Annotated in this window: 58 protein-coding genes and 1 rRNA gene (1 of these 59 running past the window's edge); 52 read left to right on the top strand and 7 right to left on the bottom strand. The window is 50.2% G+C overall.

Translation table 11 applies throughout. The annotated features are described in order from the left end of the window. Positions 1–340, top strand: partial view of a hypothetical protein gene (locus tag E2980_RS15245; protein ID WP_135153040.1) — the 3' portion only. Its footprint begins 197 nt before the window's first position; only the last 340 of its 537 coding nucleotides appear in the window; the start codon falls outside the window, past its left edge; it ends in the stop codon at positions 338–340. A 1-nt stretch (position 341) separates the two neighbouring features. On the opposite strand, the gene E2980_RS15240 is transcribed toward E2980_RS15245, so the two are convergent. Beyond that, positions 342–1,088 (bottom strand): alpha/beta hydrolase, encoded by a 747-nt coding sequence (locus E2980_RS15240; protein ID WP_135153039.1) that lies wholly within the window; start codon positions 1,086–1,088, stop codon positions 342–344. Between the two features lie 245 nt (positions 1,089–1,333). On the opposite strand from E2980_RS15240, the gene pdhA reads away from it, so the two are divergent. The 14 genes from pdhA to E2980_RS15170 all read left to right on the top strand — a co-directional run bounded on the left by pdhA (position 1,334) and on the right by E2980_RS15170 (position 15,380). Beyond that, positions 1,334–2,437, top strand: coding sequence for a pyruvate dehydrogenase (acetyl-transferring) E1 component subunit alpha (gene pdhA / locus E2980_RS15235; RefSeq protein ID WP_135153038.1), 1,104 nt, complete (start codon positions 1,334–1,336; stop codon positions 2,435–2,437). A 75-nt stretch (positions 2,438–2,512) separates the two neighbouring features. Beyond that, entirely contained in the window at positions 2,513–3,490 is a 978-nt protein-coding gene (locus E2980_RS15230; RefSeq protein ID WP_135153037.1) for an alpha-ketoacid dehydrogenase subunit beta, read from the top strand. Positions 3,491–3,506: 16 nt separating this feature from the next. After that, on the top strand, positions 3,507–4,853 hold the full coding sequence (locus E2980_RS15225; RefSeq protein ID WP_135153036.1) for a dihydrolipoamide acetyltransferase family protein: 1,347 nt from the start codon (positions 3,507–3,509) through the stop codon (positions 4,851–4,853). Positions 4,854–4,856: 3 nt separating this feature from the next. Further along, a complete protein-coding gene (lpdA, locus tag E2980_RS15220) occupies positions 4,857–6,278 on the top strand; it encodes a dihydrolipoyl dehydrogenase (protein WP_135153035.1) in 1,422 nt (473 codons plus the stop codon). A 94-nt stretch (positions 6,279–6,372) separates the two neighbouring features. Then, positions 6,373–6,864, top strand: a complete 492-nt coding sequence (locus E2980_RS15215; RefSeq protein WP_135153034.1) for an acyl-CoA thioesterase — start codon at positions 6,373–6,375, stop codon at positions 6,862–6,864. Between the two features lie 52 nt (positions 6,865–6,916). Continuing rightward, positions 6,917–7,711, top strand: coding sequence for a thymidylate synthase (thyA, locus tag E2980_RS15210; protein ID WP_135153033.1), 795 nt, complete (start codon positions 6,917–6,919; stop codon positions 7,709–7,711). Positions 7,712–7,861: 150 nt separating this feature from the next. Next, a complete protein-coding gene (locus tag E2980_RS15205; protein ID WP_167747143.1) occupies positions 7,862–9,490 on the top strand; it encodes a plastocyanin/azurin family copper-binding protein in 1,629 nt (542 codons plus the stop codon). After that, complete coding sequence (locus E2980_RS15200) at positions 9,487–10,128, top strand: cupredoxin domain-containing protein (RefSeq protein WP_205699981.1); 642 nt, start codon at positions 9,487–9,489, stop codon at positions 10,126–10,128. Before E2980_RS15205 ends, E2980_RS15200 begins: the two co-directional genes overlap by 4 nt. Before the next feature lie 53 nt (positions 10,129–10,181). Next, positions 10,182–10,751, top strand: a complete 570-nt coding sequence (locus tag E2980_RS15195) for an RNA polymerase sigma factor (protein WP_135153031.1) — start codon at positions 10,182–10,184, stop codon at positions 10,749–10,751. Between the two features lies 1 nt (position 10,752). Further along, positions 10,753–11,529: an anti-sigma factor gene (locus E2980_RS15190; RefSeq protein WP_135153030.1), complete on the top strand. Its 777-nt coding sequence runs from the start codon at positions 10,753–10,755 to the stop codon at positions 11,527–11,529. Positions 11,530–11,630: 101 nt separating this feature from the next. Continuing rightward, positions 11,631–12,122: a dihydrofolate reductase gene (locus E2980_RS15185; RefSeq protein ID WP_135153029.1), complete on the top strand. Its 492-nt coding sequence runs from the start codon at positions 11,631–11,633 to the stop codon at positions 12,120–12,122. A gap of 138 nt (positions 12,123–12,260) precedes the next feature. After that, entirely contained in the window at positions 12,261–13,751 is a 1,491-nt protein-coding gene (locus E2980_RS15180; protein WP_135153028.1) for a glutamate synthase subunit beta, read from the top strand. Between the two features lie 79 nt (positions 13,752–13,830). Further along, on the top strand, positions 13,831–14,157 hold the full coding sequence (locus E2980_RS15175) for a hypothetical protein (RefSeq protein WP_135153027.1): 327 nt from the start codon (positions 13,831–13,833) through the stop codon (positions 14,155–14,157). A gap of 125 nt (positions 14,158–14,282) precedes the next feature. Then, positions 14,283–15,380 (top strand): glucosaminidase domain-containing protein, encoded by a 1,098-nt coding sequence (locus tag E2980_RS15170; protein WP_135153026.1) that lies wholly within the window; start codon positions 14,283–14,285, stop codon positions 15,378–15,380. A 54-nt stretch (positions 15,381–15,434) separates the two neighbouring features. Here the strand turns inward: E2980_RS15170 and E2980_RS15165 are convergent, their stop codons facing one another. Then, positions 15,435–16,181, bottom strand: coding sequence for an HAD family hydrolase (locus E2980_RS15165; protein ID WP_135153025.1), 747 nt, complete (start codon positions 16,179–16,181; stop codon positions 15,435–15,437). 199 nt (positions 16,182–16,380) lie between these two features. Between E2980_RS15165 and E2980_RS24950 the strand changes: the two genes are divergently transcribed. Next, positions 16,381–16,512: a hypothetical protein gene (locus tag E2980_RS24950; protein WP_276322282.1), complete on the top strand. Its 132-nt coding sequence runs from the start codon at positions 16,381–16,383 to the stop codon at positions 16,510–16,512. A 12-nt stretch (positions 16,513–16,524) separates the two neighbouring features. Here E2980_RS24950 and E2980_RS15160 read toward each other — a convergent pair whose 3' ends face one another. Next, entirely contained in the window at positions 16,525–16,755 is a 231-nt protein-coding gene (locus tag E2980_RS15160; RefSeq protein WP_135153024.1) for a hypothetical protein, read from the bottom strand. Between the two features lie 136 nt (positions 16,756–16,891). Between E2980_RS15160 and E2980_RS15155 the strand changes: the two genes are divergently transcribed. Next, positions 16,892–17,620, top strand: coding sequence for a phosphonate ABC transporter ATP-binding protein (locus tag E2980_RS15155; protein WP_135153023.1), 729 nt, complete (start codon positions 16,892–16,894; stop codon positions 17,618–17,620). 72 nt (positions 17,621–17,692) lie between these two features. Here the strand turns inward: E2980_RS15155 and E2980_RS24270 are convergent, their stop codons facing one another. After that, positions 17,693–17,830 carry a DUF6254 family protein gene (locus E2980_RS24270; protein WP_167747142.1) on the bottom strand — a complete coding sequence of 46 codons (138 nt, stop codon included), beginning with the start codon at positions 17,828–17,830 and terminating at the stop codon, positions 17,693–17,695. Positions 17,831–17,936: 106 nt separating this feature from the next. On the opposite strand from E2980_RS24270, the gene E2980_RS15150 reads away from it, so the two are divergent. The 6 genes from E2980_RS15150 (at position 17,937) to E2980_RS15125 (ending at position 24,909) form a co-directional block, all read left to right on the top strand. Further along, entirely contained in the window at positions 17,937–18,593 is a 657-nt protein-coding gene (locus E2980_RS15150; protein WP_420808653.1) for an MOSC domain-containing protein, read from the top strand. Positions 18,594–18,727: 134 nt separating this feature from the next. Beyond that, positions 18,728–19,645 carry a polysaccharide deacetylase family protein gene (locus E2980_RS15145; RefSeq protein ID WP_135153021.1) on the top strand — a complete coding sequence of 306 codons (918 nt, stop codon included), beginning with the start codon at positions 18,728–18,730 and terminating at the stop codon, positions 19,643–19,645. Between the two features lie 137 nt (positions 19,646–19,782). Further along, on the top strand, positions 19,783–20,790 hold the full coding sequence (locus tag E2980_RS15140) for a 2-oxoacid:acceptor oxidoreductase family protein (protein WP_135153065.1): 1,008 nt from the start codon (positions 19,783–19,785) through the stop codon (positions 20,788–20,790). Between the two features lie 55 nt (positions 20,791–20,845). Continuing rightward, positions 20,846–23,155 (top strand): thiamine pyrophosphate-dependent enzyme, encoded by a 2,310-nt coding sequence (locus E2980_RS15135; RefSeq protein WP_135153020.1) that lies wholly within the window; start codon positions 20,846–20,848, stop codon positions 23,153–23,155. 18 nt (positions 23,156–23,173) lie between these two features. Beyond that, a complete protein-coding gene (locus E2980_RS15130) occupies positions 23,174–23,473 on the top strand; it encodes a hypothetical protein (protein ID WP_135153019.1) in 300 nt (99 codons plus the stop codon). A 68-nt stretch (positions 23,474–23,541) separates the two neighbouring features. Then, a complete protein-coding gene (locus E2980_RS15125; RefSeq protein WP_135153018.1) occupies positions 23,542–24,909 on the top strand; it encodes a PD40 domain-containing protein in 1,368 nt (455 codons plus the stop codon). Here E2980_RS15125 and E2980_RS15120 read toward each other — a convergent pair. Both E2980_RS15120 and E2980_RS15115 read right to left on the bottom strand, forming a co-directional pair. Continuing rightward, positions 24,882–25,832, bottom strand: a complete 951-nt coding sequence (locus tag E2980_RS15120) for a serine hydrolase domain-containing protein (protein ID WP_135153017.1) — start codon at positions 25,830–25,832, stop codon at positions 24,882–24,884. The two genes, E2980_RS15125 and E2980_RS15120, sit on opposite strands and share 28 nt — an antisense overlap. A gap of 30 nt (positions 25,833–25,862) precedes the next feature. Then, positions 25,863–26,375 carry a hypothetical protein gene (locus E2980_RS15115; RefSeq protein WP_135153016.1) on the bottom strand — a complete coding sequence of 171 codons (513 nt, stop codon included), beginning with the start codon at positions 26,373–26,375 and terminating at the stop codon, positions 25,863–25,865. Positions 26,376–26,519: 144 nt separating this feature from the next. Here E2980_RS15115 and E2980_RS15110 point away from each other — a divergent pair, with 144 nt between their 5' ends. The 21 genes from E2980_RS15110 (at position 26,520) to E2980_RS15010 (ending at position 49,164) form a co-directional block, all read left to right on the top strand. Continuing rightward, the gene (locus E2980_RS15110) at positions 26,520–27,035 is read left to right on the top strand and encodes an ADP-heptose synthase (protein ID WP_135153015.1); all 516 of its coding nucleotides are present in this window, start codon (positions 26,520–26,522) and stop codon (positions 27,033–27,035) included. A 59-nt stretch (positions 27,036–27,094) separates the two neighbouring features. Continuing rightward, on the top strand, positions 27,095–29,059 hold the full coding sequence (locus E2980_RS15105; protein ID WP_167747141.1) for a tetratricopeptide repeat protein: 1,965 nt from the start codon (positions 27,095–27,097) through the stop codon (positions 29,057–29,059). A 66-nt stretch (positions 29,060–29,125) separates the two neighbouring features. Further along, positions 29,126–29,443, top strand: a complete 318-nt coding sequence (locus tag E2980_RS15100) for a YbjQ family protein (protein WP_135153013.1) — start codon at positions 29,126–29,128, stop codon at positions 29,441–29,443. Positions 29,444–29,457: 14 nt separating this feature from the next. Further along, entirely contained in the window at positions 29,458–30,369 is a 912-nt protein-coding gene (locus E2980_RS15095) for an aldo/keto reductase (RefSeq protein ID WP_135153012.1), read from the top strand. Positions 30,370–30,447: 78 nt separating this feature from the next. Continuing rightward, positions 30,448–31,479: a CobW family GTP-binding protein gene (locus tag E2980_RS15090; RefSeq protein ID WP_135153011.1), complete on the top strand. Its 1,032-nt coding sequence runs from the start codon at positions 30,448–30,450 to the stop codon at positions 31,477–31,479. Positions 31,480–31,640: 161 nt separating this feature from the next. Beyond that, positions 31,641–32,078 (top strand): GNAT family N-acetyltransferase, encoded by a 438-nt coding sequence (locus tag E2980_RS15085; RefSeq protein WP_135153010.1) that lies wholly within the window; start codon positions 31,641–31,643, stop codon positions 32,076–32,078. 141 nt (positions 32,079–32,219) lie between these two features. Further along, positions 32,220–34,181 carry a stalk domain-containing protein gene (locus E2980_RS15080; protein ID WP_135153009.1) on the top strand — a complete coding sequence of 654 codons (1,962 nt, stop codon included), beginning with the start codon at positions 32,220–32,222 and terminating at the stop codon, positions 34,179–34,181. A gap of 253 nt (positions 34,182–34,434) precedes the next feature. After that, positions 34,435–35,589, top strand: coding sequence for a metallophosphoesterase (locus E2980_RS15075; protein ID WP_240703044.1), 1,155 nt, complete (start codon positions 34,435–34,437; stop codon positions 35,587–35,589). Between the two features lie 27 nt (positions 35,590–35,616). Then, complete coding sequence (locus E2980_RS15070; RefSeq protein ID WP_135153008.1) at positions 35,617–36,102, top strand: DinB family protein; 486 nt, start codon at positions 35,617–35,619, stop codon at positions 36,100–36,102. A 155-nt stretch (positions 36,103–36,257) separates the two neighbouring features. Then, positions 36,258–37,223 carry a class II fructose-bisphosphatase gene (gene glpX, locus E2980_RS15065; RefSeq protein WP_135153007.1) on the top strand — a complete coding sequence of 322 codons (966 nt, stop codon included), beginning with the start codon at positions 36,258–36,260 and terminating at the stop codon, positions 37,221–37,223. Positions 37,224–37,339: 116 nt separating this feature from the next. Then, positions 37,340–37,894: an RNA polymerase sigma factor gene (locus tag E2980_RS15060; protein WP_205699980.1), complete on the top strand. Its 555-nt coding sequence runs from the start codon at positions 37,340–37,342 to the stop codon at positions 37,892–37,894. Then, the gene (locus tag E2980_RS15055; RefSeq protein WP_135153006.1) at positions 37,894–38,904 is read left to right on the top strand and encodes a DUF4871 domain-containing protein; all 1,011 of its coding nucleotides are present in this window, start codon (positions 37,894–37,896) and stop codon (positions 38,902–38,904) included. Before E2980_RS15060 ends, E2980_RS15055 begins: the two co-directional genes overlap by 1 nt. 184 nt (positions 38,905–39,088) lie before the next feature. After that, positions 39,089–41,158, top strand: a complete 2,070-nt coding sequence (locus E2980_RS15050; RefSeq protein WP_135153005.1) for a bifunctional aldolase/short-chain dehydrogenase — start codon at positions 39,089–39,091, stop codon at positions 41,156–41,158. A 16-nt stretch (positions 41,159–41,174) separates the two neighbouring features. Further along, on the top strand, positions 41,175–41,546 hold the full coding sequence (locus E2980_RS15045; RefSeq protein WP_135153004.1) for a sensory rhodopsin transducer: 372 nt from the start codon (positions 41,175–41,177) through the stop codon (positions 41,544–41,546). Between the two features lie 21 nt (positions 41,547–41,567). After that, complete coding sequence (gene rhaA / locus E2980_RS15040) at positions 41,568–42,830, top strand: L-rhamnose isomerase (protein WP_135153003.1); 1,263 nt, start codon at positions 41,568–41,570, stop codon at positions 42,828–42,830. A 22-nt stretch (positions 42,831–42,852) separates the two neighbouring features. Beyond that, positions 42,853–44,328: a rhamnulokinase gene (locus tag E2980_RS15035; RefSeq protein ID WP_135153002.1), complete on the top strand. Its 1,476-nt coding sequence runs from the start codon at positions 42,853–42,855 to the stop codon at positions 44,326–44,328. A gap of 26 nt (positions 44,329–44,354) precedes the next feature. Further along, positions 44,355–45,119 (top strand): DeoR/GlpR family DNA-binding transcription regulator, encoded by a 765-nt coding sequence (locus E2980_RS15030; RefSeq protein WP_135153001.1) that lies wholly within the window; start codon positions 44,355–44,357, stop codon positions 45,117–45,119. A gap of 345 nt (positions 45,120–45,464) precedes the next feature. Further along, positions 45,465–46,193 (top strand): (Fe-S)-binding protein, encoded by a 729-nt coding sequence (locus tag E2980_RS15025; protein WP_135153000.1) that lies wholly within the window; start codon positions 45,465–45,467, stop codon positions 46,191–46,193. Next, positions 46,190–47,719 carry a LutB/LldF family L-lactate oxidation iron-sulfur protein gene (locus E2980_RS15020; RefSeq protein ID WP_135152999.1) on the top strand — a complete coding sequence of 510 codons (1,530 nt, stop codon included), beginning with the start codon at positions 46,190–46,192 and terminating at the stop codon, positions 47,717–47,719. The genes E2980_RS15025 and E2980_RS15020 overlap by 4 nt, the downstream gene beginning before the upstream one ends. Next, positions 47,706–48,437: a LutC/YkgG family protein gene (locus E2980_RS15015; protein WP_135152998.1), complete on the top strand. Its 732-nt coding sequence runs from the start codon at positions 47,706–47,708 to the stop codon at positions 48,435–48,437. Before E2980_RS15020 ends, E2980_RS15015 begins: the two co-directional genes overlap by 14 nt. 19 nt (positions 48,438–48,456) lie before the next feature. Beyond that, positions 48,457–49,164, top strand: a complete 708-nt coding sequence (locus E2980_RS15010; protein ID WP_135153062.1) for a FadR/GntR family transcriptional regulator — start codon at positions 48,457–48,459, stop codon at positions 49,162–49,164. Between the two features lie 338 nt (positions 49,165–49,502). Here E2980_RS15010 and E2980_RS15005 read toward each other — a convergent pair whose 3' ends face one another. Beyond that, the gene (locus E2980_RS15005) at positions 49,503–50,225 is read right to left on the bottom strand and encodes a hypothetical protein (RefSeq protein ID WP_167747140.1); all 723 of its coding nucleotides are present in this window, start codon (positions 50,223–50,225) and stop codon (positions 49,503–49,505) included. A gap of 146 nt (positions 50,226–50,371) precedes the next feature. On the opposite strand from E2980_RS15005, the gene E2980_RS15000 reads away from it, so the two are divergent. The 8 genes from E2980_RS15000 to E2980_RS14965 all read left to right on the top strand — a co-directional run. Beyond that, the gene (locus tag E2980_RS15000) at positions 50,372–50,854 is read left to right on the top strand and encodes a peptidylprolyl isomerase (protein WP_135152996.1); all 483 of its coding nucleotides are present in this window, start codon (positions 50,372–50,374) and stop codon (positions 50,852–50,854) included. A 148-nt stretch (positions 50,855–51,002) separates the two neighbouring features. Next, positions 51,003–53,234 (top strand): accessory Sec system translocase SecA2, encoded by a 2,232-nt coding sequence (gene secA2 / locus E2980_RS14995; RefSeq protein WP_135152995.1) that lies wholly within the window; start codon positions 51,003–51,005, stop codon positions 53,232–53,234. A gap of 15 nt (positions 53,235–53,249) precedes the next feature. Next, entirely contained in the window at positions 53,250–54,566 is a 1,317-nt protein-coding gene (locus E2980_RS14990; protein WP_135152994.1) for a deoxyguanosinetriphosphate triphosphohydrolase family protein, read from the top strand. 74 nt (positions 54,567–54,640) lie between these two features. Next, positions 54,641–54,991 (top strand): MerR family transcriptional regulator, encoded by a 351-nt coding sequence (locus tag E2980_RS14985; RefSeq protein ID WP_135152993.1) that lies wholly within the window; start codon positions 54,641–54,643, stop codon positions 54,989–54,991. 27 nt (positions 54,992–55,018) lie between these two features. After that, positions 55,019–55,330 carry a thioredoxin gene (trxA, locus tag E2980_RS14980; protein WP_135152992.1) on the top strand — a complete coding sequence of 104 codons (312 nt, stop codon included), beginning with the start codon at positions 55,019–55,021 and terminating at the stop codon, positions 55,328–55,330. A gap of 143 nt (positions 55,331–55,473) precedes the next feature. Continuing rightward, a complete protein-coding gene (locus E2980_RS14975) occupies positions 55,474–56,445 on the top strand; it encodes an aldo/keto reductase family protein (RefSeq protein WP_135152991.1) in 972 nt (323 codons plus the stop codon). 46 nt (positions 56,446–56,491) lie between these two features. After that, positions 56,492–57,139 (top strand): spore coat protein, encoded by a 648-nt coding sequence (locus E2980_RS14970; RefSeq protein ID WP_135152990.1) that lies wholly within the window; start codon positions 56,492–56,494, stop codon positions 57,137–57,139. Positions 57,140–57,449: 310 nt separating this feature from the next. After that, positions 57,450–57,671, top strand: a 16S ribosomal RNA gene (locus E2980_RS14965); the annotation flags it as partial.

The raw sequence follows: 57,671 nt of genomic DNA, 5'->3' as shown, positions 1-57,671 counted from the left end.
GTTTCATGTCCATGTGGCCGGAGGCGGTGCGGAGGAGGAATATCATCATCTTCTACCTCTGACGCATGATGACGTCATCGCCTTGGCTCTTGGCGCACCTTTGTTCGAATATCCGAGCGAGTGGAGCCAGCCCTACCTTCGCAATGGTCCTCATGGAGGTTTCGTCTGGTATGATCCGGGCGGAGCGGCGGATGAAGAGGCTGATTATGCGGAGACGGAAGCTTATATTCGCGAGCAATTGTCGGCATTCCGCCGGCAAGGCGTCCAGGGAGAGGAAGAGGTTCGGAAGCTGCTTGAAAATATGGACAAAAATCTTCCTCCCCGAACGGATTGTACGTGACTTACTCCAAAGGCGCTGGTCCCAAGAACGTCCCCAGCGCCTCCGGAATCTCCTGTTGCCAGAATCCCCACTTGTGTTCCCCGTCTTTTTCCACGTAACGAAGTTTAGCGCCTTTTTCCTCAAGCAGTCGAACCGCCGAACGGTTTAATTCCACAAAATCGAAAGTTCCCCGATCCGTTGCGAACGCATTCTCCTGAAGTCCCACGCACATCCAGAGTTTGAGATGATCCAGCGAAGCGGAATGACGAATTTGCGCGACATAACTATCGTAATAGGCTCCTGACAAAGAGATTATCCGATTAAAGAGCGAAGGGTATAAGAGAGCAAGAGACAACGATATAGCACCGCCTAGCGAATCCCCTGCGAGTATACGTTGATCCGGCACGTCCCTGACAGGATATTGGGATTCTACCCAAGGGATTAATTCTTCCGCGAAAAAACGGGTATATAAAGAGTAACGATCCCCATCGGGCGTATATTCGGAAGTCCGCAGTTTCTTATCCACGTCGACGCCGACGATAATGAACGGATCCCAACCTTCTTCCAAGATCAATCTCTGGGAATGGGTGGCAATCCGGCCGAAATTGAAAAAATCCTCCCCGTCCTGACAATAAACGACAGGATAACTGATCCATTGCTGAAAGCCGGGGGGCAAATAAACGCGGATTGAACGGCTTCCTTCCGGAAGGAAGCGGCTCGGCACCTCATGCTTATGTATCGTTCTCTTGAATAACGGGTTGTCGCTCATGGAACAAACCTCCTTGATAGGTATGGGATAGGACAGGCATGGGCAAACCAATTGAAGGTAAAACATAAGGGAGTGTATTACATTGTTACATAATATTATCGATCCTGTTATATAAACATGAATAGGTCAAAAGCTATATAAACAAAGGATTTTTAGAGTTTTTCTTTGACCAAACCACTTAAACAGGGATATAATAATTCTATAACAGAAAGCCCTCTTCCACAATTAAAGATGAGGTGAACCCTATGAGCAAAGTATCCACTGAAGCTCCGGTAATCAAAACCGGCGCGCAATCGCACGAAGTAAGGTCCGAAGATGTTACTCCTTTGCAAGTATTGTCTCCCGATGGCGAAGTCGTCAATCCGGAACGCATGCCAAAACTGTCCGACGATCAATTGAAAGAAATCATGTACCGCATGGTCTTTACCCGCACATGGGATGACCGGGCCGTTAATTTGGGTCGTCAAGGCCGCCTAGGTTTCTATGCTCCGGTATCCGGACAAGAAGCGACAATGGTCGGAAGCGAGTACGCTTTGCTTAAAGAAGATTTTATCTGCCCGGGCTATCGCGACATGCCGCAGCTTGTGTGGCACGGTCTTCCGCTCTACCAAGCTTTCTTGTATTCCCGCGGACACCAGCATGGCGGACAGATTCCGGAGGGCGTTAACGTTCTGATGCCGCAAATCATTATCGGCGCGCAAATTCTGCACGCAACCGGCATTGCCATGGGCTTCAAGCTTAAAGGCGAGAAACGCGTTGCTATTACCTATACGGGAGACGGCGGATCTTCCGAAGGGGATTTCTACGAAGGCATGAACTTCGCCGGCTCTTTCAAGTTGCCCGTTATCTATTTCGTACAAAATAACGGCTATGCGATTACGACTCCTTTCGCCAAACAAACCGCTGCCCAATCCATCGCTCACAAGGCGCTTGCAACAGGTATTCGCGGTCAACAGATCGACGGAATGGATGTGCTCGCGGTCATCTCGGCGGTTCAAGAAGCGGCAGAAGTCGGCCGTAATGGAGGAGGCGCCACGTTGATCGAAGCATTGACTTACCGCTTCCGTCCGCATTCCATGGCCGATGACACAACGAAATACCGTACGAAAGAAGAAGAGCAAGAGTGGAACTTGAGGGATCCGCTTGTTCGCTTCGGCAAGTTTTTGGAGAAAAAGGGGCTTTGGAACGAAGAAGATACGGCTCGCGTGAAAGAAGAAGCGAAAAACGCGGTTAACGAGCATATCAAGAAAGCGGAGCAAACGGAGAAGATGACCGTAGCCGGATTGATCGACTCGATGTTCGAAACGACTCCAGCTTATCTTGAAGAGCAAAAAGCTGATTTCCAATAAAAATTCGAGACGACTGGCGGGCGATATACCATCGCTAACGCATCAGATCGCTCTTAGCGGGGAGAGTTTAACAGCATGGCTCAAATGAATATGAAAGAAGCGATTCGCGACGCAATGCGCGTTGAGCTGAAACGCGATCCTAACGTCATTCTTTTCGGCGAAGACGTCGGCAAAGTAGGCGGAGTATTCCGCGCGACGGAAGGTTTGCAAGCGGAGTTCGGCGATACGCGCGTATTCGATACGCCTCTGGCCGAATCCGCGATCGGCGGCCTTGCGGTCGGACTAGGAACGCAAGGGTTCCGTCCGATTGCGGAAATACAATTCGTAGGTTTTATCTACGAAGCATTGGATCAAATGTTCGTTCAAGCGGCTCGGATGCGTTATCGTTCCGGCGGCCGTTACCATGCTCCGATCGTTTTCCGCACACCGTTCGGCGGCGGCGTGAAAGCGGCGGAACTGCATACCGATTCCTTGGAAGGCTTAGCAATCCAGACTCCGGGAATCAAAGTCGTCATTCCTTCTAACCCATACGATGCCAAAGGTCTTATGATCTCGGCTATTCGCGATAATGATCCCGTATTCTTCATGGAGCATTTGAACCTGTACCATGCTTTCCGCGATGAAGTGCCGGAGGACGACTATACGGTACCGATCGGGAAAGCCAAAGTGGTTCGCGAAGGCAAGGACGTTACGATTCTCTCTTACGGCTTGATGGTGCATACGTCCGTTAAAGCGGCGGAAGAGCTAGAGAAGAGCGGTATCTCGGCGGAGGTTATCGACTTGCGCACGCTGTTGCCGCTCGATATCGACACCATAGTGGCATCGATCCAGAAGACGAACCGGGCGATCGTCGTTCAGGAAGCGCAGAAAACTTCCGGCGCGGCTGCGGAGATCATAGCCCAAATCAACGAAAAAGCAATCTTGCACTTGGAAGCTCCCGTGCTTCGCGTCGCAGGTCCAGATACGGTATATCCGTTCGCGCAAGTGGAAGATGCTTGGCTTCCTTCCGTCGCGCGCATCGTGAAATCCGTAAATCAGGTGCTTCAGTTCTAATTGAGGAGGTTTCCAGGTGACGAGATTTGAATATCGGTTCCCAGAGCTCGGCGAAGGGCTGCATGAAGGCGAAATCGTTAAAATGCATATCGCGCCGGGCCAGACGGTAACAGACGAAGATATTATTATGGAAGTCCAGAACGATAAAGCGATCGTCGAGGTTCCATGTCCGGTAAACGGCAAAGTCGTTGAAGTGCGCGCCAAAGACGGACAGGTTATGCATGTAGGCGAAGTCGTTGCGATTATCGAGGCGGAAGGCGAAGTTCCGGATCAAGGACCATCGGCGGAAAGCCATGATGCGCCAGCCGCCAGCGGCAATAGCGCGACCGGCGGCGCGGAAACGAAAGGCGAGCCGGCGCAACAACCTGCGGCTGAAGCGGCTCCTGCTGCTCCGGCACAGGCTGCTCCTGCTGCCGCTAAGCCAGTATCCGGCGGATTAGTGCTAGCGACGCCGAGCGTTCGCAAGTTCGCTCGCGAGAAGGGCGTAACCATCGCCGAGGTATCTGGCAGCGGCAAGAACGGCCGCATTACCCGCGAAGACGTGCTCGGATTTACATCCGGCGGAGCTCCCGCAGCTGCGGCTGCTCCAACGGCCGACGCACCTACGGCTGCGGCTGCTCCAAGTGCGGCTTCGGCGCCAAAAGCAACCGTAAGCGGTCCTGGCGTCGAAGAAAGAGTTCCATTCAAAGGAATTCGCAAAGCAATCGCGAACGCGATGGTTAAATCCGTCTACACGGCACCGCATGTTACGCTGATGGATGAAGTGGACGTGACCGCGCTTGTCGCTCTTCGCACGAAAGCTAAGCCCGTGGCGGAGAAGAAAGGCGTTAAGCTGACTTACTTGCCGTTTATCGTGAAAGCCCTCGTGGCCGCTAGCCGCGAATTCCCGCCTCTTAACGCGATGATCGACGAGGCAGCTAACGAAATAGTCTACAAGAAATACTACAATGTCGGTATCGCTACGGATACGGATAACGGTTTGGTCGTTCCGGTAGTTTTCGATGCGGACCGTAAGAACGTATGGTCCATTGCAAATGAAATTCGCGATCTTGCCACTCGTGCTCGCGACGGTAAATTGTCGGCGAACGAAATGAAAGGCAGCACGATCTCGATCACGAATATCGGCTCAGCCGGAGGCATGTTCTTCACGCCGGTTATCAACTTCCCTGAAGTAGCTATCCTTGGAACCGGCCGAATTACCGAGAAAGCCGTCGTCAGAAACGGCGAGATCGTTATCGCGCCTGTTATGGCTCTGTCTCTAAGCTTTGATCACCGCATTATCGACGGCGCAACCGCGCAGAATTTCCTAAACTACATTAAACAGCTGCTTAGCGATCCTGAGCTGCTTGTTATGGAGGTGTAATCCATGGTCGTAGGAGACGCTTCTCTAGATATCGACTTGCTCGTCGTAGGCGCCGGACCTGGCGGTTACGTAGCCGCTATCCGTGCCGCGCAATTGGGCCAGAAAGTTATTATCGCGGACAAAGCCAAATTCGGCGGCGTCTGCTTGAACGTAGGATGTATTCCTTCCAAAGCGTTGATTAACGCCGCCCATCATTTCGAGTCCATGCAGCACGCATCGGATTACGGTTTGTCCGCGGATAACATCGGCGTAAATTTCGGTAAAGTGCAGGAGTATAAAACATCCGTCGTTGATAAAATGACGGGCGGCGTGGAAATGCTGCTCAAAGCGAACAAGGTGCAAATGTTCCAGGGTGAAGTGATGTTCATCAACGAGAACGAAGCGCGGTTGTTCAACGATCAAGAAGCTCCGCGTTACCGGTTCAAGAACTGTATTATCGCGACGGGCTCCCGTCCGATCGAATTGAAGCCGTTCCCGTTCGGCGGACGTATTCTGTCCTCCACCGAAGCGTTGTCTCTACCTGAATTGCCGAAGAGCCTAATCGTAATCGGCGGCGGATATATCGGCATCGAGCTTGGCCAAATGTACGCGAAATTCGGAACGAAAGTCACCGTGCTTGAAGGCGCGGACACCATTCTTCCGGGCTTCGACAAAGACATGAGCCAGCTCGTCGTGAAGAAGTTGAAGAAATCCAACGTAGACATCGTTAATGGCGCGTTAGCCAAAGGCGCGGAACAAACCGACAAAGACGTTACCGTAACGTACGAAGTCGGTGGCGAGCAGAAGACGGTTACGGCCGATTACTTGCTCGTAACCGTTGGTCGCCGTCCGAATACGGATGGAGAGCTGGGACTTGACCTGATCGGCGTTAAGGTCGGCGAACGCGGACTTATCGAAGTCGATGACCAATGCCGCACGAACATCAAGCACATCTTCGCGATCGGGGACATCGTTCCTGGCGCCGCGCTTGCGCACAAAGCTTCCTACGAAGCAAAAGTCGCTGCGGAAGCCATTGCGGGAATGCCTTCGAAAGTGGATTATAAATGTATTCCGGCAGTCGCTTTCTCCGATCCGGAATGCGCAAGCGTCGGTTACACGGAGAAGGAAGCGAAGGAAAAAGGCCATAACGTGAAGTCCAGCAAGTTCCCGTTCGGCGGAAATGGCCGAGCGGTCACGCTGCAAGGAGCAGACGGCTTCCTGAAACTCATCCACGACGTGGACAACGGACTCGTGCTCGGCGCGCAAATCGCCGGCGTAGAGGCGTCCAATATGATCGCGGAGATCGGTTTGGCTATCGAGATGGGCGCTACGATCGAGGATATCGCGCTTACGATTCACGCGCATCCGACGTTAGCGGAAATCACGATGGACGCGGCCGAGCTCGCTATGGGCCACCCGATCCACACGCTCGCTCCTAAATCTTAAAGAGATAAAGAATAAAACCTTCATGAGGGCTACGCGAGAATTCGTGATTAGTCTTCATGAAGGTTTATTTAATAAGAACAAAGGAGCGTAACTAATGGACTTAGAAGCAAGGCCGATAAGCAGGTCCCGCTCCATCATGACGGAGCTCGTGTTTCCGACGGATACGAATCACCATGGTACGATGTTCGGCGGTACTCTGATGAAATACATCGACAAGATTTCGGCCATTGCCGCCATGCGGCATTGCAGCAAGCCCGTGGTTACGGCTTCGACGGACAGTCTGGATTTTCTCACTCCGATCCGATTGGGAGAAGCGGTTGAGTTAGAAGCGTTCGTGACCTCGACCCATCGCTCCTCTATGGAAGTGTACGTAGTGGTCAGGGCGGAGAATCTTTTTACCGGCGACCGCAGAGTGACCTGCACCGCATTCTCCACCTTCGTCGCCGTGGACGAGAACGGAAAGCCGATCGCCGTGCCGCCTGTCATCCCGGAGAACGAAGCCGAACAGAGATTGTACGACAGCGCGCCCGATCGCTACGATTTACGCAAAAAACGCCGATCCGAACGGTATTCATCGACAGAGTGACAAGCCGGATGATACAATAAACAACAAAAACTTTCGTCGAGGTGTGTACTCGTTGCGTAATTATTTAGATTTGCTGGAGGAAGTATTAGAGAACGGGTCCGTTAAAGGGGACAGAACCGGGACAGGAACCTTATCCGTGTTCGGCAGGCAGCTGAGATTCGATTTGTCGGAAGGCTTTCCATTGGTCACGACCAAGCGGATTCATCTGAAGTCGGTCGTCCATGAGCTCCTGTGGTTCCTGAGAGGCGATACGAATATTCATTATCTGAAAGAGCACGGGGTAAGAATCTGGGACGAGTGGGCGGACGAGAACGGGGACTTAGGCCCCGTCTACGGCTCTCAATGGCGCGCATGGGAGACCCCGGATGGCCGTACGATCGATCAGATTCAACAGGTGGTCGACGGGATTAAAACCAATCCCGACTCGCGCAGGCATCTCGTCAGCGCTTGGAACGTCTCTGTCATCGACGAGATGAAGCTTCCTCCTTGCCATTTCGTGTTCCAATTTTACGTAGCCCAAGGGAAATTATCTTGCATGCTCACGATGCGTTCGGTCGATACTTTCCTAGGTTTGCCGTTTAATATCGCTTCTTACGCGCTGTTGACCCATATGATCGCCCAGCAGTGCGATCTCGAGGTCGGAGAATTCATATGGTCCGGTGGAGACGTTCATATTTACAGCAATCATCTGGAGCAGGTGAAGCTTCAATTGACTAGAGAACCGCTGCCGTTGCCGAAGCTCAACATTTTACGCAAGCCGGATTCTATTTTCGACTATAAGTTCGAGGATTTCGAGTTCGCGGGGTATGAGTACCATGCTGCTATTAAGGCGCCCGTAGCCGTATAAACAAATGTGCAGAGATCGCTTCTATCGTCCGGATACGGATGGGGAGCGGTTTTTTTTATTTTCGAAAAGAGAAATTTCGTTCAAACCGTATTTCGAATCCTTCCGTTAGCTAGGATGATGATCCTATTCTGGAAAGGGGAAAGATTGCGGATGAATAAAAGTAGTCTAAGGTTGGTGTCGTTTGGATTGGCGTTGATGTTTGCCTTAATGCCAATGGCGGCAATCGCGGAGGACCAAGCAACACCGGTAGTAGCGGCACCTGCCGTTCAGGCGACGACAGCCGCGGAGGCGGTAACTAAGCTAGGCGTCCTTAAGGGAGACGGCCAAGGCGTAACGGAATCGTACTTAATGAAAACAACGACTAGGCTTCAGGCGGCTATACTGCTATTGAGGCTTATCGGCAAGGAACAAGAAGCGCTTAGCTACACCGGTATGGTTAATTTTGCGGATGCGGCCAAAGCCGGCAAGGCGAGCCAACCCGTGCTTGCCTATCTCAAAAACCATCCGGAGTACGGTTGGGGTGGAACGGGAACGGGCAACTTCGAGCCATCAGCCACCGTAACAAGTCAACAGCTTTATAAGGTCATGCTGGAATCGTTGGGTTATCGCTCAGGAACGGACTTCGCTTATAAGGACTCGTTAGCTTTTGCCTCGGAGAAAGGACTATTTCGCGCTGCGGATGCAACGCCTTTTACAAACCGCGATCTCGCGATTGCATTGACGGAGACGCTTCAGGCGACGCCTAATGGCGGAACGACAACCTTATTGCAAGGGCTTATCGAGAGCAAGGTAATTTCCGCGGAAAATGGGAAGCTATTGGACGGTCAAAGGATCGATATCCATAAAACTTCAGACGGTGCATCCTATTTGACGGACGGAAAGGGCATGGCGCTCTATTTATTTACCAAGGACATGGCCGATCTCAGCACTTGCCAAGGAGCTTGCCTAACGAATTGGCCGGTATTTTACTCCGAACAGTTGGTGATTCCGGAAGGAATGGATGCCAAGGATTTTGGCGCGGTTACCCGTTCCGACGGAGCGAAGCAACTGACATACCAAGGCTGGCCGCTCTATTATTTCCTTAAAGATGTAAAAGCGGGAGACGTGAACGGGGAAGGCGCGAACAGCGTCTGGTTCCTTATCAAACAACCGTTTTATACGATCGGTCTCGGCACGGATGCGAAGCTAGGGAATTATTTGGTCGACAGCTCCGGCGTTAGCCTGTATTATTTTGACAAAGACCCTATGGGCAAGAGCGTATGCGAGGGAGATTGCTTGGCGAAATGGCCAGCCTTTCATGCGGATTCCGTCGTCATTCCTAAGGGGTTGAAGGCAGAGGACTTCGGAGAAATCACGAGAACGGACGGAACGAAGCAGACTACGTTCAAGGGCTACCCGCTTTATTATTTCTTCCAGGATGCGAAGCGCGGGGATCTGAAAGGACAATCGGTCGGAGAAGTATGGTTCGTCGTGAACCCGGCTGTCTTCACGGGAACGACTGCGGGAAAAACAACGCCGGCTCCGGCAGCCGAAAAAGTGACGATCGAGATCAAGGACTATTCGTTCGGACCTACGCTTACGGTTAAAGCAGGGACTACGATCGAATTCATCAATAGGGACGAAATGAAGCATAATGCGGTTGCGGAAGACGGATCGTTCAAGACGGAACTGCTCGAAATGGGGCAATCCGCGACGATCAAGCTGGATAAACCCGGCACGTACGACTATTATTGCGATCCTCATAAATCCTTCATGAAGGGGAAGATCATTGTCCAATGAGTTACCGACACAAGCAACTTTTACACACGATGATGTTCGTTTTCATATTGATTGCTTTAGCAGCATGCGGTAAATCGGAACCTTCTTCCGCTTCGGATTCTCCAACGGCTTCTGCTTCTGCTTCCGAGACCGAGGCGCCATCCGCTTTAGTTGAAGCAAGCGTGGAGCCTTCGGAGGCGGAGGAGGAGAGCGAATCTCCGTCGCCAAACGCCTCGGCGTCCGAGTCAGAGTCAGCGTCTCACGAGCACGAGTCCACGGAGCCTTCCGGTGATACACCTTCATCTAAGCCTAGCGCTTCCGAATCCGATTCCCCATCTGCTAGCCCCGCTCCAAGCGAGAGCGAAGCTTCGGAATCGCCATCGGAAGAACCGGAGAAAGAGGACAAAGAAGTCGTGATCGAGATCAAGGATTTCGCGTTTTCTCCGGCCGAGCTGACGATTAGCAAAGGAACCACGGTAACGTTCATTAACAGAGACAAAGTCAATCATACTGCAACGGCCGACGGCGATGAATTCGATACCGGCTTGTTCGGTAAAGACGTCTCGAAAGAAGTGAAATTCGATGAATCGGGGACCTTCACTTATTATTGCGCGCCGCATCCCGGCATGACCGGAACGATTATCGTAGAAGACAAATAGTCGAAGGCGGGTGGAGGAATAACTCCACCCGCCTGTTTGAGGAGTATACCCCAATGCCTAATCTGTCCGACGGAGAATTGATACGACAAGTCCGTGATGGACGCAAAGACGCGATCGAGCAGTTGTACGACCGGCACGCGCGAATCGTCTATTCCTTCGCCTTCCGCGTATGCGGGAACGAGACGATGGCGCGCGAGGTCGTGCAGCTTGTTTTCTTGCGCTTATGGACGACGAAAGCGGAGTTTGATTCAGGTAAAGGCGCATTCTCGAGCTGGTTGATTACCATGACAAGGAATATATCCATCGATGTCTTAAGGCGCGAGAGAAGGCATCAATCCATGGTTTCTATAGATCAATTGGAAGATAATCCTGGCAACTCGGTTTCCGATGACGATCCGGAATCGATTCTTATGCGGAATGACCGGCAGGAGGTCATTGCAACGGCTTCCAGGCGGTTAAGTCCGCCACAACAAAGAGTAATAGAATTACTGTATTGGAAAGGCTACACGCTTCAAGAGATCGCGAAGATGGGCGGAGAACCTGTCGGCACGGTCAAAAATCGGCTGCATCAAGCGCTTAAGACGCTTCGGCGGCATCTTCAGGGTTTAAGAGGGGAGCTTTAGCATGAACGACCGGGAAACGTCACCCTGCGAAGGGTTAATCGAATATTTAACGGGCGAGGGTTCGGACATGGAGCGGAAGAGATTCGAGAAGCATCTGGTTGCCTGTTCTTCATGCCAGGAGGAAGCGGTCCTATGGCACCAAGTTTGGGATCGTCTGGCGGACGATGCGGAGATCATTGAACTGCCGACGGATTTGAAGGATGATGTCATGGGCTCTATTGTCGCAAGGGAATCCCTTTCGTCGGTGGCGGCAGGGAAGGGGCCGCGCAAGCCACGATTCCGAAATGTGAAAAAAAGGGCTATGGGGATCGCTATTTTATTGATTGTGTTCCTGTCGGGGTGGCTGCTTGGCAATTTGCAACCGTTATCGACCATGAAGGAATCATCCGCTCAAACCCCTGATAGCATAGAGACCTTGTTCCATCTCAGCGCCGTGAAAAGCAACGGCAAGTTCGAGGATAGTCCGCGCGCTTATGGCGTCGCGTGTCTCGTGCGTTCGAAAGATCAAGATCAGCTGGTCATCTACGTATTCGGAACGCCGCAGACGAAAGACGGCGAAGCTTATCAGGTGTGGCTGTTGAAGGATGGGCAAAGAACTAGCGCTGGAACTTTCACGGTCGGCGAGTCGGGCATCGGTATTATGACCCTGCCATTGCAGGAAGGAATACCCGAAATGGACGCCGTCGGCGTAACGCTGGAACCGGATAATCAGTCAACGTCGCCCCGCGGACCTAAAATGTTCGGATCCTCGAAACAGGATACGACCGGAGATGCTTGAATTTGACAGAACGTAAACCTTTCGCGCTCGGGTAGGCAGCGACTTGAGGGTATGGTATGATATTTAAAACGCATATTGCCAACCGGAAGAGGAAGCCGAAAATGACCGTAACTTTGATTGCTGCCGTGGCTTCGAACGGAGTCATAGGCGATAATAACGAATTAATTTGGCGCTTGCCCGCCGATATGAAATATTTTAAGCAGCACACGCTGGGAAAACCCGTATTGATGGGGCGCAAAACCTACGAGTCTATAGGTCAACCGTTGAAGGATCGGACGAACGTCATTTTGTCGCGATCGTTGTCGGAAGCGCCCGAAGGCTGTATATTAGTAAGAACGATTCCGGAAGCCCTAACGAAATTCGCCGGAGAGCCTTTGATGGTGATCGGCGGTGCGGATATCTACGCGCAGACGTTAGAGGCAGCGGATCGACTGCAATTAACGGAGATCGAACAGTCTTTCGAAGGAGATGCTTATTTTCCTAGCTTCAACCGGGAGGAATGGAAACAGGTCTCGCGCGAGGAAGGCATTCTTGACGACAAAAACCTGCTTCCGCACGCATTCTGCATTTATGAGCGTGTAATCGCTAAATAGTACAAACAATATTCGGAAAATGTATTCTGGCAAGCGGGTTATTTTGTTAGGATTTTTTATCATCGACAGGCTTTATCGAGTTTGCGCTTTAACGGACTAGAGAACTAACGAAGATACAGACAGATGGGGGAAATGAAGATGTCGACACCTACGGGATTCATGGAATATAAACGGGAGCTGCCAAGCGACCGCGATCCGTTGGAGCGCATCAAGGACTGGAATGAATTCCACCGGATGTTCTCCGAAGAGCAGCTTCGCACGCAAGGCGCGCGCTGCATGGATTGCGGCACCCCTTATTGTCATACCGGGATCGAGCTAGGAGGAAGCGTATCCGGCTGCCCGATCAACAATCTCATTCCGGAATGGAACAGCCTGATCTACCGCGGACTTTGGAGAGAAGCTTATGAACGTTTGAACAAGACGAATAACTTCCCCGAGTTCACGGGACGGGTATGTCCTGCACCTTGCGAAGGCTCATGCACCGTCGGCCTGATCGGCGATGCGGTAACGATCAAGACGATCGAACAAGCCATTATCGACCGCGCGTTCGAAGAAGGTTGGGTCGTTCCCCAACCGCCTAAGACTCGTACAGGCAAGAAGGTAGCCGTAGTCGGATCTGGCCCTGCCGGACTCGCAGCTGCCGCTCAATTGAACAAAGCAGGCCATACGGTGACTGTATATGAAAGAGCGGATCGTATCGGAGGTCTCTTGACCTACGGTATTCCTTCGATGAAGCTGGAGAAGGATATCGTGCAACGTCGCGTAGATCTTCTCGCGGCAGAAGGCGTTCAGTTTGTCGTCAATACGGAAATCGGCAAAGATATTTCTTCGCAAGAATTGCTGGAGCAATTCGATTCCGTCGTATTGTGCGGCGGAGCTACGAAAGCTCGCCCGATCGGCAACGTTGAAGGCCATGAGCTTAAAGGCATTTACCAAGCGATGGATTACTTGAACAGTACGATCAAGAGCTATCTGGATAACGGACTGCAAGAAGGCACTTATATTTCCGGACACAAGAAACACGTGATCGTTATCGGCGGCGGAGATACGGGCACGGATTGCGTGGCAACCGCATTACGTCACGGCTGCGAGAGCATTACGCAATTCGGTACTCATTCCAAAGCGCCTTTGACGCGCGATCAGATCAACAACCCTTGGCCGGAATACCCGAACGTGTACACGTTGGATTACGCGCACGAAGAAGCGAAAGCCTTGTATGGCGAAGATCCTCGCGCCTTCTCCGTGCTGACGAAGAAATTCGTCGGCGACGAGAACGGCAACGTGAAGGAATTGCACACGGTGCAAATCCGTCGTTACGTGGACGAGCAGGGCCGCAAGATCTACGAGGAAATTCCCGGTACGGAGAAAGTATGGCCTGCGGATCTGGTACTCGTAGCGGTTGGCTTCGAAGGACCGGAACGCACGATCATCGATCAACTGGGATTGGAAACGGATCGTCGCACGAACGTGAAGGCGCCATACGGCAAATACACGACTAACGTAAACAAAGTGTTCGCAGCCGGCGATATGAGACGCGGCCAAAGCTTGATCGTCTGGGCGATCAACGAAGGTCGCGAAGCGGCTCGCGAAGTCGATAAATTCCTCATGGGAAGCACGTTGTTACCTTAATGATTTTGGTTTACCATGAAGAGGTCGTTCCGATAGACGGGGACGGCCTTTTCTTGCGAATGCGAAAGGAGCTATCGATGTGATTCGTTACGGTGATGAAGAGTGGAAAGAGCTAAGGTTTAAGAACTTTCAATACGAAGCGGAGAGACGGGACGAGCAATGGGTAGACGTGACCCTAAAGGTAGAAACGGAAGAGGATACGCCGCTTCCGCTCGATTTGATCGACTTCTCGATCATGGCCATTTGCACTCATGCGGGGCACCCGATCCAGCTTGTTACGTTGGATGAAGATTGCGATTGCGAATATCAGCTAACGGAGTGGGAAAAGGAACAGATCAACGCGTTCATTCGATCGGAAGAAGTCTACAAGGCTATAATAGCTGCGGCCTCGACTGTCGAGAGATGACGGATATGCCGGATTTCCCTCGATTGCCGTTTGCGTACTGGTTCGTAGGACAGGCTTCCCCCAAAACTTTCCTCTATGGTAAACTGATGAGGCATGTATTCGGATGACAGGGAGGAGTCGATGTCATGGAAAGCGCAGCGCTGCTCTCGCCGACGGATATTCATACGATTCGAAGGTATGTGCATACGAAATATGCGCCGCTCCCTGGTCACCGCCGAGCGGAGATCGTAGCGGACGCGATCCGCCGAACTCTGCAGCAAAGGCTGCCCGACCTTCCGAGTGAAATGAAGAGTCCAATGATCGATAAGCTGATCTCTCGCTGTCTGCTTGGCGAACAGAGGGGAATTCAACCGGATGACGTCCTTGATCTGTGCGCGGAACTGGATATCGAAGATGTTAATATGAAAGAACAGTCGCTTGGATCTATCCTAAGCTGGATTAACGAACGTTCTCCGGGAAGATGGAGTCCTGAACAGCTAGCTACGCGATTAGATAGAAGAAAACCTTTCTCCGTAGCTCTGGTACAGGGATTACCGGCTAGCGCGGAACATGATTTAATAAATGAGAATAAAGTCGCGAGATGGTTTGGAATTGCGCTAAAGCTATTTCATAGACGAGTCGCCTCAATACCCATAGTGGCATTACTGCTTGTTGTCGTGTTGGGGGCAGTCGGATTCGCCGTCCTTATTAATAATACGGAGAGCCCGGGACGCCAAATAGAGAGCACTCCTCCGGTCGTCGTTAAGCCTGCCGAGCCTTTACGCGATATCGGAATGCCCGCGCGGTTGAAGTATGCGGAGATTGATGTCCGGGCATTGAAATCATACTTAAACAGCCGCGATTCGTTGTTAGCGGAAGAGCCGTATTTTAACGCTATCGTGGAAGCAGCCCGCGAATACGACATTCATCCGTTGCTGTTGTTCGCAATAACCGGACAAGAACAAGGATTCGTCCCTAAGACGGGCAAGGACGCAAAGCTTATCGCGAACAATCCGTTTAACGTGGGTCATAGTTGGATGGAATATAATACGGATATTCACGGCTCGGTAGGAATAGCTTCAAGGTTGCTCGTTAAGCTGGCCGATAGCCGTCCGGAAGGGCATGACGCTTTCAGTTGGTTTAACAAGACTTACGCGGAAGATCCGCTTTGGTCCGATGGCGTTCGAAAAATATTCAACAAATTAATGAGCCTTCCCGATCAGACAGCCCAAAAAGCCGAGTAAACTGCACCGCTGCAGATTACCCGGCTTTTTTCAACTTTTTTAGAGGAATTATCCCTACACTTTCATTCCGACTTGAATCAAGTAGTCGCTAATCGCGGGTGGGACTTGGGGAAGAGCCGTTAAGGTCAAGAGTGCCCCGCTAGGCTTCGCGTCGATGGGGATGACATTATAGGTCCATTCGGCTTTCTGCTTCAGATATACGGCATGAATGCCGCAATGAAGAGCAGGGAGAACATCGGTCCTCACCGAGTTGCCGATCATCCACGTATTGGCTCTGTCGAACCGGCCCTCGCTTAAGATCTGCTCCAATGCGTCCTTATTTTTATGCTGTCTAACGTATATCCGATTTTGGAAGTAACGTTCAAGATTCATTTGTTCGATTTTCCGATACTGGATGAGCATGTCGCCGCCCGTGTAGAGATGCAGCTCGTGGCCGCCGCTTGCTAGAGAATCCAGCGTCTCCTCCATTAAAGGATATGGCTCCACGTCAAGCTCGTAGACGCTATTTCCAAGCTTCCATAACTTTTCTTCCTCCAAAGGGGAGGCAACGCGTCCGGTAAGATTCTGGAAGTAACGATAGGTATCTATAAACGATTGCGGGAAGTGTTCGCTCTTAAAGCCGAGAATTTGAACGCCCGCGATATCGATTTCCGTTTGTTTCGCCATGATATTCTCACGGGATATTCCCGCCGGAGTATACCATGATGTCATTTCATCCGCGAATTGATCGAGGATAAAGTGAAAATATTTGTTGCAATAGACCAATGTATCGTCAAGGTCAAACATGATTTTTTGGCTCATGCCGTTGCTGCTCCTTACTCTAATGCGAATGTCCGACCTCAATCAGAATATCCTGTGATCAGCATAAATGTGTCGGCGGGTTAGTCTAATTTTCGTCTTCTTTTTTATTATGGCCCGATAAAAGAGGTTTGTAAATGAGTGGAAAGAGGAAAACTACAAAGAAACCCTTCAATGACTGAAGGGCAGGGGGTGATTGCGAATGTCTAAAAACAAAAGTCAAATCGAGCAACGGAATAACATGAAGGCTAAAGACAAAGAGCAGGCAATTCAGATCGGTAAGATGCAGCGATTTCCGCCGAGCTTAAACGGGATCAATAAAAATTTACCTTGATGTATGAGCCGATTACGCATATTTCATGATCTTCTCGGCCAGGTTTCGTTTGATTAATCGAATGCGTTGACGGACATAGAAGTCGTAGCTGCCCCCGCTTAACTCGCGGGGGCTCATTGTATTCCCTGTGTCGTTATCAATGATGACGAGTTTTCCGTCGGTGTAAAATTTGAAAGTCAAGTCTCGAGACGGCCTGGATCCTCTAGGAGGTTCCAGGTAACGGAGATGTTCACAATGCACCATCCATTATCCCACCTATAGAAACATAATATAGAACATGTGTTCTTATTACAGATTATAGCAAACGTTTGTTCGTATGGCAAGAGATTACATAATGCCGTACACTAGAATCATATTGGATTGAAGGGATAGGACAGCTATGATCGTAATTTCCGGATTGACGCGCAAAATTCCCGATGGCAAGACGATATTGGATCACGTGAATACCCGCTTGGAACCCGGTACTTTCATTGCCGTTGTCGGCTCCAGCGGCAGCGGTAAATCCGCTCTTCTTAAGGCTTTGGCATTAAAGGAAGTGTGGACGTCAGGTGAATATAGGGTGGATGGCAAGGACCTGATGGAGGCGGGATTCCTAACGAAAATGCGTTTCCGCAGGGAGGTTGCTTTCCTTGAACAGAAACCTCTCTTGTATGAGAAAAAATCCGCGCTCAAGAATGTTCTCATCGGCGCATCCGAACAGACGCCGTTATGGCGGAGAATCACGGGTATGGTCCGCAGCGACGATCATATGGGCGCGATGGACATGCTAGAGCATGTAGGCTTGATGGAGAGGGCGCAGCAACCGGTCGAGAAGATGAGCGGAGGCGAGCGCCAACGGATTGCGATCGCACGCTCATTGGTACATGGCGCGAGACTGGTGCTTGCGGATGAGCCGGTATCGGGACTAGATCCGCATTCCGCGGAAGAGATGATGCGGACGCTTAAGAAGTTATGCCACGAGAAGGGCACGACGATCGTAGCTGCCTTGCACCGAGTCGAGCTAGCCGAGAAATTCGCCGATGAGATTTGGGGGATGCAGGACGGTCGTATCGTCATCAATATCAAAGGAAGAAGATTGACCGCTTCCGAGAAACTCCGCATAACCTAAGGGAAAGCCTGAAGCAGCAAGCCGCATAGGAATGCGACGTTGAAGTCATCAGGCTTCCATGGCAAGTAAAGGCTACGTTGATGGATCGGATTTTCCTTCCGGACTAGCTTCGTTCGCCAATTCGTGCAATGAACTGATTTTCCCATGAGGCTGAGGGTTCTGCTTTCGGCTTTTCCATGTGCTTTCCCTGCGGCGTTTGGAAGTAGGCATACGATTCCACCTTTCATCCTCTGTGTGAGTACATGATTTATCGTGGCGTTAACGGTGAACGCTTATTCACGGAATTTAGGATTATGGATTCGAAGGAGGAATGAGTTTGGAGGAGAATACTGCTTATTCTTTGCTATCCATCAATATTGGCAATGTTAAATCAAGTACATATAAGGGTAAGGAAGCCAAATCGGGAATAGTTAAGAGTGCGATCACCCATGCGGTTGCGCTTGCCGAGCTTGGCCTTGCAGGAGACGAGCAAGCGGATCTGGTAAATCATGGCGGTAAGGATAAGTCCGTTTGCGTATATAGCGCAGATCATTATCCCCATTGGGAAAATGTACTTGGCCGCAAGCTTCCTCATGGCACCTTCGGAGAAAATTTTACCGTAAGAGGGATGAGCGAACGAGACATTCATATCGGCGATGTTTATCAAGTCGGTACAGCGGCGGTGCAGGTCAGCCAGCCTCGCCAGCCATGCTGGAAGTTGGCCATGAGGTGGGGATTGGACGAACTTCCGCTGCTCGTCACGGAAAGCGGCGCGACCGGCTTCTATTTACGAGTGCTCGAGAACGGCGTGGCAGCGAATGGGGACGAATTGAGGTTAATGCAGACGCACCCAGCCCGCATCACGGTCGAAGAAGCTAACCGCCTCATGCATAAAGATAAAGAAGACGCGGAAGGAATTCGCCGCCTTCTGGCGGTGAAGGAGCTGTCTGCGAGTTGGGTAAACACGTTGACGAAGCGGCTGGATAGGCTATAGACATCTTGCGAGGGCTCAGGCGGAAATCCGTCTGGGCTTTTTTGCCTTCACGCAGGAAACATTCCTTTCAAATAGGTGAACAAAGGGCAAATCATCTCCGAATGCTCATATATTGGAAAAGGGAGGCGATGGAGTTGAACACGGCGCAGCGTTTGGGTTACGGAAAAGAGGAACGGTTGTTGATCGTGAATGCGGATGATTTCGGGTTATGCGGAAGCGTGAACGAGACGATCTCCGATTTGCTATCGGACAAGGCGATTTGCTCGACCACGATTATGATGAACTGCTCCTGGTCGGCCGATGCGGTTACGCTCATCAAAGAAACGAACCCAGATGCGGATGTCGGCGTTCATTGGGCGTTAACGAGCGAGTGGCCCAAATATAGATGGGGTTCATTGTGTCGAAGCCATTCAACATTGTCCTTTAGCGATCGAGACGGCTGGTTTCCCGAGACGATCGAAGAGTTCGAGATGAGGGCGGATCCGGAAGAGGTGCGATTCGAGCTGATCGCCCAGACGGAAGCCGCGATTCAGTCCGGACTTTCTCTCTCTCACGCCGACAACCATATGGGGAGCTTGTACGGGTTCCATTCGGGCAAGGATTTTCTTCCGATCGTTTTTGACATCTGCGCGCGGTACGGACTCCCTTTTCGGTTGCCGCGTCGATTAATGCCGGTTGGAGGCAGGATTGTTCCATCGGAGCTGAACGAACGCGCCAAGATTAGGGTTCGCCAGGCTGACGATCGCGGCATCGTGCTTCCCGATTACGTGCTAGGACCTGAATATAGGCTGAAATCGGGAGAGACGTACGAATCGGTGAAGGCGGAAGGCGTGAGTTTGATTCGGAATTTGTTGCCTGGCGTGACGGAGTGGATTTCCCATCCTTCCCGGTCGACGGATGAGCTTCGATCGTTCCACGGCCATCCCGATAAGAGGGGCATGGAAGTCGCATTCTGGCAAGATGAACAAATAAGGGCGATTCTAGCCGAGGAAAAGATTCGTTTAATCGGATGGAAGGAGTTGCAGAGGCTGCAGTTGAGCTTGTCGGCTTGAAAATAACGGCAACTCTTGCCGATTATTAACAACGCAGGCAGGATTTCATCCTTTTATCGCGAAATAATTAATGTTTGTATATTGCCAATTTTCTGAATTATCCTCCAATTATGCGCGAAAGGGGATTGCAGAACGACATGGTTATGCTGCCTAAGGTTAACGAGCTCGGATTTTTTGAAATTCGTCTGGAGTCCATCGGAGGGTTAGGCGCCAATCTGGCAGGTAAAATGTTGGCGGAAGCAGGAGTTATGGGCGTCGGGCTTAACGGCGTAAGCTTCAGCTCGTACGGTTCGGAGAAGAAGGGATCGCCGGTGAAGGCGCACATTCGCTTCTGCGATATCGATACGCGGATCCGGGATACGTCGCCAGTGGAAAGACCGCACGTGATCGGCATTTTCCATGAAAACCTGTCGAAGACGATCAACGTCATTTCCGGGATGTATGAAGACAGCATCGTGCTGGTCAACTCCAAGAAAACGCCTGAACAACTCAAAGACCAGCTTAAGCTAAAAGGCGGCATCATTGCCGTAGTAGATGCGACAGGGATCTCCATAGATGAGAACAATCGCGTAAATATGGCCATGTTGGGCGGGCTATTCCGTTTATGCGGATTCTTGGACGCGGAGTTCATGAAAGGCGTCATTCGCAAATCGCTGGAGAAAAAATACCCTGCGGCAGTCCAGCCGGCATTAAACACGTTCCAGCGCGGCTTCGACGAAGTGAAGTTTCAGACGTATTCGCTCGCTGAGGGAGACGTTATGCCGGATTTCGTTCGCATGGATACGCCGGTGCTCGGGTATGAAACTCAGCCGATCGGCGGTCTGGTCATCAATCCGGGGAATAGCATTCTGAAGGATTTAAGCATCTCCCGCGCAGGCATGATGCCGCATTTCGCCGACGACAAATGCATTCACTGCGCCGCGTGCGACAATGTGTGCCCCGATTTCTGCTTCGTATGGGAGGAACAGGCGGATAAGAAGGGTCGACCGCAAATGTTCCTGCAAGGCATCGATTATCAATACTGCAAAGGCTGTCTCAAATGCGTCCAAGCTTGTCCGACCGATGCGCTCTCCTCGGAGCTTGAGGTCGACGGATATGCCGATGGACATCGCATACCGCATAAATTTCAGCTGGCGATTGGATAGAGAGAACGTCTAGCGCACGTTCAACGAGAAACCGATAGGAAAGGTGGAGTCTGACATGTCCGTTGACATTCGCAAGGAAATGGGCCGGCAAGGTACCGTAGAGCAACGAATCGTCTATGAATCAGGCAACGAGATGGCAGCATACGCCGCACACCAGATCAACTATCACGTAATGGGGTATTTCCCGATTTCGCCATCGACGGAAGTGGCGCAGTTTCTCGATTTGATGAAAGCGAACGGACAGCACGATATCGTATTGATTCCGGCAGATGGAGAACATGGCTCGGCGGGAGTCTGTTACGGGGCATCGACGGCAGGCGGTCGCGTATTTAATGCGACTTCTGCAAACGGTTACTTGTACATGTTGGAGCAGATGCCCGTCCAGTCGGGAACTCGTTTCCCGATGGTCATGAATCTCGTGTGCCGCTCCGTATCGGGCCCTCTCGACATTCACGGGGATCACTCGGATTTGTACTTCGCATTGAATACGGGCTGGCCGATCGTGCTTTGCCGCGATCCCCAAGCCGTATACGATATGAATATTATCGCTCTGAAGCTTGCGGAAGACCCGGAAGTCCGATTGCCGGTGCTCGTTGCTTCGGACGGTTATTTTACAAGCCATCAGAAGCGCCGGGTCATGACCTTCACGCATAAGGAAGACGTTCAGAAGTTCGTCGGCGAACGTCCGCCGGAAGGGTTCAAGCATGTGTTAGACCGCAACAACCCGATTACCGTCGGACCTTATATGAACGAACCCGATTATATTAACAACTGCTACCAGCAGAGCTTGGCTATGTATCGCGCGGAAGCCGTGTTCGACCGGATTCAGAAGGAGTACGCGGAGCTAACCGGAAGAGAATATCCAATTCTCGAGCTCTATCGGATGGAGGATGCCGACGTCGCCGTTTTCCTGCTCAATTCATCGGCGGAGATCATCAAGGACGTTGTCGATCAACTTCGCTCCCAAGGGATCAAAGCAGGAGCGATTTCTCCGAACATAATCCGTCCCTTTCCGGCCAAAGCGATCACCGAAGCGCTTAAGAACGTCAAAGCGGTGACGGTCGGAGACCGCTCCGACTCCTATGGCGGCCACGGCGGCAACATGGTCATGGAGGTTCGCGCGGCTTTGCAGCAATACGGCAATTCCACGACGTTGGTCGTCAGCCGGATCTATGGCTTAGGAGGCAAAGACTTCTACGCCGAGGACGGATTGAAAATGTTCGAGTTCGCGATCGACGCGATGAACAAGGGCTTCGTAGAGAAGCCATTCGACTATCACGGGATTACGGCCGGCGATCCGTCCAAAGCGCCTAAGAGAGTGCTCGAGCCGATGAAATACGAGGATTTGAAAACCGGTCTCATTACCGTTACTCCAGATGAAGCTACGGGCAAGATCAACGTGCGCGTTCCGCCGCTTCGTTCCTTGACGAAGAAGCCCAAACGGATTGCTCCTGGACATGGAGCCTGTCCCGGATGCGGGATTTTCTCCGGTTTGGAGCTATTCTTCAAGGGGATCGAAGGCGATATCGTTGCTTTGTTCCACACGGGGTGCGCGATGGTCGTCACGACCGGATATCCGTATTCCGCTCATAAGGCGACTTACATCCATAATCTTTTCCAGAATGGCGCCGCAACGATGTCGGGCGTCGTCGAGATGTTCCACGAGCGCAAGCGCCGGGGAGAACTGGACGAATACGGCTTGAAGGACGATTTCACGTTCGTCATGATTACGGGCGACGGAGGAATGGACATCGGAATGGGGCCTGCCATCGGAGCCGCTTTACGTAACCATCGGATGATTATTCTCGAATACGATAACGAAGGGTACATGAATACGGGAGCGCAGCTCTCTTACTCAACCCCGATGGGTCATCGGACTTCGACATCTAACGTAGGCAAGCATCAAGGTGGCAAGGTTTTTCACCACAAGGATACCGCGCAGATCATGGCAGCTACGAACATACCTTACGTATTCACCGGCAGCGAAGCAAGTCCTCAGGATTTGGTGCGCAAAGGCGCCAAGGCCCAGTGGTACGCCCAGAACGTGGGAATGGTGTATGGCAAGATCCTCATCACTTGTCCTCTGAACTGGCTATCGGAGGACAAAGACGGCGCCGATATCATCGATTACGCGGTGAATACCTGCTTCTTCCCGCTCTATGAAGTAGAGAGAGGCGTTACGACGATTACCTATAACCCCGAGGAGAAGGGGAAAAGGGTCCCGGTCGGAGATTGGCTGAAGATGATGGGCAAGACGAAGCATTTGTCCAAACCGGAGTACGCCGAGACGCTAAGAGAGTTCGAGCACGAGATCGAGCGTCGCTGGAATATGCTGAAGGCGAAGCACGAGAATCCTTATTTATGAGAAAGGGTGCCCGTTCCCATGCCTTACATGATGAGACATTCGCCTACGGGCACTTTGCTTGCCTGCGTTCAGCGCAATGGATATAAACTGGCTTATTACGGGTTGTTACTATGGGATGAACCGCCAAGCTCGGCGCAAATGGCCGAAGCCTTGGCGGGAGCGGGCATCGAGCGTGCAGATCCTGCTGGGCAGCTTGAAGACTGGTTACCTCTGGAGTTGACCGAGCACGAAGCGAAAATGGCGAACGTGAAGCTTCGCAACGATCCGTCAAGGGTAGTGGCTTATCGTGACGGCGTGATGACCGCAAGGAAGGTTTAAAAGCATGAATTATCCAACCCCCTTGGAGAAAGATTCCGAGGGGGTTTGCCGTTGGGGGGCTGAGAACATTGGGTTTAGTCAAATCTTTCGGAGTAATCGGGGTATTATCACTTAGTTTAATAGCTTGTCAGAATACACCGCAGCAAGCATCAATGTCGCCATCGCCGTTGTCATCCGATTCTGTAAAAGAACTGCAGCCATCTGCATCCGCATCCGTATCCGTTCAAGATTTTGTGGAAGTTTTGAGCCGAAATTTTGACCATTTCGTAAAGCTTAGTCCAACTGGAGTCTCGCCTGATTATTTAATGGCATTAACAGATACGGAATTTTTGTACATTGCAATCGATCCAGTAAGCCGGCAAAACCAATTGTGGACATACGAAAGCGAAGAAGATAAATCCGCCGTCCTCTGGGAAGGTAACGAACAAATAGATGTGAATTCCTTTCGGTACGTTAAGGTTGAGGGTGAAGATGGAGGAACGGTTCGGTTTAGTACTTATCTCGATGGGACTAGCAATGGTTATGCGATTTCTAGGCAATCCATAAGAGAAACGGATCCTTATGAACAGTTAAGCCCTGATAAGACTTGGTCGGCAATCGTTAAAGCGGATCAAGGGATTTGGGGCGTGGAACAGAAGACAGGAAAACAAGAAAGGTGGACCCAGGGGAATCAGGATCGGCAACCGTTATGGTTTCCGGATGGTAGTCAGTTCGTGTATCTAGCCTCAACAGGGGTTCAATTAGGAGATGGCGCCGGAGAAGCGACGACATTGGCTATATTCGACGTTGAATCGCGAAAAACTAAAAAACTGTCGTTCGAAGAGGGTTTTTGGGGCGGGATTCGGTGGCTGACTCCAGGTAAAACGATTCTGGCCGATAACGGATTCGACGATGTCATCGGATTAAAGGTCGTAAATCTGTATACCAATCAGGAGAAGCAAATCTACATGGATGACATTTCGAATTATTCGAACCATGCTTATAATCCGATACTGAAACAATTATTGGTTTCCACCGAAGGTCAATTCGTCATCTACGATGAGGATGGAAACGCGTTAATAGAGCAGCCTTGGGGGGACGGATGGGATGAATATTCCCGGAAGAATCCGGATTTCGGAAAATCAAAGGAAAGTTACGAACCCTTCTACGGCGCCGGCGAGGACGGCGGCTGGTACGGATTGCATTCCTTCGCGTTCTCGCCGGATGGCAAATATCTTGCGTACTCGATCGGAACAATGGGGTCAAGCATCTACGACAAGGTTCAAGGGAGCAAAGTTATCTTAAGCTTAGCCGATGGTTCTAATCCAAAGTTGCTGACGAACGATTATTTGGACATTAGAAGACTTCAGTGGTTACCGTCGTCGCATCAGGTGATTATTCTCGTTGGGAGACCTAACAGCGATGATACTTATTTGGCCTGGATCAACCTAGAATAAATAAGTTCTTTGAACAGCCGATAGGGGAGAAACGTATGTTTGTATAACGTGCTGGCGAATACGGCGATAAGCTCGTGCTCGGGAACGACGAAGATGTACTGCCCGCCGTAACCCATGGCGAAATAACAAGCAGGCGATGTCGGCTTGTCGTCGCTTGCCACGATCCACCAATGATAGCCATAGGAACCGATATGATCGTAGGTATGATGATGAGCGTTGGTGCTATCGGCAATCCATCTCTCGGGAACGATCCGCGAGCCATTCAAGTATCCTTTTCCCAACGCCAGCTTGCCGATCTTCATAAGGTCCGGCGCTTTCAGCTCCAGTCCGAAGCCGCCGATTACGATGCCTTTGGCGTCCGAATACCATCGGTATTGCTCGATCCCCAAAGGCTTGAACAAATATTTCTCCGCATACTCCGCAGTCTTCAACCCCGTAACCTTTTGCAAGATCGCGCTTAAGAGGTGCGAGCACCCCGAATCGTAGAACATCCTTTTCCCGGGTGAATATTTCATCGGTTGGGCTAAGATGAAATTGACCCAATTCGGACTATTGATCATGGGAGACGGAAGGCCGCCCCAATCGCCCATCTCCTGCCAGTCCCAGCCGGGTGTCATCGTAAGCAAGTGTTCGATCGTAACATCTTGTTTAAGAGTCTGTTTGACATCGGGAAAATAATCGGAGATCGAAGCTTCGATATTTTCTAGTTCCCCGCGATCAATCGCTATGCCGATAAGCAAGGAGAGAACGCTTTTCGTAACCGAATTAATCTTGTGAAGCTTGTCTTTGGAATGGGAGTTGCGTGTATGGGTAAATAAGACCTGACCGCTTTGGATAACCTCGCAGTAGTCGATTTTGGTTCTGGATACTTGCTGCGATAGTTGCTCTATATCAAGGAATGACTTTTGTATATTCGGACTCATTATTCACCTGGGCAATAGAGTATAGTCGATCTATGTATCTGGAAAAAGGGAAGCCTCTTTGCGGCCATTCGTTGACAAGAGATCGTTCACCTTCTGCAATCGCAGGCGTTCGTGAGGCTTGAGCTCTTTTTGGAAATAGCCATACATATAAGCCGCTTCGAGAAAAGCGAGGCTTGGATAGCAAACGACCTGTTGATGGGAGTAAGGATTGTCGAGCAGGATTTGCCACTCTCCATCCCTGCGCTCCGGGGGAATAACAGAGAGAGTTTCGTTCTTGGAGCGAATAATGAGCTTGAATTCGTCCCAGATCCCGCTCCAGGACGGGCTGAAGCGTTCGGGTGCCGGGAACAGATCGCGAACCCGTTCCAGCTTTGCAAGATACAGTGAGCTATCCTCGTCAGAGTAAGACTTCAATCCGTTGCGGAAGTCTTCCAGAAACGTAAAGAAGGTGAAATAACCCGCATCCTCCATGGACAATCTAAACGTTTGCTCTGATTCTTGCCGAGCGATTCGCATATAATGTTGAAAGGTCGATTCAGACATTCCAGACAGCCCCTTAACAGAGATAGAATGGCAACAATCTTTGAATATTATACGGCATCGTGTGGCATTCCGCCCATCATTTTATGATATAATGAGAAACAATGCGCTAGACCGCGGAAAGCTTTATGGGAGGGACAACGTAAAATGAGTCGGCGTTTTGTCATGGAGGCAGTAATGATCGCGATCTATGGGCAACTGCTCCAGCCGAAACATCCTGTCGAATACAGGATACCTTATACATCGGTGATGGAGCTCTACGATATGAAAGACAGTCCCGAGCCGGTTATGCCGGAGGCTGAAGATGACGCTTATGTGAAATTAAAGATCGGAGAAATGATTAGTTACTTCGAAGATCCGTTTAATAAGAAGAAGATAGAGCGCGCGCTTATGGCTCCTTGGAGAGAAAGCCCGCCGTTGCCGATCAACGAACATGTTACATTGGTCATCGTGAACGCATCGGAGAACATGCAGTACGGAGAACTGTTCGACCCTATCGAAACGGAAATTATCTTACTGTCTCTTCGCTTGCAAAGTCCGGTGCTGACCGATCAAATCGAATTTCAGGATAAAGTGGTACAGAACGCCATTCCCGTGCAATTGTTCGACATCGACGACTTCGAGTTTGCCGTTGAAGAAGGAATGGGAGTAACGGGAGAGTAAACGAAATAACGAAGCTGCCGAGACCCTCGGCAGCTTTTGCTTCAAAAGGAGGGATGCCTGTGGTTTACTCGATTGCCCGTTGGATGGCAAAAAGGTTACATAAGCGGCAGAAGTTGCAACAATCTCTCCGTTGGTACGAAAGATGGGGCGTTGTCCGCATGTCATCCGACGAGCGAGTCGACTATGCGGGATTGTTGCACGACAGCGGAAAATCAGAGCAAGCCGTCGATGTGCTGTCAAAGCTGCTCGCTAAAGAACAGCATGCGCACGCTTACGAGCGGAGAGCGCACATCTACAACGAAATGGGTAAAGAAGAGGAAGCTATAGCGGACTTGAATGACGCTATTCTGCTTGACTCCGGGCCTTATATTTATTGGTACACGAGAGCGATAACCCATCATGACAGAGGGGAATACGAGTTATCGGTGCGCGACTTCAAAGAAGCGTTGGAGAGAAGGGAAGATTCGAAGGCTTCCACTTATTACGAGATGGGCAATGTCTACATGAAGATGGGGAGTTTTGCCGAAGCGGAGGCCTGTTATCGGGAGTCCGCATCCAATCCGGCTAAGGCGATTCCTCACTATTATTTCCGGCAAGCGCAAGCATTGGAACAAATGAACAAGACGGAAGAGGCTCAAGACGCGTTATCCAAAGGGATTAAGCTCCAAGATGAATGGCGCAGACTGAGCGATCTCGGAGCTGCCATGCTAAAGGAGCGAACGAATTACTCTCCTGCTGCAGTTGCAAGCTTCCTCAAGGGAGCGCAAGACGAGTACGGTTTCCGGTTGTTCGAATCAAAGCTGCACGAAGCCAAAGGCGAACTCGACGCAGCGTTATCGTCGGTTGACGAAGCATTACGGCAATATCCGAACGCGGCCGAGCTGCAGCTTCGCAAAGGCAGTCTGCTCAGGCAGCTTGATCGCCATTCGGAGGCGGTGGAAGTACTAACCCTCTTAAAGGAAAACAATCCTTTATGGTTGCCTGCGTATATGGAGCTAAGCACCGCGTACAGGACCTTGGGAACGCACGACGAGATGATTTCTATGCTCCAGTCGGCCAAGAAGCATTTTCCCGAGCATACTGTCGTTCGGTTCTGGTTAGCGGATGCCTACCGGGAAGCGGGACGAGATGAGGAAGCACGTAAGGAAAATGAAGAGTTGACGGATATGGAGCCAAACGATCCTTTGAACTGGAAACAAAACGCGGAAATCAACATCGATGCGGATCGTTACGGGGAAGCGGAGCAAGCTTATACTAAAGCTCTGCAACTCGAAGAAACGGCCGACTTCTATATGCGCCGAAGCTTCTCGCGATACATGGAGGACCGGTATGAAGAGGCGATGATGGATATCCAGTCGGCGATTAAGCTTGATGAGAGCCTGCTGAAAGAAAGCAAAACCGCATATGCGCTTGGCGAACTCTACGCGGGTATGGGGAATTGGGAACTAGCCGAGGCGGAGTATTCGCGGGCGTTGGCGCAGGAGCCGGATAATCCCCAAATCTATGACCGCCGCGCCCGCAGCCGTTTCGCCGCCGAGCGTATAACGGACGCGCTTGCGGATTGCAATCGGGGATTGCAGCTGGATGGAAATCATGCGAGGTTGACTTGGCTTAGAGGATTGATTCAATATCGGCTGGATGATCATGAAGCCGCTCTTATCGATTCGCTAGCCTACTCCGAGCTGCTGCCGGATGACTCGCAGGGTCATTACAATCTAGGCTTGATCTATAACCACCTTGACCGTCACGACGAGGCTATCGCTTCTTTCTCGAAGGTCATCGAGCTCAACCCGTTCGAGGCTCAAGCATACTTAGAACGAGCGTCATTATGGTATCATCATTCATTCGATCGAATTCGCGCGACGGACGATTTAGCGCAGTGGTTGCTTTATGCCGGGGGCGAGAAGCCGTACGGCGACAGGTTCGAGATGCTGAACGAAATCCGGGGTTTCGACGACGAGATGAGGACCCGGGCGAAGGAACATTTTTTGCAAGTATACGGAAACAGTCAATACCTGTCTTGAATTTGGTTCGTCACCAGCCCTATGGTAAAATAAGGGCGAAGTTCACGATTCGAAGGAGGAATTCGATTGCTGATAACGACAACGCCTAACGTGGAAGGTTACCGCATAACGGCTTATCATGGGTTGGTCACAGGCGAAACGATCATGGGAGCAAATATTTTCCGGGATTTTCTTGCCTCCATCACCGATGTAGTCGGTGGTCGTTCCGGTACTTACGAAAGCAAGCTGAAGGAAGCGCGGGATATCGCAGTTTCCGAGATGACGAGCCAAGCGCAGAGTTTAGGCGCAAACGCGGTTGTCGGAGTCGATGTTGATTATGAGGTCATCCGTGACGGCATGTTGATGGTTGCCGTTAGCGGAACGGCCGTTCGCATAGACGAATAAGAGGTGAAAGCGATATGAAATATAGAGTGCTTGGCCAGACGGGATTGAAAGTGTCCGTCGTTGGCGTAGGGACCTGGCAGTTCGGTGGGGAATGGGGCCGAAGCTATGAGCGGCAGGAGGTCAATGCCATTCTCGGCAAGGCCAAAGAACTAGGGATCAATCTGATCGACACGGCCGAGTGTTACGGCGATCATTTATCTGAATCGCTGATCGGCGAAGCCATTCAAGGAAACCGCCTGGATTGGATCGTCGCGACGAAGTTCGGCCATCATTTTCACCGTCATTTCGACCGTACCGACGTGTTCGAGCCTAAGGACGTCATTCATCAGCTTGAGTTGTCCCTGAAGTCTTTGAAAACGGATTATATCGATCTTTATCAGTTTCATTCCGGACCGGATGCTGCTTTCGATCAAGAGGAATTGTGGAATGTACTAAGCAGGCAAGTTCAAGCCGGCAAGATTCGTCATCTTGGCATATCCATCGGCTCTAACGAGAATATTCACCAAACCTCCCAAGCAACCAAGGTTAAAGCGGGCGCCATCCAGGTCGTATATAATCGGTTGGATCGCAAGCCTGAGAAGGAAGTATTTCCTTCGTGCATAGAACAGAATTTGGGAGTGTTGGCGAGAGTTCCGCTCGCGAGCGGTTTGCTTAGTGGCAAATACAAGCCCGGAGCTAAGTTCGCTTCGGACGACGTTAGATCGAGAAGAGACGCGGACCAGTTAGATCGGCAGATACAAGAGGCAGAAGCGATTCGCAATGATGAGGTTCCGCAAGGAACGGATATGGCTGCTTGGGCTCTGGCTTGGTGCTTGAAGCATCCCGCCGTCACATCCGTAATACCCGGATGCAAGGACGTCGCGCAGGTGGAAGCCAATGCTGCCGCGGTCGAGCTCGTGGAAGCGGGTCATAGGCAAGACGCATAACGCTGGAAGCTATAGAAAGCCTCTCCGTTGAAGCGGGGAGGCTTTGCTCATGGGATTAGAGTGGAGGAGAAAGGCTTGATGAATGACAGCATTATCCCCGTTTACGTGCTGACAGGGTTTCTTGGGAGCGGCAAAACAACGATATTAAACCGAATATTAGACCACGCCAAGACGAAAGGCATTAAACCGGCGATTCTCCTGAATGAGGTCGGAGACGTCAACATTGAAGGACAACTTATCGAGGCGGACATTCCGATGTCAGAATTGCTTGGCGGCTGTATTTGTTGCACAAGCCGCGGAGATCTAGGATTGGAACTCGTTGAGTTAGCTCGGGAGCATAAGCCCGAAGTCATCTGGATCGAATCAACGGGAGTAGCGCAGCCGCTCGAGATTATGGACGGCATTACGGAGGCATCTTTATATGCCAAGTTGGAACTTAAGAATGTCGTAACGGTCGTAGATAGCAGGCACCTGCTGGACAGAATGCGTATCGGATCGGGTAAGACGTTCAAGCTGATGAAGGAACAAATCCGCGCGGCCAACATCCTGGTGCTTAACAAGGTTGATCTTGTCCAGACAGAGGATTTAACAGAGCTGCAAGAAGCGTTAGCGTCTTGGAATTCCGCGGCGAAGGTAATCGTAACAACTAGAGGAGAGCTTGACCCTGCCGTCCTCTATGCGGAAACTCAGCCCTTGCACGCACATATGCATAGGCATGCGCAAGAGTCGGCACCTATTCATGTTCATGATGAGCACTGCAATCACGATCATAAAGACGATCATGTTCACCACCATCACGATCATCACCAACATTCCATCGTTTCCGAATTTCATGATCACGTTAACGTCGTAACTTATTATTTTCAAAGCGCTATCGATAGCGTTGCTTTTGAAAACTTCCTGAAGCAATTGCCCGAGAGCATCTATCGTGCGAAGGGTATCGTTACCTTCCGTGATACCGCAAGTCTTTTCCTGTTCCAATACGCTTACAAAGAAGTCGATTTCCTGAGAATTACCCCGCAGAAATCCGTCAACAACGTGGCCGTGTTCATTGGTGAAGGGTTCTCGCAATCGGAGTTATTGGAACGACTCGAGAAGTTGGAGAGTTAGAAGGATCTGCCAATATTATGGTTGATGAATCCGGAAATTATGCGAGATACTGGAAGTTAATTACCGTTGAATTGCAAGGATTTCTCAGGTAATCTGATAGAATGCCAGATCTATCGACTAATAGAGGCAAATAAAGCTGATAAAGAGAAGAAGGCAAACCTATGAAATGCATGAAAGTGACAACGGCCGAACAATTGCAGATGGCCTTTGACATTCGAGTGGAAGTATTCGTTAACGAGCAAGGCGTGCCTAGTGAATTGGAGATGGATGAATACGACGTTTCTCCGGATGCCTGTCACCATTACATCGTTTTAGAGGATGAGTTGCCAATTGCTACAGGGCGTTTCAAGACCTTTGAGCCCGGCGTAGCCAAGATGCAGCGAATCGCGGTGCTTAAATCGTATCGGGGCACGGGCGTGGGGAAATTTCTCCTATTGCGTATGGAGGAGGAAGCTCGGAGCATGGGTTATAGCGTTTCCTTACTCGATGCTCAATGTACAGCCGAATCCTTTTATCAAAAATTAGGTTACGTAACGGAATCCGAGGAGCCCTTCCTTGACGCGGACATCCTGCACGTAAGAATGCGTAAAATCCTGTAAGCCAAGGAGACTTCCGCTCCTGGCTTATTTTTCTTTAGATTTATTTTATTCAACTATAGCAACCTTTCACTAGAACTACCGTTATTACATATGATTAAATAAATGGATGTATCTAGACAACTAGATTAGAAGGAGCACGCTATGAAAAGAAGTTTTATGCAATTATTCGTTGTCGTAATGCTGCTATGCTCGATTCCTATACCGGCCATCGCCGAAGGAAGCGCGAACGGTTTGGAGACCCTCACCCTGATCCAAAATTCGAAAAAAATGATACATAACGGCTCGACTATCATGGCCACGCAGCCGCTCACGGCGATAAAAGGCGTATCCTACGTTGCGGCCAAGTCGCTGATGAAAGAAATTTATGGAGTGATCAGCTATGACTCCAAAAGCAAAAAGTACACGTTAAGCAACGGATTAACTAATCTGAGCATCAAGGTGGGCAGTACCGTCTATTCCGTGAACGGGGGTTCGGAGGTTAAAGGCGTAGGCGCTCCTTATGTGCTTAAAGGGTCGTTAATGATTCCTTTGAAGACCGTTTCCGTGAGCTTCGGGATGACATTAATGTCGATTCCGAAAGAGAAGAAAGTCGTTATGACATGGGAGTCCAAACCGGTTGCCAAATTCACCGTCTCGAATGTCAATCCGTATGCCCAGCAAACGGAAGTCTCTTACACCGATTTGTCCTACCATCCAAGAGGGCTTGCCATCGTAGACGAGCGTTGGGAATTTAACGAGACCATCTTCGAGCAAGCGGGAACCTATGAGGTATCGCACTGGGTAATGGACGAAACAGGCTTTTGGAGCGATGCCTATACGGTAATCGTAACGGTTAAACCGCCGAATCAACCTCCGGTCGCAATGTTCGCGACGGATAAGGACACTTATAAGATGGGGGAGTTCATCCAGTATACGGATCAGAGTACGGATGATGAGAACCGCATCGTTAGCCGGATTTGGTCGAACGGAGCGAAAGGTTTCTTCGAACCCGGTCCGCAAACGATTACTCTCAAGGTGACGGATGCAAATGGAGCCGTTAACGAATATTCAAAAACGATCACGATCGAGAACGAGACCAAGTACTCGAAAGAAGAGTTTTACCTAGTCTACACGGATGTTGGGGAGAAATTCCCGATCAGCGGTCCGGACGTGCTGAATTTGCCGATCATGAGCTACGACATTAATCCTCAGCCGCAAACTTTGATTCGATCGAATAGTCCGGAAACGATAGTGGATGAAGGAATCTATTATGAAGATCATGTAACGGGGAATGTACGTTTTCTCTTGCATAATCGGAATGGTCGCTCTACGGCGGTAAAGATTTATATTGTCGCAACGAACAACAATAACGGAATCGCCAATGTCCGAATCGGACCATTGGGAGCAGGCGGCCCTAACTCTTGCGTCTCTTGCGTAGGACGCGCCGCTACGGGGAGATACCTAGAATCAAGACTTAACCCAAGTTACTCGAACGTACAAATCCCCGCGGGACAAAGTCGTATACTGATTTCCGATTACAGCAACAAAGTCGTAAAACCAGGCGATATCTATTCCATGTTCGCGGACGTGACGATGGACAAGCAATTGAAGGTTCAGGTGGTTGTTGTCAGCGCGGCACGCGACGTGCTTAGCTATCTTCCCAATCTTAGTATATTGCCGAGCCATGACAGGCACATTCGCGGAACGTTCGAAGATGCCAACCGCGTGATGTTCGTGAATCAGACGATCGGGGACGTGAAGAGCCGGATGATTCTGGCGGATAACGTCGTGGATACAAGGCTGCCGGGAGTAGATAAGACAACGAATACGCCCGTACTCAACTCGGGGAATTACGGTACTCTTTATACGATTAGAATCAATAACGTTCAGCCTCACACGGCGATTGTCGTAAATCCGCGAGGAGGACATTACGCGGGAGCGTTCTCCATTAATAATCGGGTTATCTACATGACCAATACAGGCATTCTATCCAACCCTAACGAGGTTGGAATGCTCTACAAAACGGGAGATTCCGTGGAGTCGGTAACGATTATGTTCACGCCGGCTTCGGGTAGCATGCTGCCTATTAATCTATTATTTATGCCGATGCCGTTAGAAAGCTAGAATGATTTTTAATAGAGTAGCCGCTTAGGTGCATGAACTTGTGCCCTATGCGGCTTTTTCTGTGTAATAAATGAAAGATGATGGAACTGTCGGATGAAAAAAAGAATCGTATGGGCGGCAGCAATCGTCATCGTGTTGGCGACCGAAGGTTGAATCCATAGAACTCCGAGCCGTTTCGGTTCGGGGTTCTACCTATGTTATAATTCTCGTAGAAACGTATATTATAGAGAAAGATAGGGAGATAACCTTACAGATGAAAATACACCCGCGCTTTGTCTTGATGATTACATTTTTCCTCGCTATCTACTCTTGCATTACTTATTACTTGGGGTGGCATATAACGGAATGGCTCGATGCAGCTGAAATCCCTTATGGATCTTGGGCATTCTGGGTTCCATTCGGAATTATCGCTTACGGCTATTTGCTCAGCAGAATTCCCTTGCCGGGAACGTTGAAACCATTGGGCAGGTTCTTGAAAGTATTAGGATCCTACTATATTTTCATCATGGAAGCCGGATTTCTACTGTTTGTACTGAGTGACATCGTTCGGTTAATCTTAAGCCTTGCGGGGTACTCAGTCGCCGATTACAAATTTTATGCAGGCGGAGTTGTTCTTGCGGTCACCTTGCTATCGTTACTGCTTGGTTCAAGGAATGCTTGGAGCACAGTAATCCGTAAATATGAGTTAGACATCGATAAGAAAGCACGTGGTAATAAGAAAGAATGGACGGTCGCAGTCGCCTCGGATATTCACCTAGGAAACGTAGTCGGGCGTAAGCACATCAGACGTCTGGTTAACCGGGTGAACGCGATGAACCCCGATCTGATCTTGCTCCCGGGCGACGTAATCGACGATTCGATAGAACCTTTCATGAGAAATAAGATGAGCGATTTGCTTGTCCAATTGAAGGCTAAACATGGGACTTATGCTGTGCTTGGCAATCATGAGTACTATGGCGGGCATGTCGAACAGTATGTAGATGAAATGAAGAAGATAGGAATTCGCGTGTTGCGCGACGAAACAGTCGAGATAGACGGAGCTCTATACGTAACCGGACGAAAAGATAAAACCGCGGAAACGGTCGACCCTTCCGGGCGCTTGGAAGCGGCCGAATTATTAACCTCATTAAATTTGAATAAACCGATCATTATGATGGATCATCAGCCGACGAAATTCGCTCAAGCAGCCGAAGCGGGAGCAGACATTCTGCTTAGCGGGCATACGCATAGAGGACAATTCACTCCTAACCATCTATTCACGAAAAGGTTATTCGAATTGGATTGGGGTTATATGAGAAAAGGGCTCATGCACGTCGTCGTGTCTTCGGGCTTCGGAACATGGGGACCGCCGATACGGATTGGAAGCCGAAGCGAGATCATTCAGTTACGCATCAAGCTTCTTGGATAATGGAGTACAACATAAAGGAGAGATGGGATGACAGGGACTAAGAAGGATGTTTTGTTAGATCAGCTTGCGGCTTGCCATAATGACCTAAGCTGGTTTCCTACCTTCCTTGATTCGGTAAAGGGGATTACAGCGGAGAAAGCCATTTGGCGTAAGGATGATTCCAGTCATTCGATCTGGCAGCTTGTCAGTCACCTGACCTATTGGAACGAGAAATGGTTGAGTTATTTTAACGGCAAGAATATTTTCGTAAGTATTGGCAGCAATAACGAGGATACATTCAGCATACAGGAAGAAGAAACCAATGAAGAAAATTGGAAATCGGCGGTAAATAAGCTGGATTCCGCTTTCTTGAAATTCCGTCAAGCGATCGAAGAGTCTCCCGAATCGAAGCTGGATGAATACGTGCCCGGTTATCCGGGTGACTGCCCTTGGTGGGGGGCCATCTCCAACCTTTGTACTCATAATGCGTATCATATCGGCCAAATCGTATTATTACGCAAACAGCAAGGCTAGATTAACAAAAACGGCTTCAATGTCTTAACCGACATCGAAGCCGTTTTTGTTATTTATAGGTCATAACGGAAACATCTATTATCTTTTATATTGTGTCATAAATAATTATATGTTATACAATATATAACCACACTATCTATATTGGAGGGTTACATATGGAGAGAGAGCTGGCATTGGAAATCGTTCGCGTGACGGAAATGGCTGCTTTGGCCTCAGCTCCATGGATGGGGCGCGGAGATAAGATCAATGCCGACGGGGCAGCAACAGCGGCGATGAGAGCGATGTTCGACTCCATATCGGTGAGAGGTACGGTCGTCATCGGCGAAGGAGAGATGGATGAGGCTCCGATGCTCTACATCGGGGAAGAAGTGGGCAGCATGAATGGTCCGGAAGTCGATGTAGCCGTGGATCCTCTCGAGGGAACGGAGATCGTGGCCAAAGGATTGAATAACGCGATGTCCGTCATCGCCATCGCAAACAAAGGGAATTTGCTGCATGCGCCGGACATGTACATGGAAAAGTTAGCCGTCGGACCGTTGCTTGTCGGAAAGTTAAGGTTAACGGATCCTATGGAAGTCACGTTGAAGAAAGCGGCCGAGGCATTGAATAAGAACGTATCCGAGCTAACCGTCATGATCTTGGATCGGGTTAGGCATGAGTCCATTATCAAGACATTGCGTAAGGTTGGGGTTAGGATCAAGTTTCTATCCGACGGCGACGTAGCGGGGGCGATGGCGCCAGCTTTTCCGGAAGCCGGAATCGATCTATACGTCGGCTCCGGAGGAGCGCCCGAAGGCGTTCTAGCCGCAGCGGCATTGAAATGTCTCGGTGGCGAAATATTAGGAAGGCTGATGCCTTCGGATGCCAACGAATATGCCCGTTGCCTGCAGATGGGCATCGATGATCCTTATAAAGTACTGACGATGGAGGATATGATCGGAAGCGAGGATGTTATTTTCGCCGCGACGGGCGTCACTCCCGGGGAGTTTCTAGGGGGCGTTCGCTATTTGCCGGACGATCGCGCGGAAACCCACTCGATTGTCATGCGCGCGAAGACGAGGACCATAAGATTCATAAGAGCGCTGCACTACTTGCCGAATAAGGCTTTATTAAATAAATGATGCGCAGATTTGCAGGCTGGCACCGGGTTTGACCGGTTCCGGCTTTTTTATTTTGAGAAAAAGGGAACTTTTGGAGGGGAAACGGGTCTTCTTCTATAGAGAGTCGAGGTGATGTCGTGGAGCTGAATTATTTAAAGCATTTAACCGTCGGAGTCGATCGCGATTCGGTACTCCATGATTTAATGAACGAATACGGTAACGACGTGTGGAATTTCGCCTTCTATTTGATTCGACGTTCGGACGCGGCGGATGATATTTGCCAAGAGGTTTTTATTGCGGTATATGAGAAGCTCCATACGTTCCGCGGGGAATCCAGCATCAAGAGCTGGTTGCTTACGATTACGCGAAACAAAACTTACAAGTATAAACGAAACGCGTTTTTTTCCAAAGTCGTTCTTGTAGATTACGTATCGAGGAAAGAGATGGCTAAATCCGCGGAAACGGAAACGTTCGACCGGTTGGTAACGCGCCATATATGGAGCAACGTGATGAAGCTGCCGATTCGGTTCAGGGAAGTATTATTGCTTGACGCGCACTACCAACTGACCGTTCTAGAAATGGCTAAGATTCTTGATATCGCCGAAGGAACCGTGAAATCGCGGCTGCACCGGGCGCGCAAGAAATTATCGGTTCTATTGCTTAGCAATTCGGAAGGAGGTACCGATCTCTGATGGAGAATGAACTATGGAATGAAAGTCTGAGAAAATCACCGTTCGAGAAGCCTCGTTTCACTGATGAGATGAAGCAGGAGATTCTCTATAAGGCTAAGAACAAACCAAAGGCAAAGGTTCGTCTTACTCGTTTTGGAGCTGTATTTGCGATTATGATCGTTTGTATTGGAATCCTATTCGCATCGGATAAGGCAAATGTATTTACGAGCGAATCCGAAAATTCTAAGCCAACCGGCTCCGACAGGATAGAGGAAGTTCGAACGGAATATGCGAGAAACGGTATAGTATTATTTCAGGTGTTTCCCGACCCCGATTTAATCGCGGGAGCTCGAAGAGGATATATGATCCATTTTACGCAACCGTTCAAAACATTTGAAGGAAAACGGCTTTCCGTCGTGGCTTATCATCATGAAACAGGTAAACAATTAACCGTCGTTGCTCCGGAGACTATTACAGAGCCGAGCCCGGGTTATGACAGTTTGGATCGTTTCACTGCGAGGTTCAATCTTCCGCTTGCAGGCACTTGGAAATACGAGATAAAACTGAATGATCAATTCTACGGCGATTTTGTATTGGAGGTAGGGGAGCATTCGCCATGGACGGGAAGCGATACTTTTGACATTCCTTACATTGGAGTCGATGGCAAGTCTCATAAATATGTGTTGGTTGGCGAAAAAGGCAAAGTCGGATTCATCATAGGCCCATACCAAAACGAAAATGGCGAAATTCTCGATCAACAACCTATCGTCGCCGGTAAAAGGCATAAATATATGTGGCACTTTTGGGGAAACAAGGACGAACTCAAGGGTCATTTAAGCATCATGGCCGTGAAAGAAGGCTCTAAACGGGAGATCGACATCTTCAACACGTTCGGGCTCGGAGGTTCCATACATGGAGCTGATGCCCACATTCCTACCTCTATGGGGTTTCCGGAAGCAGGGATGTGGCGGATTAACGCCTATCTCGATGACAGATTGTTCGGCAGCATATACGTGAAAGTTGAATCATGAGCTAGCAAAAGCAAGAATCCAAACCACGTTCCTTTTCGGTTGTTTACGACCGGAACAGGAGCGTTTTTCTTTAAATCGATCGCATACAATTCTTTGTTTATGTCTGATTTAAACATATTCAAAAGTAAACGGATATGATAGACTACAAACAAACATAAATAAACAATCATTTGGAGGTATCATCATGGTACAAAGCTTGTGGCAATCATCTAAAGCTTCTGAGCAACAGAGCGGTTTGGATCAGCTCGTATACCGTTCCAACATCATCGGCGAGGATCGGCGCGTGTGCAACTTCGGCGGCGGCAATACGTCCACGAAGACGGTCGTTAAGGATTTCCGCGGTCGCGATACGGAAGTGATGTACGTGAAGGGGAGCGGTTCCGACCTGGCTTCGATGAAAGCTGGCAATTTCACGGGCCTTCGCATGGAAGATATCCGTCCGTTATTCGAGAAATCGGAAATGTCCGATGAAGATATGGTTGCCTACTTAGCAAATTGCATGATCGATGCCAAACACCCGCGCGCTTCTATCGAAACGCTGCTTCATGCTTTCTTACCCTTCAAACACGTAGACCACACGCATCCGGACTCTATCATCAGCCTTTGCTGCGCGGGTAACGGCAAAGCGCTGGCGCGCGAGATTTTCGGAGACCGTTTCGTTTGGGTTCCTTATATCCGTCCTGGATTCACCTTGTCCAAGATGATCGCCGAGGGCGTTCTGAACAATCCGAAAGCAGAGCTCGTGTTGATGGAGAAACACGGCTTGGTCACATGGGGCGAAACCTCGGAAGAGTGCTATGCGCAGACGATCAAGATCATCACGGAAGCGGAGGCTTTCATTGAAGCCCGCATTAACGAAACGAAGGTGTTCGGCGGCGTTAAACATCCTACGCTTGAAGCGGACGTTCGTAAGAGCATCGCCTCCCAAGTGATGCCTACGATTCGCGGGGCCGTTAGCGACGCCAAGAAGATGATCCTTTCCTTCGACGACGCGGACGACGTGCTCCAGTTCGTCGGCGGTCAAGATTCCGCTGCCCTATCCCAAGTCGGCGCCGCTTGCCCGGATCACCTCGTTCATACGAAAGTCGTTCCGCTCTTCATTGACTGGACTCCGAATGCGGAGGACGTAGAAGGCCTTAAAACGAAGCTTAAAGTAGGCGTAGCTGCCTATAAAGAAATGTACAGAGCTTACTTCGAACGCAACAAGAACGAGGGAGACGTGATGTTCGAAGCGGCTCCGCGCGTTATCTTGATTCCGGGCGTCGGAATGATCAACACTGGCAAGAGCTGGGCGATGTCCCAAGTGAGCGGTTCGTTGTATCACCGCGCGATCGCCGTCATGAGAGGCGCGACGGCGCTTGGAAATTTCGTTTCCCTCGTAGAGAACGAATCCTACAACGTAGAATACTGGCCGCTTGAGCTTTATAAGCTGTCTCTTGCTCCCGCGGAAGCCGAGTTTTCCCGCAAGGTTGCATTCATCACGGGCGGAGCCGGCGGTATCGGCAGCGAAACGGCGCGCAAGCTCGTATCCGAAGGTGCGCATGTCGTACTTGCGGATCTGAACTTAGAGGGCGCGCAGAAAGTCGCGGCGGAAATCAACGCCAAATACGGCGAAAATCGCGCGATTGCTGTTAAAATGGACGTAACGAACGAAGATGCGGTACAGGCGGCCTACGCCGAAACGGCACTCCAATACGGCGGAGTGGACATCATCGTGAACAATGCGGGTCTTGCGACTTCGAGCCCGTTCGATGAGACGTCATTGAAAGAATGGAACCTGAACATGAACGTGCTCGGAACAGGTTACTTCCTCGTCGCCCGCGAAGCGTTCAAGCTGATGAAAGCACAAGCGATCGGAGGGAACATGGTATTTATCGGCTCCAAGAACTCCGTCTATGCGGGCAAGAACGCATCTGCTTACAGTTCCGCGAAAGCGTTGGAAGCTCATCTTGCGCGCTGCATCGCGGCTGAGGGCGGAGAATTCGGAATCCGGGTGAACACGGTGCTTCCGGACGCGATTCTGCAAGGCTCCACGATCTGGAACGGCAGTTGGAGGAACGAACGCGCGGCTGCATACGGCATCGAGCCGGATCAATTGGAAGAATACTACCGCAAACGCACGACTTTGCTCGTTAACATTTTCCCAAGAGACATCGCGGAAGGAATTGCATTCTTCGCCTCTTCCAAAGCCGACAAAACGACGGGATGCATGTTGACGATCGACGGCGGGGTTCCAGCGGCATTTACTCGATAATTCGGAGGTTTCGTTCATGCATAAGCAATGCGGAGAGAAGCTCTGGTACATTCCTGACGGTTATATCCCCGAGGTCAGTTCGGGCGAATTGACGAGCCACGAATCCATCTGCGTGCTGAATACTTCATCCGAGGGTGCGCTGATCAAGATTACGATTTTCTTCGAGGATCGCGATCCGATGGAGGATATCATGGTCGTCGTATCCGCAAGGCGCACGAAACACATTAGAACAAGTTCTCTTCATCTCGAGGGAATGCCGATTCCGGTCGGCGTTCCTTACGCGATCGAAGTCCGAAGCGATGTACCTATCATCGTGCAATACAGCCGATTAGATTCGACGCAAGCGGAGAATGCGCTCATGTCCGTCATGGCATTTCCTATTAAATAGAGCAACAGAGGAGGCAGAGGTATGCAACAGAACGTCGCAAGGAATTATGAAGCGGCCAAAGAACAATACGCTCGGCATGACATCGACGTCGATCAAGTACTTAACCGTTTGGAAAAAATCAAAATCTCCATGCATTGTTGGCAAGGAGATGACGTTCGCGGATTCCTGAATAAGAATCAGGACCTTACCGGCGGCATCTCCGTAACCGGGAATTATCCCGGTGCCGCGGGTACGCCGGAAGAGCTGCGCTCCGATCTGGAGAAAGCGTTCTCCTTGATTCCCGGCAAACACAAGGTGAATCTTCATGCAATATACGCGGATACCGATGATAAGGTAGAGCTGGATCAACTCGAGCCGAAGCACTTTCAGAAATGGGTGGATTGGGCTAAGGAGCAAGGTCTCGGCATGGATTTCAATCCGACTTGCTTCTCTCACGAGAAGTCGAAGGACGGATTTACGCTGAGCCACCCGGACCCCGAGATCCGCCGATTCTGGATCGACCACTGCAAGGCATCGCGGAAAATCGGTGCCTATATCGGAGAACAGCTCGGGCAAACGTGCGTCACGAACGTTTGGGTTCCCGATGGATACAAGGATGTCCCGGCCGACCGCATGGCACCTAGACAACGCCTGAAGGATTCTCTCGACGAAGTGTTCGCGGAGCAGCTAAACCCGGCGTTTAACTTGGACGCGGTGGAAAGCAAGCTGTTCGGTCTTGGGTCGGAAGCATATGTCGTTGGTTCCCATGAGTTCTATATGGGCTACGGCATTCAGAACAATAAGCTGATCTGTTTGGATGCGGGACATTTCCATCCCACTGAAGTCATCTCCAATAAATTGTCTTCTCTCGCCTTGTTCGTCGATGGCATTCTATTGCACGTAAGCCGTCCGATGAGATGGGATAGCGACCATGTCGTTACGCTCGACGACGAGTTGATCGATATCGGAAGAGAGCTCGTCCGCGGCGATTTGCTCGGCAAGACGCACATCGGCCTTGATTTCTTCGATGCCAGCATTAACCGCGTGGCAGCTTGGGTCATCGGTACTCGCAACACGATTAAAGCCTTGCTGCGCGGCATGTTGGACCCGATCGAAGCTTTGAAAAAAGCCGAGCTGGAAGGCGACTATACAACTCGACTTGCTTTGACGGAAGAGTTCAAATCCTATCCGTTCGGCGCGGTGTGGGATTACTATTGCGAGAAAAAGGGCGTTCCCGCGCGTGAAGATTGGCTGGCGGAAGTCAAAGACTACGAGAATGAAGTGCTGCTGAAACGCGGCGCCTAACTTAACATAAGGGTGATGCAAGTTGTCTAACATTCTCGCGTTCGATCTCGGGGCAAGCAGCGGCAGGGCGCTGCTTGGCCGGCTAGTCGATGGTAAGATCGAGGTAGAAGAGCTCCACCGCTTCTCCAATGATCCGGTTCAGGTGGGCAACCGTCTGCACTGGGATATTTTACGGCTATACCATGAGATTAAGTTGGCTTTAATGAAGGCCAAGAACCAGGGAATCGATTTACAGAGCATGGCGATCGACTCATGGGGAGTAGATTTCGGATTCATTGGCAAGGATGGGGAATTAATCGGCAATCCTTACCATTACCGGGATCGTCACACGGAAGATGCCATGGAAGGTTTATTCGCCGAGATCCCTGCATCGGACATTTTCGCGCGGACGGGAATCCAGTTTCAACCCTTCAACACCCTCTTTCAACTCTATGCGCTCAAAAAAGCGAACTCACCCCTGCTCAAAGAAGGCAAACGGCTTCTGATGATACCGGATCTGCTGCGCTATTTCTTGACGGGCGAGATGCACAACGAATTTTCGAACGCGACGACAACGCAATTATTCAATCCAACCACAGGAACATGGGATAGCGAACTGCTTCGTTTGCTTGACCTTCCCGAGTCATGGTTCGGAGAGGTTCTGAAGCCGGGCTCGAAAGCGGGCAATCTTCAACCCTCCGTGTGCGAGGAACTTCGAATTCCTTCCATCCCCGTCTATGCGGTAGCCGAGCATGATACAGGCTCCGCGGTAGCGGCGGTTCCCGCCACGGAGAAATCGTTCGCCTATTTAAGCTGCGGCACATGGTCTCTCATGGGCACCGAAGTGGATAAACCCGTCATACACGAGTTGGCTCAGAAATTAAACTTCACCAATGAAGGCGGAGTAGCGGAAACTTACCGGTTATTAAAGAACATAATGGGCTTATGGATACTGCAGGAATGTCGGAGAGAATGGGAAAGAGCAGGAAAATCGTATTCATTTCCCGAATTGGTACAATTGGCCGGAGAGGCTCAGGCACTATCGGTGTTCATCGATCCCGACAACTCCCTGTTCCTTCCTCCAGGCGACATGCCTGCCCGGATCACGCAGTATTGCCTGCGTACTGGGCAACAAGCGCCGGAGACTACGGGCGAGATTGTTCGCTGCATTTTGGAAAGCTTGGCTCTGAAATATAGGTACGCGTTCGAATTGACGGAGCTACTGTCCGGCCAGACCTTTAACGGTTTGCATATGGTTGGCGGCGGAATTCAAAATACGTTGCTGTGCCAATGGACCGCGAATGCCATAGGCAAACCTGTATGGGCAGGGCCATCGGAAGGAAGCGCAATCGGTAATTTGATCGTTCAGTGGATTGCCCAAGGCGAGTTCGCGGATATTTGGGAAGCGCGCAAGGCTATTCGAGATTCCTTCCCGATGACGATCTATGAACCGGAGGAACGGAAAGCATGGAGTGACGCCTATGATCGTTTCTGCGTGCTTACGGGAATTCAAGTATAATACGTGTTCGTGAAAAGAGGGCAAACATGCTAGTTGCGGAACGCTATGAGAAAATCGTAAGCCTGGTGAACGAGAGAGGAAGCATTCGGGTATCCGAGCTGAGCGAGCTATGCCAAGTGACGGAAGAGACGATCCGCAGAGATTTGGATCGTCTGGAGCAAGCGGGTCGCTTGCGCCGTTCCCATGGCGGCGCAGTAAGCGTTAAGGATACGACGATACATCCGGAGATTCCTTATGCCGTTCGCGAGATCATGAATGCGGAAGAGAAGAAGAGGATCGCTCTCGAAGCCATCAAGCGGATCGCGCCGAAGGACCGGATTCTTCTGGATGCGAGTTCTACCGCTTGGTATATGGCCTCGGACGTGCCCGATGTTCCTCTTACCGTACTTACCAATTCGATCAAAGTCGCGACGGAGCTCAGCCATAAGGAAAAAATCGAGGTCATCTCTACGGGAGGTATACTCGCGCAGCGATCGTTGTCCTTCGTCGGCCCGCTTGCCGAACGCTCCTTGGATGCCTACCATGTAGATAAAGTGTTCTTATCGTGCAAAGGAGTTCATCTGGAGCGAGGGATCAGCGAATCCAATGAATTGCAGGCACGCATCAAAGAACGGATGATCGGAATGGCGGATGAGGTTATTTTGTTAGCGGATTCCAGCAAGTTCGGGGTACAGGCGTTCACTCATGTCGCCGATTTGTCGGAAGTGGACGTGATCATTACCGACCGCCGCATGGCGAAGGAAATGATCGAACAGCTTGAAGGCCGGGGGATCACCGTTATTACGGTTTAGGTGCAATGCGCCTGAGGGAAGGGTATAACTTGTTTTCGTCACAGAGTTAGACCGTTCGCTCAGGTGATTTTAAACGCTACGGGATAATTTCCCGCAGCTTGTTGCGTCAGTTACTACAAAGCGTTCAAATACAAGCCGAGATAACGAAGGAACTTCGTTAACTCCGTCTAGCAAACGCGAATCGAGCCGAGATAACGAAGTAGCTTCGTTAACTCCGCCTAGCAAACGCGAAACGAGCCGAGTTAACGAAGAAGCTTCGCTAAACTAAAGCTGCGAGTATATTTCTAGTTCCAACTTGTCTGATAACCTGATATTATGATGTAAGAAGCTGAAAAGGGGTGCAGCATGAAAGTTTCCTTATTCATTACTTGTCTAAGCGATGCCATCTATCCGCGCGTCGGAGAGGCCATGGTTCGACTGTTAGCGAGATACGGCGTAAAAGTCGAATTCCCTAACGTTCAGACGTGCTGCGGACAACCGGCATTCAACAGCGGATATTGGAAGGAAGCCAGGACGACCGCGAAGACGATCATCGAAGCGTTCGAGGATTGCGACTTCGTAATCTCACCATCCGGCTCTTGCACCGGAATGATTCACCATTATCCGAAGCTGTTCGAAGAGGATTCGGTCATGCACGAGAAAGCCTTGAAGCTGCAGAGTAAATCGTATGAATTCACGCAATTCCTAGTTCAGGTGCTTGGCGTTACGGATGTCGGAGCTACTTTCCCGCACAAAGTCACGTATCATCCATCCTGTCACGGCAGCCGTTTGTTAGGAGTTAAAGATGAACCGCTCGCACTTATGAATAAAGTAAAAGGTTTGGAGTTTGTTCCCTTGCCGTTCGCGGAAGACTGCTGCGGATTCGGAGGAACCTTCGCGGTGAAGATGTCGGACATTTCCGGCGCCATGGTCACGGAAAAGACGGATCATGTGAAAGAAACGGAAGCGGAAGTGCTGGTTGGACTGGACATGGCCTGCCTGATGAATATCGCGGGCAATTTGCGTTACCGCAACGAGCCTGTCCGGGTCATGCACTTGGCGGAGCTTCTCTATGAAGGAGTGAAGCAGGCATGAGCGGAGGACACGGACATTCTGACGGCGCAACGGTAAAGGAGCGCGCGGATCTCGCGATGAATAACGAGTTCCTTCGCAAAGCGGTCAAGTTTACGACGGAGAGACTGAAGGGCGGCAAGCTCAAAGCAACCGACGAACATGGGAATTGGGAAGAATGGCGTGAAAGAGGCCGGCAAATTCGCCTCCACACGATCGCTCATCTGGATTACTATTTGAATCGGTTCGTAGATAATGCTCGGGCGAACGGGGTTCATGTGCATTTTGCCGACACGGCGGAGGAAGCGGTTCATATTTCACTCTCCATCGCGGAACGTAAACAGGCGAAGACAGTAGTTAAATCCAAATCGATGGTCACCGAGGAGCTTCATCTCAACCACGCCCTGGAATCGATAGGAGTAGATCCGATCGAGACGGATCTAGGAGAATATATCATTCAATTGGCGGGCGAAACGCCCTCGCATATCATCATTCCCGCGATCCATAAGAATCGTTATCAGATCGCGGATTTGTTATCGGAGGACGCGGGCGAGAAGCTTGAACCGGATACGCAGGTGCTCGCAGGTTATGTTCGAAGGAAGCTGCGCACGAAATTCCTGGAAGCCGACATCGGAATGACCGGATGCAACTTCGCGATCGCCGAGACGGGATCCATGGTTCTTTTCGAGAACGAAGGAAATGCCCGGATGGTTACTACGGTACCGAAAACGCAAATCACGCTCATGGGCATGGAAAGAATTATCCCTTCCTGGGCGGATCTTGAAGTGATGGCGACGTTACTTCCCCGTTCCGCAACTGGGCAGAAGCTTACCGTCTACATGTCCGGTATCACGGGACCCCGTCGTGCGGAGGATGCGGACGGACCGGATGAAATGCACATTATCATTGTCGATAACGGACGCTCGCTGCAGCTTGGGGATCCCGAGTTCCAGGAATTGCTCAATTGCATTCGTTGCGGCGCTTGCCTGAATGCCTGTCCCGTATACCGTCATATCGGCGGTCATGCTTATGGCGGAACCTATAGCGGACCGATTGGTGCGGTACTCACGCCGTCGCTGCAGAAGAACGTAGCGGAGTGGGATGATATCGCCAACGCGTCCAGCTTGTGCGGCGCTTGTTATGAAGCTTGTCCGGTTAAGATTCCGCTTCATGACATGTTAATCTATTTACGTAGACGCAAAGTCGAGCAAGGACATGGGGATAAGATTGAGGCGGCCGGAATGAAAGGCTTTGCCACAGTTATGTCCAAGTCCAGCCGATTCAAGACCGTCCTGAAGATAGGAAAGTTAGGACAGAAGCTGGTCGCGCGAAAAGGAGAAATTCGGATAAAAGTCGGGCCCCTGAAGGGCTGGAATAGCTATCGCGTCACGCCGACCTTGCCTAAGAAATCGTTCCGCGACGGTTGGGGAACGCTAGAGGCGGAAATCCGGAACGGCTTGCAAGAGATGGCACCCGAAATGAAGAATCGCATGGAACAGATCGTTAAGGATCGGGCGAAAGGCGGAGGTCATGGATATGGACACGGCTAAAACTCATCAACAGTGGCTCATCGAAATGGAAGCGGAGTCCCGTTCCAAGCAGACGAGGTTCATCAATGGCATATCTACCAAGTTAAGACGCCCTATGGTCACCGAGCCGCCTCGTCATCCCTATCGGGGAGCGCCTGATTTCTGGAACGCCTATGAATGGAATGAGCAAGAACGCATCGAGAGGTTTACCTCGAATTTCCGCATCGTGGGCGGACACGTCGAGAGATTCACGACGATGGACGACGTAACGCGTTTTATCGCGGAAAAAGCTAAAGAACTAAGCGTTAAGTATGTTATCCGCCAAAATCAGCCCGAGCTGGATGCGTTGAATTTGGAGGGAGAGCTTCCTGAAGCGCAAGTATCGGTATGGAACAGCGATCCGGGGCAATACTGGAAAGCACGTTCAGCGGAAGCCGATTTCGGAGTCGTCATGGCCGATTACGCGGCTGCTTATACAGGATCGATTACCGTCCTCTCTTCCAAGGACAAAGGTCGTTCCGTTAGCCTGTTGCCTACCGTGCTTATGGCAATCATTCCGGTCGAACGATTGAAAACGCGCCTAGGTGAAATCATGGTTCATTTCGATGAAGGCGGACGCGAAAGCTTGCCGGCGGGAATTCATTTCATCTCGGGGCCAAGCCGTTCCGCGGATATCGAAAATGATCTTACGATCGGCGTTCACGGACCCGGAGTCGTGTATGCGTTAATTGTTGGCTAGGATGGAGGTACAGCGGATGGTGGAGTTGACCCGGTTAACGAAACGGAATCATTATGAGGAAATCAAGGATCAGCTCCAGCAGATGATCATGGACGGTAAGCTCAAGGTCGGCGACAAGCTGCCTTCAACGAAGGAGATGTCCGAGAGCTTCGGCGTGGGACGTTCTACGACTAGGGAAGCGCTAAGTGCTCTGAAGGCGATGGGGTTGATCGAAATCCGCCAAGGCGGAGGCTGTCGTGTCATTCGCAACGTTCCGGCGGATATCGCGATACCCGAGCTTGATTCCTTGAGGATGAATAGAATCACTTTATTGGAACTCCTTGAGGCTAGACAATCGCTTGAAGTATCGAACGCTGCTATCGCTGCCATAAAGAGAACGGATGCGGATATGAAAGAATTCCAAGCGTTGATTAAGGCAATGGAGCTATCGGTTGGGCAAGATGTGGAAGGGGAGAGAACGGACCTTCTTTTCCATCTCACGCTTGCCAATGCCACCCATAATTCCATCATGGTTCGGTTGTTCGAGTCTATCGCGAACCAATTAGAGACGGCTATTCGAGAAATTCGCAGAGTGGAGCTGTATTCTAATCAACGAGTTGCGGAGCGCTTGTATTCCGAGCATTTGGCTATCTATGAAGCGCTACGTATGCAAGACCCCGATCTTGCCGCGCAGAGAATGAAGCAGCATCTGCAGCACGTGGAGAACATTCTGACGAAGTATATTTGAGTTCAACATCATTGGCGACTTGTGATACTCGCAGATAGTGATGTTTTATATTGTTCTTTAGATGGAAATTAACTTTGGGAAGATAAAGTACGATGTTTTCCATCGTTATTGTCCAGTGATTTTAATCGGGTACGCAGTAAATCCACTCAACAGCGATGTTTTTAATCTTACTTTACACTCTCACAAGGTTGATTAGCGTGAATAACGATGATTTTCAATGTATTTGCTTTGTGAACCAAATAGTGTATTTAATGCAAAAAGCCCGTCTATGACCCGATTAACGCCAATCGACGGGCTTATTGAAATTATGGAGAATTAGTTCGAGCATGGTTGTTCTCCTATTTTCGGGCAAGAATTACGCCTTTTGTATCCTGCATTTTAGTTTCATAAAGTAAGAATTTTCGTTTAACATAATTATAAAGATAGAAGTTATGTACAGAAAAAGCAGCGTTCGGATGGGAGAACGCAAAAATCCATTGAACCGTTTCGATAATGCAATCCATGTTCTCATAATGAACGACAATCTCGGAAATCGGATCGGTTTGGAACCGCATCATTCTCAAACGTTCTTCAGGAAAAGGAGACACCGACATATCAAGAACACCAGATAATCCTGTTCCTTGATCATAAAATCGTATCCGTTTGTTTCCTGCATATTCGCTATTAAATCGTTCCTTATCATTCCCTGTCGTTACGCTAGAGCTGGTGAAAATGGGTTTCCAATCGTTGTCTACAAGGCTATACACGGTTAATCCCATCGCTCCTGCGCTTCCGAATGAATTTTGAAATAAGAAAACCTCGTCCAGACGGTCGTTTGTCACATCTCCAAGCATGATCCTACTCATTGCATTCCCGGATTCTATTCTCCCGACTACCTTGCCATCAATTTTTAAAACCATGCCCTGTGGAAAACGAATAATTGGACCGAAAAGTTCCGCTCTATGCATGACCCTGGTATCGGGCGAAGAAAATTTGACGGACTGAATCAATTGATAAGCTTCTTGGGGAGCGGACATCATTAGAGTCATAGCTAAAGAAATAGAAGTTATAGTATATATCATGTAATAAATCCCCTTTTATTTAGTCAGTCGTAACTTTCCCACTAAGCGTTAAATAAATGTGGAGATCAATTACGGCGGAGCGAACTTTATTGATCGAATATCGTCTAAATGGGAGGGAGGTGCCCGAATGAGAGCCGCAAGTTAAAGTGACGGATGTAGACATTCAGAAATACTACGATGACAATTTAGAATCGTTGAAGACACCGGAAAAGGTCAAGGTTGCGCACATTCTAGTCGCAACTAAGGCAGAAGCCGATGCGATTCTAACGGAGCTCAAGAGCGGCGCCGATTTCTCTGTGAAGGCCAAGGAGAAATCTACCGATGCCGCCACGAAGGACAACGGCGGAGAACTGGATTACTTCGCCAAGGCGGATGTGGAAGAGGTTATCTCCAATGCGGTCTTTGCATTAAAGGCCGGTGAGTTAAGCGGAGTTATCGAAGCGACCGATGGGTTTCACATTTATAAATTATCGGAGCGACAAGCGGCCGTTACGCCTACTTTGGACGAGAAGAAGGAAGAAATCCGCGAGACGCTCACAACGGAGCAGATATCGGAATTGTCGACGGAATGGATGACGAACGAGAAAGCCGGCGCCGAGATCGAGAATTCCCTAGCGGCGACAAACTAATCCCCATGCAAGCAGAAGGAGCCGCACAGGTCATAACGACTAAGTGCGGCTCCTTCTTTCCTATTTCGAAATCCTGTTGCGCTATGAATTCTCCCGCGTAATCCCTATAATAGAATCATTATGGTTTTTTAAAGAGAGGATTTTACCGATGAATTTCGCTAGCAAGCTTGTTCAGAAGGTTAAAGCTCGGTTCGTTCAACACAAGCTTAAGCATTATATGGATAAGTTAACGGAGATCAGTCTCCTGAATAGGGAATCATGGGACGATGAACGGCTTAAAGCAGAGTCCTTAAAGCTGAAGAACCAGGCCCTTAGCGGAACGCCTTTGGATGATTTGCTCGTAGAAGCTTACGCAATAGCAGGAGAAGCAGCAAGACGGGTACTCGGAATGCGCCCGTTCAACGTGCAATATATGGCTGGTGCGGCCTTGCATGAAGGAAACCTGGTGGAGATGCAGACCGGCGAAGGAAAGACGCTCGCCGCGGTAATGCCGGCTTACTTGAATGCGCTCCAAGGAAAAGGCGTCCATATCCTGACGTTTAACGATTATCTGGCAGGTCGAGATGCCGAATGGATGGGACCCGTTTACCGTTTTCTTGGATTAACCGTTAGCTACGTGAAGGACGGAATGACGACGGAAGAAAGACAACGGGCTTATGCAGCGGACATTACCTACGTAACGGCGAAAGAAGCCGGATTCGACTACTTACGCGATACGATTGCGATGAAGGTAATCGATATCGTTCATCGTCCTTTCCACTATGCCATCGTAGATGAAGCCGATTCGCTGCTCATCGATGAAGCGCGCGTTCCGCTTGTTATCGCAGGGGAAGTGGCTTCTACCGGCAGCGATGGAAGCCGGATGGCGAACTTAGCGAGGGAGCTTACGCTAGGGGAGGATTACGACTTCGACGAGAACAAGAGAAACGTGTTCCTTACGGAAGCCGGAGCGGAGAAAGCCGAGCAAATCCTGCGCAGCGGCAACTTATACGAATCTCATAACAGCCATTTGTTAACGGCATTAAATTGTGCCTTGCACGCGGAGTCTTTGCTTAAGAGGGACGTCGATTACATGATTCGCGATGGCAAGCTGGAGCTGATCGACCTGTACACGGGACGAGTGGCCGAGAACCGGCATTGGCCAGACGGATTGCAGGCGGCAGTAGAAGCGAAGGAAGGTATGGTGACCAAGTCCTCCGGCAAAATTCTAGGGACGATCACCTTGCAGCATCTATTGAGTCTCTATCCGAAGATCAGCGGCATGACCGCGACTGCCCAAGATTCCGCGGACGAATTCGAGGAGACGTACGGACTAAGCGTCGTCGAAATTCCTCCTAATCGCCCAAGAATCCGAATCGATCATGACAGCCGTATTTTCACTCATAAAGAAGCCAAGTTAAAAGCATTAGTGAAAGAAATCGCGGAAGTACATGCAACGAAACGACCGATCTTGATCGGTACGAGCAGCGTGGAGGAATCGGATCAGCTAGCCGAGGAATTGAAGAAGGCAGGCGTTCCTTGCCACGTCCTGAATGCCAAGAACGACGAGAAGGAAGCCGAAGTCATCGCGAAAGCCGGGGAGCTTGGCGCGGTTACGGTCTCTACCAATATGGCAGGTCGAGGAGTCGATATTCGGTTAGGCGGCGGGGAACATGATCAAGCCGAACTAGTAGCGAAACTCGGCGGTTTGTACGTTATTGGTACCCATATGAACGAGAGCGCCCGCATCGATAATCAGCTTAGGGGGCGCGCCGGCCGGCAAGGCGATCCGGGTTCATCCCGTTTCTACGTTTGCTTGGAGGACGAGTTGATTAACCGTTTCGGGATCGAAAAGGCTCTTCAGGCAGCTCATCGCAGTATTAAGCAGGACGAGCCTCTAGAGGCTTCCGTCTTTAATAAAAAGATGGAGCATATTCAACGCGTCGTGATGGGTCAGAACTTCGAAATGCGCAAGACGCTCAACAAATATTCCGATATGGTCGAGGAACAGCGTCGAATTCAGCAAGAACAGCGTGAAGCCATCTTGACGAATAAGGACTCGCTAAGCTCGACCGAAAGATACGTGAGGCTGTACCATATGGATCGAAGCTGGTCCGACCATCTAGCTTACGTTTCTTATATTCGGGAAGGAATTCATTTGGAAAGCCTGGCGAATCGTAATCCTGTCGATGAATTTCATCATCGCATTATCCATGCGTTCGAGCAGTTGCCTGATAAAATAGAGAAAGAAACAGCCAAGACGCTAAGTAAGTTGGGAACGAGCGTTTCAAGGGAAACCGTCGATTGGGAGAAAGAAGGGCTGAAAGGTCCCTCAAGAACGTGGACTTATCTTATTCAGGACCAATTCATGGAGAAGAAAACGAATATCTTCGGCTTATAGGAAAGAGGTAGTCGGATGAACGTAAGAAAGATGAGATTATACGATACGGAGAACATTTACTCCGGCGATGACCGGGATGAATTCGAGAAGGATTATGCGAGGCTCATCCAATCGCCGGCTTTCAGGAGGTTGCAAGGGAAGTCGCAAGTATTCGGCGCGGGTTCCGGCGATTATTACCGAACGCGGTTAACCCATTCGCTCGAGGTGTCCCAGATTGCCCGCGAGGTCGCGAGGCGCTTGGGAAAGCAATACGAGTTTCTATCCCGGAAGGAGCATCCGGGCTTAATGATCGATCCCGAGGTCGTGGAATGCGCTTCGTTAGCCCATGATCTCGGACACCCTCCGTTCGGACATAAAGGGGAAGAGGTATTGAACCGCCTTCTCCAAGAAGAACATGGATTGAAGTACGAAGGAAATGCGCAGAACTTCCGCATTCTTATGTTCTTGGAGAAACGTGCGGGAAGCGGCAGCGGCTTGGATTTAACGGCAGCGGTTCTGTTGGCCATTAATAAATATCCTTTCTGCATCGATGAACCGGGGCGGCTCAAAGGCGTATACAGCAAGGAATGGGAAAGGATCGATTTTCTTCGCCAAACTTGGGGGATGCCGGGAACCTCTGCGACATTGGAAGCCCAGTTAATGGATCTGTGCGACGATATCGCTTATTCCACGCATGATCTTGAGGATGGGATACGTGCGGGTAAAATCCAGATGGATCGCGGGTTTTTCGAGGATGACCGACTTGTCGCACACGTGCTTCAGGAGATTACGAATGATCCGAGTTATTCCGAAGCGAACTGGGAAAACGTCGATATGTCCACTATGGTCAAGCAGGTGCTTATTCATTATCTCGAGCAATGGGAAGTCATCTATGCGGAATGCGACCGGGAACCTTCGAGAACGCGACGGGAAATGAAAGCGCGCTGGGTGCGGAAGTTCGCGAATGAGGTCGGCATTATCGATGATCCGGAAACGGGATGGAAGAAGGTCACGTTAGTTCGGGATGGGTTGATGAACCTCGAGCTGCTGCGGACCATGGAAATCTTGAAGAAACTTGCTTGGGTAACTTTGATTAAGGATTTCCGGGTTCAACGCCTTCACAAGCGAAGCGAGGTTATGATCGAACGGTTATGGGGGAGCTTCAAAAACTTTGAAACCGGGCGACTTATCATTCCGCCCGATTGGTTGGAAAGCTACGAAGCGCAGAAGGACAAGTGGAGCTGGGAGAGGCTCGCGGCCGATTATATATCGGGAATGACGGATGCTTACGCCGAGAAGGTATATGCCGAATTTTTCGCTAGCCGCTCCGGCTCTATCTACGAAAGAGATTAGAACTTTCCTCTTGACCCTGACATTAATGTCAGGGTTTATACTTGGTTTGTATCGATCGGCAAGGGGGAATTCAAATGAAAATCGGAGAACTTTCTGCGAGAACTGGAGTCAGTATTCGTTCTCTTCGTTATTATGAGGAGCAGAAATTATTGACCTCCGTTCGTATGGACAACGGTTATCGGGAATATTCCCCATTGGCGGAAGAGCAGGTGCGGACGATCCAGTTTTACTTGTCTCTCGGTCTCTCGACGGAGCAAATCGCGAGTTTCCTGACTTGCGTCTTGAAGAACAAGGAAGCATTCTGCGAAGAAGTTCTTCCGATCTTCGAGCGGAAGCTGAAGGAAATCGACGGGCAAATCCATCTCTTGAGCCAGATCAAGTCGAATTTGGAGGATCGTATCCGATCGATACAGGAGGAACGCTAACCTAGTATTGAAGGAGTGGAAAAGAACATGTTGGCAGTTAACGATACAACTTTTCGAAACAGCGTTAAACAGCAGGGAGTGACCTTGGTCGATTTCGGCGCTCCTTGGTGCCCGCCGTGCAAAGTGCTCAAGCCGATCTTGGATGAGCTTGGAGAGGAATACGGCGAGAATCTGTCGGTACTAGAAGTCAACTGCGATGAATCGCCGGCAGTTGCGACCGAGTATGGGATCATGTCGATGCCGACCGTTCTCGTGTTTCATAACGGAGAGCCCGTCGAGAAGCTGGTCGGGCTTCGGCCGAAAGCCGCTTACGAGAGTCTTTTATCGAAGTATGTATGATTAATTAAAGAGACCGTCTTATCCATGCCGGATGAGATGGTCTTTTGCATATTCAATGAAATATTTCAAGCAAACAATTACTCATACAATAGGCGGAGGCTAATAAAATAGGGAAGGGTTATTTGAATAAGGAGGGATTGGCTTTGGAGTATAGAAACTTGGGCGCTACCGGATTGAAGGTTAGCGAAATTAGCTTGGGAAGCTGGCTGACATACGGCGGATATGTGGATAAGCAACAGGCAATAGCGACGATCGATAAGGCGTATGAGCTTGGAATCAACTTCTTCGATACGGCAAACGTCTATCGGCGGGGAGAATCCGAGCTAGTCGTTGGAGAGGCGCTCTCCAAGTATCCTCGGTCGTCCTATGTTCTGGCAACGAAGGTAAGGGGACCTATGGGGGAACTTCCTAATCAACAAGGTCTTTCCCGGAAACATATTATGGAACAGTGCGATGCCTCCTTGCGACGGTTAGGGATGGAATACATCGACTTGTATTACTGTCATTACCCGGATGCCGATACATCCATGGATGAAACTTTACGCGCGATGGACGATCTCGTGCGGCAGGGGAAAGTGCTTTATGTCGGTATTAGCAACATGTCAGCTCAGGATATTACGAAAGCCGTAAGGGTTACGGACAGGTTGGGATTAAATCCGATCGCTGCGAATCAGCCATTATATAACATGTTCAATAATGAAATAGAGAAGGAAATAATCCCTCTGTGCGAGCGGAACGGAATCGGGCAGGCGGTTTATTCTCCTCTTGCCCAAGGCGTCTTATCAGGTAAATACCTATCCGCCGCGGAAGTGCCTGCGTCTAGCCGAGCTGCGGACAAAGATGGCTTTCAAGCCGTTCAATCTTGGCTCAGAGAAGAAATTATAATCAAAGCGAAAAGGCTTCAAAAGATAGCTAATGAGTACGGACTGACTCTTTCCCAATTGGCGCTTGCATGGACTTTGCGGCATGCTAACGTTTCAAGCGCCATAATCGGAGCAAGCCGGCCGGAGCAAGCGGAGGAGAATTGCCGGGCCTCCGGAGTACGGCTTGATGAAGAACAATGGGCGCGTATCCATTCCGCATTGGATAACTATTTAAGTGCCGGGATACAATAATTCAGGTTTATAATATAAGAACCTGAATTGAAGGAGGGCTTTTGAGTTGGCAGCACATTACGGCGCGCATGAAACGATGGAAGTTCACGAAGTACTGACATGCGCAATCGACGGTATCAATCATTTTCAACTGCTTCGCCCTCACGTCAAGGATCAGCAGCTTCAACAAATTCTAGACAGACAGCTTCAATTTATGACGAATGAATACAATGGAATGGTACGCGCGGTACAACAGCAAGGACAAGAGCAAGCGATTCCGTATCGTTCTCCGAAAAACCTTGCGCCTAAATACGGATTAGACCATCCCGCCCAACAATCGCCGAACGCCTCGATAAACCAAATCGACGATCGGGACGTCGCAAGCGGGATGCTCTGCAGCCACAAAGCGTCAGCATCGATGAAAATGATCGCCTCGCTGGAATGCGCCAATCCGCAGCTTCGGCATCTTATGCAACAGGGTGCGATCAATTGTTCGGAGCAGGCTTACGAGGTGTGGCAGTACATGAACCAACAAGGGTACTATCAGGTTCCGACCATGAAAGAAATAACTACGAACACCATAATGAATACCTACCAGCCTGCGAATGCGAACATGAATATGAATATGATTCATTCGATGCCGCCTCAACAAACGATGATGTCGCAGCAACAACCTATGATGTCAACGCCAATGTCGACTTATATCAGGCAATAGCTATGACTCCATGCCGATTAGTCTTTAGCCCACCGAAGTATCTTGGTGGGCTTTGACTTTTGCATCGAAGAACTGGAATATTTTACAGGTTGCGCAAGGGTATGAAACGCGGTAGATGTAATTCCTGCTTCGGAAAACGAGGTAGACAAGCACAGCAAACAAGAAACACGAATTGTTCTTTGAAAACTGAACATTGAGCGTAAGAAACAAACAATCGTCGAGGTCGACTTTCGAGTCGGCGGAGACAAACCAGCAATACAGATTGAGCCTCAAAGGCTCTTTAACTGGACATCGCCTTCGGGCGAGTCCTATTATGGAGAGTTTGATCCTGGCTCAGGACGAACGCTGGCGGCGTGCCTAATACATGCAAGTCGAACGAATCTAGAAGTTAGCTTGCTAACTTCCAGGTTAGTGGCGGACGGGTGAGTAACACGTAGGCAACCTGCCCCCAAGATCGGGATAACATTCGGAAACGGATGCTAAGACCGGATAAACAATTCGCCCGCATGGGCGGATTGGGAAACACGGCGCA

This window comes from Cohnella luojiensis, assembly GCF_004564235.1.
In the GTDB taxonomy this organism is placed as follows: Bacteria; Bacillota; Bacilli; order Paenibacillales; family Paenibacillaceae; genus Cohnella; species Cohnella luojiensis.
The sequence above is the reverse complement of the archived record's forward strand: the minus strand, read 5'-3'. Positions and strand labels throughout refer to the sequence as shown.

Excerpts from the sequence above, each read along its gene's own strand:
- E2980_RS15240 (WP_135153039.1), bottom strand. The coding sequence starts at position 1,088 with ATGAGCGACAACCCGTTATTCAAGAGAACGATACATAAGCATGAGGTG.
- pdhA (WP_135153038.1), top strand. The coding sequence starts at position 1,334 with ATGAGCAAAGTATCCACTGAAGCTCCGGTAATCAAAACCGGCGCGCAA.
- E2980_RS15230 (WP_135153037.1), top strand. The coding sequence starts at position 2,513 with ATGGCTCAAATGAATATGAAAGAAGCGATTCGCGACGCAATGCGCGTT.
- lpdA (WP_135153035.1), top strand. The coding sequence starts at position 4,857 with ATGGTCGTAGGAGACGCTTCTCTAGATATCGACTTGCTCGTCGTAGGC.
- E2980_RS15215 (WP_135153034.1), top strand. The coding sequence starts at position 6,373 with ATGGACTTAGAAGCAAGGCCGATAAGCAGGTCCCGCTCCATCATGACG.
- E2980_RS15205 (WP_167747143.1), top strand. The coding sequence starts at position 7,862 with ATGAATAAAAGTAGTCTAAGGTTGGTGTCGTTTGGATTGGCGTTGATG.
- E2980_RS15200 (WP_205699981.1), top strand. The coding sequence starts at position 9,487 with ATGAGTTACCGACACAAGCAACTTTTACACACGATGATGTTCGTTTTC.
- E2980_RS15195 (WP_135153031.1), top strand. The coding sequence starts at position 10,182 with ATGCCTAATCTGTCCGACGGAGAATTGATACGACAAGTCCGTGATGGA.
- E2980_RS15190 (WP_135153030.1), top strand. The coding sequence starts at position 10,753 with ATGAACGACCGGGAAACGTCACCCTGCGAAGGGTTAATCGAATATTTA.
- E2980_RS15185 (WP_135153029.1), top strand. The coding sequence starts at position 11,631 with ATGACCGTAACTTTGATTGCTGCCGTGGCTTCGAACGGAGTCATAGGC.
- E2980_RS15180 (WP_135153028.1), top strand. The coding sequence starts at position 12,261 with ATGTCGACACCTACGGGATTCATGGAATATAAACGGGAGCTGCCAAGC.
- E2980_RS15170 (WP_135153026.1), top strand. The coding sequence starts at position 14,283 with ATGGAAAGCGCAGCGCTGCTCTCGCCGACGGATATTCATACGATTCGA.
- E2980_RS15165 (WP_135153025.1), bottom strand. The coding sequence starts at position 16,181 with ATGAGCCAAAAAATCATGTTTGACCTTGACGATACATTGGTCTATTGC.
- E2980_RS24950 (WP_276322282.1), top strand. The coding sequence starts at position 16,381 with ATGTCTAAAAACAAAAGTCAAATCGAGCAACGGAATAACATGAAGGCT.
- E2980_RS15160 (WP_135153024.1), bottom strand. The coding sequence starts at position 16,755 with ATGGTGCATTGTGAACATCTCCGTTACCTGGAACCTCCTAGAGGATCC.
- E2980_RS15155 (WP_135153023.1), top strand. The coding sequence starts at position 16,892 with ATGATCGTAATTTCCGGATTGACGCGCAAAATTCCCGATGGCAAGACG.
- E2980_RS24270 (WP_167747142.1), bottom strand. The coding sequence starts at position 17,830 with ATGCCTACTTCCAAACGCCGCAGGGAAAGCACATGGAAAAGCCGAAAG.
- E2980_RS15140 (WP_135153065.1), top strand. The coding sequence starts at position 19,783 with ATGGTTATGCTGCCTAAGGTTAACGAGCTCGGATTTTTTGAAATTCGT.
- E2980_RS15135 (WP_135153020.1), top strand. The coding sequence starts at position 20,846 with ATGTCCGTTGACATTCGCAAGGAAATGGGCCGGCAAGGTACCGTAGAG.
- E2980_RS15130 (WP_135153019.1), top strand. The coding sequence starts at position 23,174 with ATGCCTTACATGATGAGACATTCGCCTACGGGCACTTTGCTTGCCTGC.
- E2980_RS15120 (WP_135153017.1), bottom strand. The coding sequence starts at position 25,832 with ATGAGTCCGAATATACAAAAGTCATTCCTTGATATAGAGCAACTATCG.
- E2980_RS15115 (WP_135153016.1), bottom strand. The coding sequence starts at position 26,375 with ATGTCTGAATCGACCTTTCAACATTATATGCGAATCGCTCGGCAAGAA.
- E2980_RS15110 (WP_135153015.1), top strand. The coding sequence starts at position 26,520 with ATGAGTCGGCGTTTTGTCATGGAGGCAGTAATGATCGCGATCTATGGG.
- E2980_RS15095 (WP_135153012.1), top strand. The coding sequence starts at position 29,458 with ATGAAATATAGAGTGCTTGGCCAGACGGGATTGAAAGTGTCCGTCGTT.
- E2980_RS15090 (WP_135153011.1), top strand. The coding sequence starts at position 30,448 with ATGAATGACAGCATTATCCCCGTTTACGTGCTGACAGGGTTTCTTGGG.
- E2980_RS15085 (WP_135153010.1), top strand. The coding sequence starts at position 31,641 with ATGAAATGCATGAAAGTGACAACGGCCGAACAATTGCAGATGGCCTTT.
- E2980_RS15080 (WP_135153009.1), top strand. The coding sequence starts at position 32,220 with ATGAAAAGAAGTTTTATGCAATTATTCGTTGTCGTAATGCTGCTATGC.
- E2980_RS15075 (WP_240703044.1), top strand. The coding sequence starts at position 34,435 with ATGAAAATACACCCGCGCTTTGTCTTGATGATTACATTTTTCCTCGCT.
- E2980_RS15070 (WP_135153008.1), top strand. The coding sequence starts at position 35,617 with ATGACAGGGACTAAGAAGGATGTTTTGTTAGATCAGCTTGCGGCTTGC.
- glpX (WP_135153007.1), top strand. The coding sequence starts at position 36,258 with ATGGAGAGAGAGCTGGCATTGGAAATCGTTCGCGTGACGGAAATGGCT.
- E2980_RS15055 (WP_135153006.1), top strand. The coding sequence starts at position 37,894 with ATGGAGAATGAACTATGGAATGAAAGTCTGAGAAAATCACCGTTCGAG.
- E2980_RS15050 (WP_135153005.1), top strand. The coding sequence starts at position 39,089 with ATGGTACAAAGCTTGTGGCAATCATCTAAAGCTTCTGAGCAACAGAGC.
- E2980_RS15045 (WP_135153004.1), top strand. The coding sequence starts at position 41,175 with ATGCATAAGCAATGCGGAGAGAAGCTCTGGTACATTCCTGACGGTTAT.
- rhaA (WP_135153003.1), top strand. The coding sequence starts at position 41,568 with ATGCAACAGAACGTCGCAAGGAATTATGAAGCGGCCAAAGAACAATAC.
- E2980_RS15030 (WP_135153001.1), top strand. The coding sequence starts at position 44,355 with ATGCTAGTTGCGGAACGCTATGAGAAAATCGTAAGCCTGGTGAACGAG.
- E2980_RS15025 (WP_135153000.1), top strand. The coding sequence starts at position 45,465 with ATGAAAGTTTCCTTATTCATTACTTGTCTAAGCGATGCCATCTATCCG.
- E2980_RS15020 (WP_135152999.1), top strand. The coding sequence starts at position 46,190 with ATGAGCGGAGGACACGGACATTCTGACGGCGCAACGGTAAAGGAGCGC.
- E2980_RS15015 (WP_135152998.1), top strand. The coding sequence starts at position 47,706 with ATGGACACGGCTAAAACTCATCAACAGTGGCTCATCGAAATGGAAGCG.
- E2980_RS15005 (WP_167747140.1), bottom strand. The coding sequence starts at position 50,225 with ATGATATATACTATAACTTCTATTTCTTTAGCTATGACTCTAATGATG.
- secA2 (WP_135152995.1), top strand. The coding sequence starts at position 51,003 with ATGAATTTCGCTAGCAAGCTTGTTCAGAAGGTTAAAGCTCGGTTCGTT.
- E2980_RS14990 (WP_135152994.1), top strand. The coding sequence starts at position 53,250 with ATGAACGTAAGAAAGATGAGATTATACGATACGGAGAACATTTACTCC.
- E2980_RS14985 (WP_135152993.1), top strand. The coding sequence starts at position 54,641 with ATGAAAATCGGAGAACTTTCTGCGAGAACTGGAGTCAGTATTCGTTCT.
- trxA (WP_135152992.1), top strand. The coding sequence starts at position 55,019 with ATGTTGGCAGTTAACGATACAACTTTTCGAAACAGCGTTAAACAGCAG.